Here is a 57,671-nt window from a genome sequence, read left to right as displayed (position 1 = left end):
GAAATAGATAATGTCTGAACGGACTCGCATACACATGATCGGCAATGCGCATTTGGATCCGGTTTGGCTATGGCAGTGGCAAGAAGGTTATGCGGAAATCAAGGCGACATTCCGATCTGCGCTTGACCGGATGAAGGAATTTCCCGATTTTATCTTCACTTGTGCAGGTGCTGCTTACTACGAATGGGTGGAAGAGAATGCTCCAGAGATGTTCGCGGAAATCAAGGAGCGTGTTAAAGAAGGAAGATGGGTTATCGTCGGGGGCTGGTGGATCCAGCCCGACTGTAATCTTCCGTCAGGAGAATCCTTCGCGCGACATAGCCTGTATTCCCAGCGATATTTTATGGAGAAATTCGGAGTAACCGCCAATGTCGGCTATAATGTCGATTCATTCGGGCACCATGGCATGCTGCCGCAAATTCTCAAGAAGAGCGGTATGGATTACTACGTGTTCATGCGTCCAGGACAGCATGAGAAAGAAATGGATAGCGATTTGTTCTGGTGGCAAAGCGCTGACGGCAGTCGTGTGATGACATTCCGGATTCCTTTCAGTTACGGCAACTGGTGGAAGACGGGGGATGCCGTAGTAGAGAAGACGCGTGCTGTAGCGGCATTAGCTGATGAGCATGGGCTTGGGTATATGAATTTCTATGGCGTAGGCAACCATGGTGGCGGACCGACGATTGCAAATTTGCATTCGGTTCATCAGCTTCAAGAAGAGCTTGGCGCGGATCGCGTTGTTCTCAGTTCGCCTAATCGGTACTTTGCAGAGATGAGCGAAATGTATAGTGATGCGATTCCTGTACACCGCGATGATCTGCAGCACCATGCCAGCGGATGCTATTCGACTCATTCCGAATCGAAAGCTGATAACCGGCGTGCTGAACACCGATTGCTGACGTCGGAGAAGTTCTCTACGATTGCCCATCAATTGCTCTCGCTGCCATACCCTGACCAGAAGCTGCAGCAAGGCTGGAAGAATGTCATGTTCAATCATTTCCACGATATTATGGGAGGCTGCAGCATTAAGGAAGCTTACCGAGATGCAAGGGAAGCCTACGGCGAGTCGCTTCAGATCGCTGCGGTTACTCTCAATGCAGCTGTTCAAAAAATATCGTGGTCGATTGATACGATGAAAGAAGGCATTACTCCTCTAAGCAAAGAAAAGGACTGGGTGCTATGGGAGCAAGACGACAAAGGTATTCCACTAGTCGTGTTCAACCCGCATTCTTGGGATATTAAAGCGCCTGTTCAAGTGAATAAGAATGTGGCCGGCGTCACGGACGATAAAGGAACTCCGATCCTCACGCAGAGAGTGCGAGGATCGAGAACGAATGGCTCCGATGACAAGTATGATACGTTATTCATGGGTGATATTCCTGCGCTCGGTTATCGCGTCTACTGGTTATACAGAGATAAGCAGCAGGAAGCGGAAGCTTCCAGTCTTCTACTGCATACGGAAGACAATGTGCTGGAGAACGACTATATCCGGTTGGAATTGGAATCGCATACCGGATACATCAAGAAGCTGACTGACAAACGGTCTGGCCTTGACGTGCTTTCAGGCAATGGAGCTGTTCCAGTTGTCATCGATGAGCATGATAGTGATACGTGGAGTCACGGAATCTTCCAATTCCGGAACGAAATCGCCAAATTCGCAGATGCCGAGATCCGGCTAATGGAACGTGGGCCTCTTCGTGCGAGACTTCGGGTGACGAGTCGTTATAATCGTTCCGTACTGCGCCAAGATTTTATACTCTATCATGATCGGTCCGAGATTGAAGTTCAAGTCAAATTGGACTGGCGTGAAGAGCATAAGATGCTCAAGCTCTCTTTCCCTGTAAACGTGGAGCAGCCTAAAGCAACCTACGAAATTCCATATGGTCATCTCGAGCGCCCTGTCAACGGCGAAGAAGAACCGGGACAGCAATGGATTGACGTGACTGGAGTGACTCCAGGAACATCGCAGTTGTATGGATTGTCAGTCGTGAATGACAGTAAGTACAGCTCGGATGTACTTGATAACGATCTCAGGATAACAGTCGTGCGCAGTCCGATATTTGCAGACCACTTTGGCGTAAGAGACGAGTGGTGCGAATTCATGGATCAAGGCGTTCAAGAGTTTAAATATGGCTTGGTGCCTCATGCCGGTGGCTGGCAGGATGCTCAGGTTGTCAAGAAAGCCAATGAGCTCAATGTGCCGCTTGTGTCGATCGTGGAGACGTACCATGAAGGGACGCTGCCGCAAAGCTTAGCCGGCATTCACGTTTCATCGGATCAGATTATCGTGACCGCGTTTAAGAAGGCAGAGGACGGAGAGGGCTATATTCTCCGTTGCTACGAAACTTCCGGTAAAGAAGCGGCTTCTTCAATCGAGATTCCGATGCTTGGACGGAAGTGGGATGTGGAATTCGGGGCATGTGAAATCAAGACGTTCCGTATACCGCTATCCGCAAACGATCAGGTAATTGAGAACAATTTGGTTGAATATTAGCAGTCTGCATTGAGCCCTGTATGTATTTGTTTGATACGGGGCTCTTTGTGTTTTATATATCAGCAAATAGGAGATGATCGTTGTTTGAGCGAAGAGCAAAAAGATGCTTTACACATTACGGCCGAAATCGCAACCGGTCATTCAACAGGCGGAAGCTCGATTCCCTCGGAAGATAAAATGACGGAGGATGCGGTTCGATCGGCACTATTGAATTTGTGGGGGATTAGTGATGAGCTGCACCCGCTAGCGGCAGGTACTACGTCACGGGTGTGGCGGATTAAAGATGCGATCGTCAAATTGGCTCGCGATGAAAGCGAACATTTCAACGCTGGATTGCGTGCCAGCCTAGCAGTGGAGACGTCGGGTATTACGACTGGTTCGCCGATATTTACGGGGGCGGGGGAAGTCAGTGCAACAATAGATGTCGGTTCTGATGAGTGGATAATGGCTGTTCAACGTCATGTGAGCGGTACCCCTGCTTCCATGCATGATTTCGAGCCCTCTGTATTAGGTGAAATTTTAGCGAAAATACATGTGAGTTTGCAACATACCGATACTTCCGGTGGATGGACGGTAGAGGACGTGTTGGGTGGATATATGGAACAAGGAATCTTGCCTGAACAACCGGAATCAACGAGGCAGATGATTGCTTCAGCCATCCATTCCGTACGGGATTGGTATAATGAATCCAACCCGCGAAGGCAGCTTATCCGCGGTGATGGGCCGGAGCTATTAGTCGAAGATCGTGTCATCAAAGGCATGGTCGATTGGGGCGGTGTTCGATTCGGAAGTGTTGCTGATGATATCGGCTGTTGGACGCTGCATGGCAATACCAAAGATATTAAGGAATATACGAAGGAATTCGTGCGAGGCTACACTGCTGTCAGCGCGCTGACTCAGCAAGAAGAGCTTGCTATTCCGCTATTCCAACAGCTTCGACTTGCATCGCGTGCTTGCTTTGTCACCGATCCAGCTGCCCTGCAGACCATTGAGCAGTGGATGTCGAACATTCAATAGGCATACAGCTAGGAAGGACCTCCAGCGATGGAGGTCCTTATTCAGGTTCGTAATACGTCCTTTCACAGACGCGGTAATCTTGCCGTGCTTAAACGTCTTCAGTACGTATTTGTACAAAGCATCGATATCCGTAACACCTGCAATGGGGTTAGCGCCTTGCGTTAATACGGTATAGTTGTCGCCGCCAGACGCCATAAAGTTGTTCACTACAGCCGAGTATTCTTCCGAATCGGAAATCGCTGTCCCGTCTTCTTTCGTTAGAGAAATGATGCGCTCCGCAATTGGCTTGCTGAAGTCCGCCGAATATTTGAGGCCGGAGATTTGCAGTGTTTTTATTTTGTCCGGTGTATCACCCCACTGCTGCTGAAGCAGAGTCCTAAGCTGAGCGCCTGTCAACGTCAGCTTCACAAGCTGATTGCCGAACGGCTGGATGCGGTACAGATCGGAATAGCGTACATTTCCCTGCGGTATACCAGCACGAATGCCCCCTGGATTCATGAATGCAAAATCAGCTTGCATGGAATCCTTCATTGCATCGGCGATTAAGCTGCCTAAAGCGATCTCTCTCGTATGAGCGTTTATATTCGAATAGACCCGATCTGCTGTGCCTACAGGCTGGGATAGCTCAGGATGCCTAGTCAGTGCAGCTTGAACGAATGCGGCAACCCCCGCATCTGGGTTAATATCCGATTGCTTCACAGCAACGATTGTTGCTTCTTTCTTAACGATGTCATGTGTTGCCGGATCGATCTCAAGATCTACATCTGCAAAAGCGGTACCGTAAGAGAAGGCTTCGATAATAAGCTTGCTGTCCACGTATCCGTTCACCTTCACATGGTTGTCTCCTGCAAAGATAACATCCACCTCATCATCTACAGCGTTCGCGAGGTCAGCCGCTTCGCCTGTAATCGACTTGCCGCTCTGCGTGGCAGGATCATGAGCAAGGACAACGATTGCTTTGACTCCTTGTGCCTTCAATGCTGCAACGGCCTTATTAACTACTGTCGCTTGCTCCACAATGTTGACCGGTTCAAGTGCAGAAGGTGACAGTTTGCTTGGTGTCAGCATCGTCACGACGCCGATAAACCCGATTTTCTCCCCGCCAACCTGTTCCACGACATAAGGCGCTATGATCGGCTTGCCCGTAGCCTTCATAATGACATTGGCATTGACGTAGTCGATATCCGTATGAGAATACGTAATGTCGGGATTGATGGGGTCCACGGCGCCATTCAGCTGTGCCATTAGTGCTGGCACCCCTTGGTCAAACTCGTGATTGCCCAGTGTTCCTATCTTGAAGCCCAGCTTTTTCATAAAGTCGAGGGTGGTCTTATCCCGCTCAAGCGAAGATATAGGCGAGCTTGCGCCAACCGCATCACCGTTATGTATGAGCAAGGTATTATCCGGGTTCGTCGCTTTATATTGCTTGAGGTACGCGGCTAAGTACGCGGCTCCACCTACAGCAGCGCCTCCGGCTATCGCCTTGTAATCCAATTGCCCGTGGAAGTCATTTATACCGAGCAGCTGCACTTTGACATGGCCTGTTGCCTGAGGAGAAGGCGCGACCAGTGCGTGAGCGGATGATGCTAAGTATGAAGATGACAGGAGTACGGTGAGAAGGGAAGTGGCGATCGCTGCTCGTGACAGTTTCTTTCGAATGGGAGACATTTGATAGTAAAACTCCTTTCACCTATAAAGTGAGGAAGAAGCGCAGCTCCTATTCGGTAAACAGGACAAAAAACCCGCACATCGGCTGATGTGCGGGTTTTTGTAACTTGCTTACTTATTATGGCTGATAAATTTTGTCGAACACGCCATTGTCGCTGAAGAACTTCGTTTGTGCTTTCTGCCAGCCGCCGAAGTTTTTAATATTCGTCAGCTCTAGGCTCTTGAAGTTTTTCGAGAACTCAGCAGCGATCTTCGGATTCGTTGGACGGTAGAAGTTTTTACCGATGATGCGTTGACCTTCAGTCGTGTACAGATAGTCAAGGTATGCTTTGGCAACATCGCGTGTTCCGTGCTTGTCGACATTCTTGTTCACGACTGCGACAGGCGGTTCTGCCAGGATGCTGTAGGAAGGAGTCACGATTTCAAAGTCTTTCGGATGCTCTTTCAGCGCCAGGTAAGCCTCGTTCTCCCAAGCGAGCAGAACATCGCCGATACCGCGCTCTACGAAAGTAGTTGTGGAACCGCGTGCGCCGGAGTCGAGTACAGGCACGTTTTTATACAGTTGTTTCACGAAAGTTGTCGCTTTCGCTTCGCTGTGGCCGTTGTGTTTCAAGGCATAAGCCCAAGCTGCGAGGAAGTTCCAACGCGCGCCGCCGCTTGTCTTCGGATTCGGTGTAATAACGGAAATGTTCTTCTTAACCAGATCGTTCCAGTCCTTGATCTTCTTCGGATTGCCTTTGCGAACCAGGAAGACGATGGTCGATGTATACGGCGAGCTGTTATTAGCGAAACGAGCTTGCCAGCCGTCCTTGATGTAGCCTGCTTTCTGAATGGCATCAATATCGTAACCGAGTGCAAGTGTAACAACATCTGCTTCCAAGCCGTCGATTACTGAACGCGATTGTGCGCCGGAGCCGCCATGGGACTGCTTAATCGTTACAGTCTGACCGGTTTTCTTTTTCCAGTATGCGGAGAAAGCTTGGTTGTACTGTGCATACAGCTCGCGGGTCGGATCGTAAGAGACGTTGAGCAGCTCAACATTCGGCTTGCTCGGCTTCGTTGCAGCGAAGCCTGGTTGGGCTAGGGTAAGGATAAGTGCCAGAATCGTGATCGTAAGCAGCAGTTTTTTCTTCATGTTTGTACGCTCCCCTAAATAAAGTTTGTCGTTGTTCCACCTGGATTGCCTGATGTAAGACTGCCTTATGTAGAAATAAAAAGGAGGCCCCGGCAAAAAAGCAGTGAATGCAAACGAAAAATCGAATACATGCTGCGTGTTGCCAAGGCCTCCGGTGGTCCGGTGGGCTCGATGGATTTATCATAATCTGACAATTCCCACCTGTCAACTATGAATTAGAAAAACTTTTCTCGATGACGTTTAGGGACGAACAACTCTATATATAAGAAAGGCTTATGCGTATCATAAAAAATGTTAAAAAACTGATTGACAACAAAGCTTATCCGTTGCTATGATTCAAATATAAACCAACTAAACAGGTAGGATTAATTTTAATTTTACTACCGTATCAAACGGCGTAAAGCAAAGGTTAGTTATCTGTATAAAGATGATGAGAGGTGCTTTTACATGACAAACATGAAAAAGAGAAATGCCAAACCGCTTCACGCCCTGTTAATCTTTATCGTATTCTCACTTGCATTGACCGCTTGCGGCTGGGATCAAAACCCGCCAAACAATGCGAATGCAAACAGCAATTCGAGCAACAAATCGAACACCAATTCAAGCTCCGGCAATACGACAGCAGCAACGAATGATGTGAATTCGGAAACTAACACCGATAATTCAGCGAATGCAGCACCAGAAGCGACTGGTCCAGTGGAGCTGCTGAACGTCTCCTACGACCCGACACGCGAGCTGTATGAAGCTTACAATAAACTTTTTGCACAGTATTGGAAGCAAGAGCATAACCAAGAAGTTACGATCAAGCAGTCTCATGCTGGTTCAGGCGCTCAATCACGGGCGGTAATCGATGGACTGCAGGCCGATGTCGTGACACTTGCGCTAGGCTACGATATTGACGCAATTGCCGATAAAGGAATCATTAATAAAGACTGGCAGCAGAAGTTCGACAACAACAGCTCGCCGTATACTTCGACCATCGTATTCCTCGTACGCAAAGGCAATCCGAAAGGCATTAAAGATTGGAACGACCTAATCAAGCCCGGCGTTCAAGTAATTACGCCGAATCCGAAGACAAGCGGAGGCGCACGGTGGAACTATCTCGCAGCTTGGGGCTACGCTCTGAAGCAGAACAATGACGATGAAGACAAAGCGAAGGAATTCGTCTCTGCACTGTACAAGAACGTGCCTGTGCTTGACTCCGGCGCACGTGGTTCGACAACGACATTCGTAGAGAAAGGTATCGGCGACGTACTGCTTGCTTGGGAGAACGAAGCGCTGCTGTCCGTGAAGGAGCTTGGCGCAGATAAATTCGATATCGTTTATCCATCGATCAGCATACTCGCAGAGCCGCCAGTTGCAGTTGTCGATAAGAATGTCGATAAGAAAGGCACTCGTGCAGTAGCGGAAGCTTACCTCGACTACTTGTACACGGAAGAAGCTCAGAAGCTCGTCGCTCAGAACTACTACCGTCCGCAGCTTGCATCCGTAGCCGAGCAATTCGCTGATCAATTTCCGGAAATTCCGATGCTGAATATCGATGACGATTTCGGCGGTTGGGCTGCGGCACAGAAGAAACATTTTGCAGATGGCGGCGTATTTGATCAAATCTATGCGCCTGGCTCATAAGCGATCGACAGGAGCTGATTCTACGTATGAAAAGTTCCATTACAAAGCGTACGAAGCCTCGCAGCGTGCTGCCTGGCTTCGGCCTCTCGCTAGGATTCACGATTTTCTACTTGAGCGTGCTTGTCATCATTCCATTAGCCGGCATATTCATCAAGACATCCGGCCTCACCCCAGAGCAGTTCTGGCATACGGTGTCTAACCCGCGTGTCATTGCTTCTTACAAAATCAGTTTTCTGACATCCTTCTACGCAGCGCTCGTGAATCTCGTGTTCGGTCTCATCATTGCATGGGTGCTCGTGCGGTACCGTTTCCCAGGCAAGAAGCTCATTGATAGCTTAATCGACATGCCGTTTGCGCTGCCAACTGCGGTTGCAGGCATCTCGCTCACTGCAATCTATGCGCCTAACGGCTGGGTTGGCAAGCTCGTAGAGCCGCTCGGCCTCAAGATCGCGTTCACGCCGCTCGGCATCACGCTAGCGCTAATATTCATCGGATTGCCATTCGTCGTAAGAACTGTGCAGCCTGTGCTGCAGGATCTCGACAATGAGATTGAGGAAGCGGCAGTCATGCTTGGCGCGTTCCGGTGGCGGACATTCCGCCGAGTCATTTTGCCGGAGCTCATTCCCGCGCTGCTGACAGGATTTGCGCTTGCTTTTGCCCGAGGGATCGGGGAGTACGGATCAGTCGTCTTTATATCCGGCAACATGCCGATGAAGACGGAAATTGCGCCGCTTCTCATCATGACCAAGCTGGAGCAGTACGATTACAAAGGTGCAACAGCGATTGCGATGGTCATGCTTATCGTATCGTTCATCCTGCTGCTTCTAATCAACTACCTGCAATGGCGGAGCAATCGCCGCGTTGTAACGGCATAGGGGGCGCATGAGCATATGGCAGGAGCTGTAACGGTTTCCTTGAAGGAGAAGGCCGCACAAAGGCCTAAACATATTAACGAGTCGGTTGCTGTACGAATTGTACTTATTTCAATTGCACTTCTATTCCTTGTAGCTGTCGTGCTGCTTCCGCTGCTGTCGGTCTTCATCGAAGCGTTCAAGAAAGGTTCGGACGTGTACTTCGCGGCACTTCGGGATCCCGATGCATTGTCGGCGCTGAAGCTGACGCTAACAACGGCGTTAATTGCCGTTCCGCTTAATACGGTGTTTGGTGTAGCAGCAGGTTGGGCCATCAGCAAGTTCCGGTTTCGGGGCAAAAACATTCTCATTACGCTGATCGACCTGCCTGTTGCAGTATCGCCAGTCATCTCGGGTCTCGTATTCGTTCTTTTGTTTGGCGCACAAGGATTCTTCGGACCGTGGCTGTCCGATCACAATATCCATCTCATCTTCGCACTGCCGGGTATCGTGCTCGCTACAACATTCGTGACATTTCCTTTTGTCGCGAGGGAGCTGATCCCGCTCATGCAGGCTCAGGGCGTACAGGAAGAAGAGGCGGCGGCAAGCCTTGGGGCGAAGGGGTGGCAAATCTTCTGGCGCGTGACGCTGCCGAATATTAAGTGGGGCCTGCTCTATGGCGTTATTCTCTGCAACGCTCGTGCGATGGGCGAGTTCGGCGCTGTGTCGGTCGTATCGGGACATATCCGTGGCGAGACGAACACGCTGCCGCTTCACATTGAAATTTTGTACAACGAATACCAGTTCTCGGCGTCATTCGCGGTCGCTTCGCTGCTCGTTATGCTGGCGGTGCTGACGTTGATCATCAAGAGCTTTATCGAGTGGAGAACGAATGCGAAAAGTCCGGAAAGGAGTGCTGACGATGCACATTGAGGTACGGAATTTGAATAAGTCATTCGGCAGCCATGCTGCGGTGCAGGATGTGAGCTTCCAGATTGAGCGCGGCAAGCTGATCGGCTTGCTCGGGCCAAGCGGCGGTGGCAAGTCAACGCTGCTGCGGATGCTTGCGGGGCTGGAGACGCCTGATTCGGGCGACATCATCATAAACGGGAAGCGCGTCAACGATGTCCAGCCACAGCTGCGCGGCATCGGGTTCGTATTTCAGAACTATGCATTGTTCAAGCATATGACGGTGTTTGACAATATCGCTTTTGGCTTAACGATTCGCAAGACGAGCAAAGCCGAGATTAAAGCACGCGTCGGCGAGCTGCTCGATCTGACCGGGCTTCGCGGCTTCGAGCACCGCTATCCGCATCAGCTGTCGGGCGGTCAGCGGCAACGGGTTGCTTTTGCCAGAGCGCTGGCACCGAGACCGGAGCTGCTGCTGCTCGATGAGCCGTTCGCGGCGATCGACGCCAAGGTGCGCAAAGAACTGCGCACATGGCTGAAACAGCTGATCAGCACGCTCGGCATTACGTCGATCTTCGTAACCCATGACCAAGATGAAGCGGTTGAAGTAGCGGATGAGATGCTTATTGTCCAGCAGGGTAGATTGGAGCAGCAAGGCTCGCCGGTTCATATCTATACGGACCCGCAGACGGCTTTCGTTGCCGGCTTCATCGGTCACTCGAGCGTGGTGGAGCAGCCTGGAAGCCTGCGCGGCTTCGAGGGCACTTCGATTGCTGCAGGTGCAAGGGCGCTGGTCCGCCCGGAGTTTGTCGAGGTTGGGCGCGAGCAGGAAATTCAGTTTCCATCTGCTGCGGAGAAAGGCCAGGTACGGCATATTTTCTTCCGCGGCGCACACTTGGAGCTGGATATTCAGGTCGGTCATAACCGGTTATCCGCGCATCGCTCGTTAGATCAAGAGCCGCTGCAGCCAGGTGAGGAAGTGTCGGTGCTCATTCACCGGCTATACGTCATCTCGGATAAGACGGCAACAATGGTGGAAAACCCGTTGAAGGTGGACCCGCTGCCTGTTCATATTTAAAGGCAGTTCGCAGCGAATCGGAACTTCATAGCGTTAGTGGAATGCATGGAAAGAGGAGTATCGGAGATTTAGAATATAGGAAGCGACCTTAGGAGGGATTCGAGATGGCGAAACCAATAGTGCTCGATCAAGAATGGATTGAACGGATTGCGACGCAGGTGAATGGACTTGAATACGGATCGGTGCTAATTACCGTTCATGACGGGCGTGTCGTCCAGATCGACCGAACCGAACGCAAACGGTTCGAAGCTTCCGCGAAGCCGAACCAAAATCATGCGAAAGAGCAAGCCCACGGGCAAGCTTCCGCAGCTGGAGATAAATTGAAAGCCATTAATTAGCAATAAAGACCCAAGTGCCGCGTTAGGTTGCGGTGCTTGGGCTTTTTTTGTTTGAGGTGGGGATGAGAGGAGGGAGATAGAGAAAAATATAGATAGTTCAAAGACAGCTCCGTGGATGTAGCTGGTGTGGTGGACCTCACAGTTTCAACGTGGTGGGAAGAAGGAATGAAGCTGGTTAGTGGACCTCATTTCGTAGAGCTTAGTCAATGTAGATCCTCTTGGGGGTCTACATTGACTGAAAACTCGTTAAATTTGCGAAAGAGAGTCCTCTAGGTATCTACATTGGGCGAAATCACGTCAGATGAGTGTAAGAGAGTCCTCTAGATATCTACATTGGGCCGGAAACTCGTCAAAATTGCCGAAGTAGATCCTTCTAGGACCTACTTTGGCAGCTTTACTCGCATGACGGCCGTTGCAGGCTTAAGCGCGTGCTGAAGCTAGCTCAATCTACGTCGATCATCTGCTTGGAGAACGAAGTGCGAGCTTCGCGCCGCTTGTCGGCGCTCTTCTGTTGGCGCTTGCTGACGGATTGCTCTTTGCGCATTTGGTGCGCGAGCTCGCGGCCGGTTTTCTTATAGCTCGTGAAGCGGCGCTCCTCAAGTGCGCCGCTTTGCAGCGCTTCCCTCACGGCACAACCGAGCTCCCGCTCGTGGTGGCAGTCGCGGAAGCGGCAGTTCGCAGCGATCTCTTCGATGTCCGCGAACGCTTCTTGCCAGCCGCCATCGGACTCCCACAGCTGCAGTTCGCGCATGCCAGGCGTATCCATCATGATGAAGCCGCCGGGAAGCGGGAACAGCTCGCGGTGCGTCGTTGTATGGCGACCGCGCGCATCCTCCTCGCGGATACCTTGCACGCGCTGGAGCTCACCGCCGGCCAGCCAGTTGAGCAGCGTCGACTTGCCGACGCCGGAGGAACCTGTCACCGCAATCGTGCTGCCCGGCAGCAGATAAGGTGCGAGCGCTTCGCGACCAATCCCGGCAACAGCGCTGACCGCATGAACTGGCACGCCGGGAGCGGCAGCTTCGACCTCAGCTATGCTCAGCTCGATGTTGTCGCACAGATCCGCTTTGGTCAACAGGACGACTGGTGTCGCACCGCTCTCCCAGGCTGTGACGAGATAACGCTCAATCCGGCTCACGTTATAGTCGCCATTAAGCGCGCCAACGATGAACAGGGTATCAATGTTGGTGCCGATGACCTGCTCTTCAGGCACGCTGCCCGACGCCCGGCGAATCATCGCGGAGCGACGAGGAAGCACGTTATGGATGATGGCGCGCTTCTCGCCATCCATTGGCGCGGCAGCGACCCAGTCGCCAACAGCCGGATACTCGCTCCGGGTATTCGCCTGGAACTGAAACTTGCCGCTCACTTCAGCGGATAGCTCACCAGATGATGTCATGATGCGATATTGGTTCGTGAATTGAGCAATAACCCGTGCAGGGATGCAGCCCTTCGGAAGTGCAGCGCCCGAAGCAGTGAAGCTCGCCTCCCAACCCGCATTCCAGCCGAATTGCTGCAGCAGGTCAGCCGAGTTTAACGGCACTTGCTTTTGAACTATCCCTTGCTCCTGCTCTGTAACTTGCTCTTGCTCTGTAACTTGCTCTTGGGCTTGACCTTGCTCTGTAACTTGCTCTTGGCCTTGACCTTGCTCTTGACCTTGCTCTTGACCTCGTTTTTGAACTAGCTCATTCTCTTGCACGTTCACTTTAGCTTCTTCTTGCTCATGGTTTTGATTCAGGCTGGTAATCCCCTTTTAATTAAATTGGTGGTATTGAATTCCTTGCTTAACACAGACGACAAATAGACCGCAGGAAAATATCTCCTGCGGCTGCTCCGATGCTGCGCCCAACCAGGGGGCGCAGCACTTAAACGGAAACACAAAAAAACCGCAAGAAACCAGTTTGGTCTCCTGCGGTTCTAATGGAGTGATACAGCGAACGAGCCCGGCGAAGCGTTATTTGCGCCTCAATGCTCGTCACTATAAGTCACGTACTTAGTTCCGTTCGAAGACCGATGCGAATGCGACAACAACAGCGTTAACAATTGATTTTCTCATTCTACATCAGCCTCCCTTGGGTATCGATAGTTGTCATTCTATGCTCTAATGGCAGCACTTGTCAACTGCTTATAATTAAAATGGCCCTGCTCCGACGAACGAAGCAGGGCCACCATATTACGAAATGACGAATTTAATGATCACCGCAGCGGCGAAAATAACGAACAGAATTCCGAAGAACCCGCCAAAGCCGATTGCGACATCGAATAGATCATCACGCGGTTCCTCATTTATATGCTCACGTGGGTCTCTAACATTTTCCATTAATTAGCTTCCTCCTTAGGCACGACGATTGCTTCTCCTAGTATACCCAACTTCCAGAATAATTGTAAAGCCGCCGATCGTGACAATTGTGAGGCGAATTTGCCGTTCGATGAGGAGACCAGCCGCAAACGATGAGTCGTTGTGGTACAATAAAATTTAGCATTAGGCTGGGGGGGAGGACAAGTATGACGGAGCAAATAGGTCACGAATCAGCGGCTAGCAGGCGTCTCGCGCAGGAGCGAATTCGTAATAAACTAGCGCTGTTGCCGGACCAGCCGGGCTGTTACCTGATGAAGGACCAGAGCGGCAAAATCATTTATGTCGGCAAAGCGAAGGTGCTTAAGAATCGCGTGCGTTCGTATTTCAACGGCAGTCATAACGGCAAAACATTGCGGCTTGTCTCGCACATCCGCGATTTCGAATACATCGTCACATCGAGCAACATGGAAGCACTTATTCTTGAATGTAATTTAATTAAGCAGTACATGCCGCAATACAACGTTCTGTTGAAGGACGATAAGACATTTCCCTATATCAAAATCACAAGCGAAGCGCATCCGAAGCTTGAGGTGACGAGGCGGATTGTGAAGGATAAGGGGAAATATTTTGGCCCGTATCCGAATGCTTATGCGGCGCAGCAGACCAAGAAGCTGTTGGATCGACTGTATCCGCTGCGCAAGTGCGGCGTGCTGCCGGACAAAGTATGCCTTTATTATCACTTGGGGCAGTGCGTTGCTCCATGTGAGTACGATATTGAGCCTGGCACATATGAGAATATGGTGCAGGAGATTACCCGGTTTCTAAACGGCGGACACGAAGAAGTGAAGAAGACGCTGCAGGGCAAAATGGAAGCGGCGGCGGAAGAACTCGAGTTCGAGCGTGCCAAGGAATACCGCGATCAGATGATCGCGATCGATGCCGTCATGGAGAAGCAAAAGATTACGTTGAACGATGCGATGGACCGCGACGTGTTCGGCTATGCGACGGACAAAGGCTGGATGTGCGTGCAAATTATGTACATGCGGCAGGGCAAGCTCATCGAGCGCAGGGCGACGACGTTCCCGTATTACGGCGAAGCATACGATGATTTCATGACATTCGTTACGCAGTATTATTCGGAGAACCCGGCGTTGCCGAAGGAGATTTTCTTGCCGACACCACCGCAAGAGTCAGCGGTACAAGAGGCGGATTCGACCGATTCGCTAGAGGCAGCTGGAGCAGTTGGAACTGCGCGAGAGAACGATCAGCCAAGCACAGGCACAGGATCGGAAGAGGAGCAAGCGATTCCGGTACTAACTGTAGAAGACACCGAACAAAGCGACTCCGAGCCGGAAGCGGGATCGGCCGAAGCCGAACTGCGTAATTCACTGCAAAAATGGTTGAAAGTAAAGGTGTTCATGCCGCTTCGCGGACGCAAGCGTGACGTTGTGGCAATGGCGGTGAAGAACGCGAAGGTAACGCTTGATGAGAAGTTCAAGCTCATCGAACGCGATGAGGAGCGGACCTTTAAGGCGGCGGAAGGACTGGCGGAGGCGATTGGGCTGCCGCAAGTGCGCCGAATCGAAGCTTTTGATAACTCGAACATTCAAGGGACTGATCCGGTATCCGCGATGGTTGTGTTTATCGACGGCAAGCCGGATAAGAAAGAATACCGCAAATATAAAGTGAAGACGGTCAAAGGACCGGACGACTACGGAACGATGCGCGAAGTTATTCGCCGCCGTTATGAACGTGTGCTGAAGGAGGAGCTGGAGCTCCCCGACCTCATCATTGTGGATGGAGGCAGAGGGCAAATTTCAGCAGCGCTTGATATTCTCGAGAACGAGCTGGGCTTAGGCATTCCAGTGTGCGGACTCGTGAAGGATGCGAAGCATAAGACCGCGCAGCTTATGACAGGAGATCCGCCGGAAGTTGTGCCGCTAGGGCGTGACAGCCAGGAATTCTATCTGCTGCAGCGCATACAGGACGAGGTGCATCGGTTTGCGATTACTTTCCACCGCGAGCAGCGGGGCAAGTCGATGGTCGTGTCGAAGCTTGATTCAATTCCGGGTATTGGGGAGAAGCGGCGGAAGGCGCTCTTGAAGCATTTTGGCTCCATCAAAAAAATAAAAGAAGCCGGAATTGAAGATTTCCGGCCTCTGTCGATCGGCGAGAAGCTCGCCGCGCAAATTATTGAAGCATTGAGGGAGGAACCGTAGGGTTCGTCCTTCTTTTTTTATCGAAATTACGGATGAGCCATGCGATTGGGATCGGCAGCACGATATAGACGAGGCCAATAAGCACGTTGCCGACAGAGCCCATGAACATGAGCGAAATCGCCATCATGAGGCTGTCGAATACCGCGTGTGCGAATAGGACGGTGATGAAGCCGAAACGGAGGAACAGGAAGCTGAAAATCAATCCAAGAATCGTCAGCTCGAGCAATCTCGTCGTCGATGGGAAGATCGGATAAGTGACATGTCCAAGCGCCCAGATGATGGTCGGGATGAGCGACGCAACGAACGAATTTTTGAACCAGCGTTTCATGATACCGATGCCGAAGAGGCGGAACACTGCTTCCTCCGAGATGGCAGCGCACCATGCGAGCAGCGGGAACAGCCACGGTGCGGTCAGGTTATACGGTGATTGCGTAACGTCGGTCGTCGACCAAGCGCCGTTCATGTTCATTAGGATGATGAAAATAATCGTTTGCAGTCCTAGCAGCATGAAAGCTGCAAGATATCCAAGCCACATGCTGCGCCATACATGCTCGCCATAGCCAGGCTGTCTGAACCTTGGCCACAGATTTCGTCCGAGAGCGCGCCACAAGCCGTCGCCACCGACGAGCGAGAAGTAGACGGACAACGCCATAATTACAGTAACGATAGAAGTGACAATGACGGCCGCATACGCCATCGTATCAACATGCAGCATTTCGCCATAGCCGGCGGCGAGACCATCCTTCATGTTAAAGTCATTGACGAGATACATGCCGAGGAATAGCAATGTGAGTGCGATTCCTCGCAGGAAGGAAGTATGCTTCCGGTAGAGCGATGCATAGATGATGGCCAGAATGAACAGCACGAACGACAGGAACAAGCTGCCGAGCGTGGATAGGTAGTTCGCAAGCCGCTTCTGCTTATCGACGTACACGGTGTAATTGTTTGGAACCTTGAAAGTTGGTTTATAAGCAGCAATGAGTATGGAACCGTTCGGTTGCTTCTCTGCGCGTATGCCGACGGTAAGCTTTGCGTTGCCAATTGCTTTACCCGCGGTATACCAGACTTGTCCGGTGTCTTGCGACATCCGGCTGACTTTCAGGCTAGACTTCTCGAAGCCCTTCGACATCGCGAACTTGAGCGCCGTGTCGGTCAGTTCACTGCCTTTGGCGGGAGTGATATGATCGACGTTCAGACGATTCCAGGCGACGACAGTAGCTTTTTGCATATGGACATAGATGAAGATTTCGCTGCGGTCGGGCATTTTCGCTGTCACTTGGAAGGTATCGGTCGGGAACTGCGTATCATAGAGCTTCTCGTAGCTCTTCGACAGCTTGTTCTTCTCCAAATAGCCATACAGCAGACTGTCGGACTGATGAACGGCGTGCACGCTGTTTGGCGTGACATGGAACTGCTTTCTCGCGAATGCGGCTGCAGTGTCCTCGGCTTTGCTCTTCGAAATGACCGGTTCACTGTTCGTGTCGAAGAACGATTCTGCTGTTGACGGAACGATCTGGATAAGTAAATAAATAATAATGCCAATAATGGCGAGCCAGGAGAACAGCTTCCAATTCGGCTCTTGATGGGGAAAATTCGAATTCACCCTAACACCTCAGTTTCGCGTGGACTAGCCTTATGTACTCAATACCATATCATAATTGAAACAAAATTATCCATGCGGACAGGCGCAGCTGCTTGTACCATCTATATTCGGACATGTCCAAAAATAATACGCTCTAATGCGGACCATGGTATTGGATACGAAAATTGGCAAACAATAAAGGACAGGGCCTGTTGGCGCTGTCCTCGAGCTCTTGCAAGCTTCGCCACAATCAAGATCGGTGCGGCACGCAGCCTGATGTTGATTGGGGCGAAGCAGGCTCCTTGTCTTTGGTTGTCGAGCCGCAGAGCTGGGAACAGCGATTGCGGCTCATCCAATGCTGCCAGCGGAGCAGATAAGCGAGTGTAGGCAGTTGAACAGGTCGTTGAAGATGGAGAGGCGTGGGGAAAGTGAACGTGCTGTAGAGCGACAGCGATCGCCTTTGAACTCGGGAATACTCCGCTAGGAGTTTAATTCAATATTCCCAAGTTCAACAGCGACGGAAGCCGTTCACTTGGACCTAAGCTTCGAGAATTCTTCAACGAGTTGTTTAACAAACTTAAACTCGCTTATAATGCGTAGCGATCTCGTCGATCCACAGCCTCACCGCCGGACTTAAGCTCTCCGACTCCGCATGAATCAGCGACGTTGTCCGCTTCGTCGCCTCCAGCTCGCGGATCGGGATAACGATGAGATCATTATCTTTCAGCATCTCGGGACGCAAATATGACTTTGGCAGCAACGTCGCTGCCCTGCAGGTGTGCAGCAGCCGCAGAATCGCCTCGAAGGAGTCGATTTCCATGCGGACATCGGGAAGCAGGCGGTATTTTTCGAACAGCTCGTCGGTTAAGATGCGGTACCATGTGCCTTTGGAGAAGAGGATCATCGGCAGGCCGTTTAGATCTGCAATGACAGGCAAGCCTTTATCCATCACAAAATGATTGCGCGGCAGCACAAGCACGAGATGGTCGTCGAACAGCGGAATGCATTTCAACTGCGGATCATCTATGCCTGAAGCGACGATGCCTAGATCGGCTTTGCGCTCGCGGACAAGCGTGACGATCTCATGTGTTTTGCCCGTAATAGCTTTGATGTCGAGCTCGGGACTGTTCGCTGTGAGTGTCTGGATGAGGTCCGGCAAGGACGTTTGCAGTGTCGTTAAGCTCGCTCCAATCGTCAGTACCTTTCGGCCGGCGGTTTTGTATTCCGCTACAAGCTTCAAATATCGGAGATGCTGCTGGCGGGTCTCGACGGCGTAATCGTAGGTTAGCTGGCCGATGCGGGTGAGCTCCAGCCTTTTGCCGATCCGGTTGAACAGCAATACGCCGAGCTCTTGCTCGAGCTTGGAGATTTTGCGCGAGAGTGCGGGCTGCGACAGGTTCAGCTCAGCGGATGCCTTGTTTAGGCTCGCCTGCTCCACCACGACGGTGAACATATACAACTCATCTAACATGGGACTGCTCCTATATGCAAAATAGTTATAACTTTTAATGAATAATCGGCAATTCCATTATAAGCGAAAAAGGAGTATTATTTGTAATGGATAGAAGTTTTATTATTTGCCATTTTTAAACAAGCTTCTGCTTTGTTCGCGAAACGTCAGCTTTTGGCAGTCTATTATTTATTGACGGCTCTTTAGGCCCAGAGTTACAATGGAGAATGGTTTTGGCGAATTATGGCGAAATGTAACCTCACAGTTTGGAAAGGAGAACGTACAAGTTATGAAAGGAAATTCGTATTTATCGCGTAAGATCCACTCCTTACTTGGAGTAATACCGCTCGGTTTGTTTCTTATCGAGCATATGGTGACGAACTTTTCCGCATATGAGCGCGGGCCGCAAGGATTCGAGGATAGTGTCAAGTTTTTGAATGATCTTCCGCTCGTTTTCTTCCTGGAGCTGTTCGGCATTTGGCTGCCGCTGTTGTTCCACGGCGTGTACGGACTATATGTCGCTTATCAGTCCAACCTGAACACCGGGCGGTTCCAATATGGCCGCAACTGGGCTTTCGCACTTCAGCGGATTTCAGGTGTCATCACATTCATCTTCATCTTCTGGCATCTCTACCAGACGCGCTACCAAGTTATGATCGGCGCGGTAACGCATGAAGAGCTGGGCAATTTGATGCATGACGTCACAACGAACGGCTTCTACTTCGTGCTCTATGTGATCGGTATTCTTGCCGCAACCTTCCATTTCAGCAATGGCATGTGGGCATTCCTCGTGAGCTGGGGCATTACGGTCGGACCGCGTGCACAACGCATCTCCTCGTTCATTTGGATCGGCGTATTCGTTATTGTGGCAGTGATTTTCCTGCTGTCGCTTGGATCGTTCAAGGGCGATGAGTTCAAAGAAGCGGCTTCTGCTGCTCTACAATTGACGAATCTCGTTTAAGTTTGAGACAAGGAGCGAAATGATATGGCTAAGAATAAAATTATTGTCGTAGGTGGCGGTCTGGCCGGCCTTATGGCTACTATAAAAGCGGCTGAAGCAGGCGTGCATGTTGACCTGTTCTCGGTTGTGCCTGTTAAACGCTCGCACTCCGTATGTGCGCAGGGCGGTATTAACGGCGCGGTTAATACGAAGGGTGAAGGCGACTCCACTTGGGAGCACTTCGACGACACGGTTTACGGGGGAGACTTCCTTGCGAACCAACCGCCTGTAAAAGCGATGTGCGATGCAGCTCCAGGCATCATTCACTTGATGGACCGGATGGGCGTTATGTTCAACCGTACTCCTGAGGGTTTGCTTGACTTCCGCCGTTTCGGCGGTACGCAATATCACCGTACGGCGTTCGCAGGCGCGACAACTGGCCAGCAGCTGCTGTACGCACTGGACGAGCAAGTTCGTCGATGGGAATCAGAAGGTCTCGTAACGAAGTACGAGCATTGGGAATTCCTCGGCTCCATCCTTGATGATGACGGCGTTTGCCGCGGTGTATCGGCGCAGGATCTGCGTTCGATGGAAGTGCACACATTTGCTGCGGATGCGGTTATTCTGGCAAGTGGCGGCCCTGGCATTATTTTCGGCAAAACGACGAACTCGGTTATTAATACAGGTACTGCAGCAAGCGCGGTGTACCAACAGGGCGTTCATTATGCAAACGGTGAATTCATTCAAATCCACCCGACAGCGATTCCGGGCGATGACAAGCTGCGCCTCATGAGCGAATCCGCTCGTGGTGAAGGCGGACGGATCTGGACGTACAAAGACGGTAAGCCTTGGTACTTCCTTGAAGAGAAATACCCTGCGTACGGTAACCTTGTACCTCGTGATATTGCGACTCGTGAGATTTTCTCCGTGTGCGTGGACGAGAAGCTCGGCATCAACGGCGAGAACATGGTTTATCTCGATCTGTCTCATAAAGATCCAAAGGTGCTTGACGTGAAACTCGGCGGCATCATCGAAATCTATGAGAAGTTCATGGGCGATGACCCTCGTAAAATCCCGATGAAAATCTTCCCTGCGGTCCACTATTCGATGGGCGGCATGTGGGTCGATTACAATCAAATGACGAACATTCCCGGCTTGTTCGCTTGCGGTGAATGTGAATATCAATACCACGGCGCGAACCGTCTCGGCGCGAACTCGCTGCTCTCCGCTATCTATGGCGGTATGATCACGGGTCCTAAAGCGGTTGAGTACATTAAAGGCCTTAAGAAATCAGCTGAGGATATCTCTTCCTCGGTGTATGACCGTGCGAAGAAACAGCAAACCGACAAGTATGAAGGTATCCTCGCAATGAACGGTACTGAGAATGCATATGTGCTGCACAAAGAGCTTGGCGAATGGATGACCAACAACATGACGGTTGTTCGTTTCAACAATAAGCTTGAAGAGACCATTGGGAAGATCAAAGAGCTGAAGCAGCGTTATGCGAACATTAACATTAACGACACTGCGCGCTGGAACAACGCAGGGGTAGCGTTCACGCGTCAGCTGTGGAACATGATGGAGCTTTCAGAAGCTATGACGCTTGGCGCTCTCATGCGTAACGAGAGCCGCGGTGCTCACTACAAACCGGAATTCCCGGATCGTAACGATGAAGACTTCTTGAAAACAACGATAGCTTCATGGACGCCAGAAGGTCCGCAAATCTCGTACCAAGACGTCGATGTCTCGCTCATTACACCGCGTAAACGCGACTACTCCAAGGATAAATAGAAAGGAGAATAACGATGGCGGAAACAGCAGTAGCAGCCAAAAAAGTGAAGCTGATCATTACGCGTCAAGACGCTCCGAACAGTGGATCGTATACGGAAGAATTTGAAGTTCCTTATCGCCCGAATATGAACGTCATTAGTGCGCTCATGGAAATCCAGCGTAACCCGAAGAAAGCGGGCGGCGAAGACACGGCTCCAGTATGTTGGGAATCCAACTGCTTGGAGGAAGTGTGCGGCGCTTGCTCCATGGTTATCAACGGCAAGCCGCGCCAAGCGTGCAGCGCGCTCGTTGACAAGCTTGAGCAGCCGATTCGTCTTCAGCCGATGAGCACATTCCCGGTTGTACGTGACCTTGTCATCAACCGTGAGCGTATGTTCAATGCGCTGAAACGTGTAAAAGCATGGATTCCGATCGACGGTACGTACGATCTCGGTCCTGGACCGCGTATGGCAGAGACGAAGCGTCAATGGGCATACGAATTGTCCAAATGCATGACTTGCGGCGTCTGCCTCGAGTCCTGCCCGAACGTCAATGACCGGAACAGCTTTATCGGTCCTGCGGCGATCTCGCAGGTTCGTTTGTTCAACGCGCATCCAACAGGCGAAATGAACAAGGAAGAACGTCTCGAGACGCTCATGGAAGACGGCGGTATCGAAGGCTGCGGTAACTCGCAGAACTGCGTACGCTCGTGTCCGAAAGGCATTCCACTGACGACTTCGATCGCAGCGATCAACAAGGATACGACGAAGCATTTGTTCAAGCAATGGCTAGGTATGTAGCTTAGAAGCATAGGATGGCTCCCGTGGTGGGGCACTTCGAACAGGAATTACGATTAGCGCTCCCGTGGTACTTCGTACCAAAGTCGCTCTAATTCGTAATTCCTGTTTCTTCGTTTACCATCAAAGTCGCCGGCGCTTCTGCGCAGCGCAGAACACGCGAAGCGTGGCTCTGCCCGCTCGGCGCGCTGCGGCAGCCTAACTGGGTTTGCGCTCCCGTGGTGTTCCACCAAAGTCGCTCAAACCCAGTCAGGCTGGAGCTCCCGCTCCTTGGCGCTTGCATGCGCCTAATACAAAGAACCCGCTCCGTCCATAGGACTTTGCGGGCATTGCAGTGATCTTTGGTCACTGCTTTTTGTATTTTCGATCACGCTTCGAGATAGCCGAACTCGGCTAACGAATCGTAGCAGCGCTATTTGGCCCCAATGGGGGGATTAAGATTTCTAAGGAACTCCAGCGGCGTTATTTGCTTCATTTTGAAGTAAAGTAGGCTGGATTGAGCGCAATAGCGTGTCCTGAGTTCGTTAGAACGAAAACAAAGCCATTTTGGAGCAAATAAGGTTTATGGAGTTCGTTAGCGCCTGCTGATACTCGCAAATCGCACCGTTTCCAGTTTCTAGGTCTCCGACCCTGCCTCCGCATATAACTCTAGCTACTTAGCCAGCAGCGCCAACTATTTGCGCTAACTGTTAGCGCGCCAACTGCGATCAACCGCTTAGCCCTCCTAGGAGCCAGCCCCAAAACAGCAAAAAAGCTGCCGTCGGTAACGGCAGCTTCTAACACCAATTTTCGCCCCAATCCTGAATCGACTGGATAACGGGTTCTAGTCCCCGTCCTTTCTCTGTTAACTCATATTCAATCCGAACGGGCATCTCCGGATAGACATTTCGTTTAATAATATCGCAATGCTCAAGCTCTTTCATCCGGTCGGTCAGCATCTTGTCGCTCATCTCCGGGATTTGTTCTTTCATCTCTTTAAAACGCTTCGGCCCACCAAGTAGAACGCGTACAATCATGCCGGTCCATTTCTTGCCAAGTAACTCAGTTGCACATTCGTACTTTGGGCACATTTTGGAATAATCCACGTTATCACCCCTCTTTCTCTTACATCCATTGTAACACATGACCTTTTAAAAGGGCAGTAGTTAAACGACTCGCCTGTCAAAATACTTGCTATTAAATATTTACTATACTTTAGTGAGTTATACACTTTAGTCATATTTTATCATAATTCTTATGATCGAGTCCTCTAATGCCGAAATATAACCTAGTATGTTGCAGAGTTACCCGTTATAATACAGGATGGATTAGCTGCTTGTATCCATTTACGAACCTACCTGAGGTGCAAGATGACAGACAACTGGGGTTTTTATGAACGCCGTTCAATAACGGAGCATATGCGTGTTCTGGTCAATATTGGCTACAAAGACACGCATCCGCTCGCGGAATATGACGAATTATTATCCATCACAATTAATTTGTATCCGGTACGTGCTAATAATCGCACGAATCGGAATTTTGTTAAGCAGCTGGAACAGCTTGAATCGATGCTGGAGCATTGGCTCAAGCTTACAACCGGCGCGATTTACATCGGACGAATCAATGCTGCAAGACGGCTTGAGTTCTATTATTACTTGGACAGCAGTCGGTTGAACCAGCAGGAGCTGGACGAATGGCTGGAACAGAATTGGACTTATCGCGCGCAGGTGTATCGTAAGCCGGATCCGGAGTGGACCTTCTATACATTTATGTTGCCTGATGCGCTTGAGGAACTATTTATACACAATGCTCAGATGATCTATGCACTTATTCATAAAGGTGACGATATCGGACAGCCGCGCAATGTGTACCACTGGCTGCTGTTTCGGGAGGATGTAGACAGGCGGGAAATTACATTGATGCTGGAGAAGCGAGGCTATGTGATTGAGAAGGATAGGGAGGGAAAGCCGGATCAAGGCTATCCCTATCCGCTCGTCATTAGCCGCTTCGAGGATGTGCGCCTGGATACGGTCAATGAGCGGGTGCGCGAGCTGCACAGCTTGATTGAAGAGAGCGGTGGCCGGTACGAAGGCTGGGGCTCTGTCATGAAGCTGTCGGCGATTAATCGGCTGCGCCGTTCTATGAAGCACTATCTGGAAGCAGCAGAAGCGATTGTAAGAAGGCTGTTCCCAGGACGTAACGCATAATCCACCGGCACCGCCCTACAATCGAATGAGAACAAGGCCGGCAATCGTCATGGCAAAAGCAATCCACTGTTTCGTGCTAAGCCGCTCGCGATAGAGCACGATTGAGCCAACGGCGACGACGAGGCTGTTCGCTGAGAAGATTGGTCCGGCAATGCTAGCCTGACCCGTCTCGAGCGAAATTGCGTACAACTGCAGCCCGCCATAAGAGAACAGACCGGCAAGGATGCCCCAGCGCATACCGATTGCAGCAGAAGAAGAAGCAGAAGAAGCAGAAGAAGCAGAAGAAGCAGAAGAAGCAGAAGAAGCAGAAGAAGCAGAAGAAGCAGAAGAAGCAGAAGAAGCAGATGCTGCAACAGTAGGGCGAAGCCCTTCTCTCGGACGATCGCTCGGACGATCTCGTGGTACAGCCGGCAGTCGTTCTTTCCATGACGCCCAAGCGAACCATATGATCGACAAGCTGTAAGCAACGAATAAAATCGGCGCACTTTCGAGCCCAAGCTCATCTGTTACTTTAAGCCCGCCGTTACGGATGGCGAACAGCACAATGCTGATGCTGACGTAGAAATACCATCGCGATTGAATCAAAGCTTGCTGCCGTTTGCCCCTCATCGACACGAGCACGACTGCGATGAGCAGCAGCAGAACGCCGCTCAGCTCAGTGCCGCTCAGCGGTTCATTGTAGACGAGCAAGCCCAGTCCGATGACGAGTACGATGTTCATATTCGTCAATGGAGAGGTGAGGCTGGCAGGCCCGCATTCCAGCGCTTTCATGAATAAGGCATTGCCAAGCGCAGATCCTGCGCCAATGAGCAAACCACCGAGCCAGACGCGCGGATCGCCGAGCGACGGCAGCAAAGTATGCTCCAAGGCGGCATGAACGCCAAACCCGCAAGTGCCTGAAATATATAGCCCCAGCAGCAGATAGGCGGACGAACCGCTCTGCATTTGGGACACTTTCATCCACCAGCCCGCCAGTCCGAAGAGGACGGCGCTGCCGACGGCTGCTGCAAACCACATCGCTCGCCACCAACTTCATCTAAAAAAATTTGTTACACAATTGAAATATTCCTGTTACGCGCCCATTACAATTAGGGGGTACTATAATAAACAAGACCCCCTTTTTTAATCATATAAATTCGGACCTGCGCTTGCAGGTCCACTTTTTTTTTATAATGCCACGATGACCGGTTGCTTCTTCTTGTAATACACCCACTCTTTAAAGCCGATTTCCTTGAGCCGCTTCGCAACAAGCTCCCATTCATCGCCGACCCGGCTAGGGCGGTGCGCATCAGAGCCGAACGTTACGGATACGCCATAATGCAGAGCACGCTCCAATATCGCGTCGGAAGGGTACCAGCCGCCGACATCTTTCGTTGAGCCGGAGGTGTTGATCTCAATAGATACGCTGCTCTCGGCGATTGCTTGCAACGTAGCATCAATCGCATCATCCGTATTAATAGCCGAGAAAGCCGGATAATAGCCTTTCATCGCATCAATGTGGCCGAGAATTTGGAACATGCCGCTGCGAGCGGATTGCGCGATGAGATCGTAATACTCGCGCTTTTGCTCCACTTGCTGGGCACTCGATTTTCCTTTCCAGCGGTTGCGGTTAAAGATGCTCACCCCGCCTGAACGATGAACAGACCCGATAATATAATCGAATGGATACCCGGCAAAGATGTCGCCATACAGCTTCGCATGCTCGGGGAAGAAGTCTGACTCGACGCCAAGCAGTACGTCAATTTTTCCTTCGTACTTCGCCTTCAATTGCAGGACCTCATCTACATATTGGGCGAACTCGCTCTTCGCCATTGTGATGCCGGGATTCTCATGATCGAGCTTGCTGCCAAAGTAAGGGGAATGATCGGATATCCCAATAACGCCGAGACCTTCACGAATGCCGGCCTTTATGTAATCCTCAATATTGCCGTCCGCATGTCCACATCTGAAATGATGGGTATGTAGATCGAATTTCAAATGAAATCCCTCCTTGGATAACAATCATTCACTGCTAATGAACTGGTCCTCAGGCATCCCTTTCAAATCGCTAAGAAATTGCTGCATGGCAGAGTTGATGTACCGCCCTGACTTATAGACAAGGCCGACCGGATGACTCATGTCGAACTCATTCACTTTAATACGGTTCAGCGTGCCTAGACGGACTTCGTTGTCAATCGACAGCTTGGAAACAACGGCTGCGCCGAGATTGATCTCAACCATCCGTTTCACTTCCTCGCTGCTCGAGAGCTCCATGACGATGTTCGGCTGCAGGTTGAATTTACGGAAAATTTGATCGAGAAATCTTCGTCCTAATGTATCCGGAGACAGCATAATCATGGGAATGTCCTTCAATGATTCTACTGTAGTATGCTTCAAATGGGCCATCGGATGCTCAGGCGCTACGACGAGCTCATACGTGTCATAGTACAGAATTGAAGACTCTAGATTCGGATTGCGCTCCGACAGATAAGTGATGCCGATGTCTACGGTGCCGTTCTCTACGCTGGTCATAACGCCGGAAGAGGGCATGGAGTGGATCGTTGTTTTGATCAGCGGGAACTGGTTCTGAAAATACGACAATACGCGCGGCAAAATCTGAATGGCGATGGAAGATGTTGTTCCGAGCACGATATGGCCCTGCGGTGTTTGGCTCAGATCGGACAGCTTCTGCTTCAGATCCTCAACGATGGCTAATATTTTTTCGGCATGCTCGAGAAAGACCTGACCACGGTCGGTTAAGGTGACAGGCTGATTCCGATCGATTAGCACCGTTTTAAACTCATCCTCGAGGCTTTTGACTTGTGCGGATACAGCCGGCTGCGTTAAGTTAAGCAGTTCACCCGCTTTACGAAAGCTCATCGTTCGTGAGATCGTTAGCAATGTTTCGAGCTGGTTAATGTTCACGGAATCGAATCCCTCCTTAGTGATTAAAGATTTTTATCACAGTGATTTAAGTATATCGGAAAAATAGGCGGACAGCAAAAAAAGACCGAAATACGAGTGTGATTTGCAGCTTTAAAGGAATAAAGCAGGATATACCCCTCCACCTGTCGAAAGGTGTTGTTGTCCAGAAGAAGCCCCATTAAAGAGCCCTTAAAAAGGAGCGAATTGACGATGAACACGAAGGCCGTACGCAGTTGGATTATGTACGATTGGGCCAATTCGGCGTTTGCCACGACTGTGATGGCTGCGGTAATGCCCGTCTTCTACAAAACGGTGGCTGGTGCGAATCTGGAAGGCAATACGGCTGAGAACTACTGGGGGTATACACAGACGATCGCGATGATCTTCGTAGCGCTGCTATGTCCGGTTCTGGGCGCAATTGCAGATTTTGCAGGCTCCAAAGTAAGGTTTCTATCCATCTTCATGGCTATCGGTGCACTTGCGACGGCTGCGATGGGGCTGGTCGGCGAGGATGACTGGCTGTTCGCGTCGATTCTCGTTGTTATTGGGACAATCGGGTTCGCTGCGTCCAACACGTTCTATGATGGGCTTATTACGGAAGTGTCGACGCCGGACACGCTCAACACGGTAAGCAATAAAGGGTATGCGATGGGATATTTGGGCGGCGGGCTGCTGCTGCTCATTAATCTCGTGATGATAGAAGGCTGGGAGAAGCTCGGCTTTCCGAGCAAAACGGTCGCCACACAAATTGTGTTCGTCACTGTTGGTATTTGGTGGATTGTGTTTTCACTGCCGATCATGAGGAATGTCAAGGAAACGCCTCAAGGAACAGCTGCAGGTGTCGGAGATGCGATTCAAAGAGGCATGCAGCGCATTGGTGCGACGATTCGCACACTAAAGTCCTATCCGGAGCTGCTCAAATATATGGCTTCGTTCTGGTTCTTCAATGACGGAATCAACACGGTCATCGTCATGGCGACGATTTATGGAGCTGGCATTGGCATTGAGACAAGCGATTTGATCGCTGCGCTGCTCATTACACAGTTTGTCGGATACCCATGCACGCTGCTCTTTATAAAAGTTGCCGCTCGCCTAGGCATTAAGAAATCGCTCTATAGCTCCTTGTTTGTCTATGTCATTATCGTTATACTTGGATTTTTCATGGAAAGCGCGCTTCACTTCTACTTGCTTGCGGTAATGGTCGGTGTCGTTCAAGGCGGAAGCCAAGCAACGGCCAGATCGCTCTATGCAACGCTAGTTCCGCCTTCGAAAACAGCGGAGTTCTTCGGTTTCCTAAGCTTATCGAGCAAATTCGCTGCGGTGGCGGGACCAGCCGTGTTCTCTATCGTTGGCAGCATTACCGGCTCGAGCCGGCTCGGCATTCTCGCGCTGCTGGCGTTCTTCATCATCGGTATCATACTGCTCGCTTATGTGAATATCGAGAAGGGGCGCGAAGAAGCCGTTGCGCTGGAACCAATCAAGTAGGAAGCGTCCCGGGCTGCTCCGCTAAAAAAGGGCGGCTGCAGCTGGTTCACCTCAGACATACGATTCAGGAGGCAAGTATGAAAGGAACAACACATCTGGCGATCGGAATCGCCATCGGGGTAGTGGGTGCTGCAACTCATCCGATAACTCCGAAGAATGCGGCCGTCTTTCTGGTCGTTGCAGCATTCTCCGCACTCGCCGCAGATCTAGACGGCACGAGCATGCTCAGCGGGAAGCTGAGCAAAGCGGCGAAGCTCATTCGGGAGCTTCTGCTATGGGGCGGCTTGCTGCTGGCCGGAAGCGCGGTGTATATGTATGCGGCGCGAGGGATCTTCTATCCGCTCTTCACGGCGGGGGCGGCTGCAGTTCTACTGCTCGGCTTATTGTCTCGCACTGGAGCGATCCGCAATGCGCTCGTCAGCGCAATTGGCGGTATTCTGCTGTACACCGGTTTCACGACTCAAATGAACTGGCTGATGGGACTGGGTTTATTCATTGCGTGGGTGCCATGGCTGAATCATCGAGGCCTTACTCATACGGTGTGGGCAGTTATGGCATGGGGAGCGATCGGATGGAGCTTGGAGCAGCAGCTCGGCATTCCAGGGGTTGCCTACACCGCAATTGGCGGGTATGTTTCGCATCTTGTCGCGGATACATTAACGCCGAGCGGCGTCAAATGGCTGTATCCGCTGACTAAGAAAACGTTCAAGGTACCGTTTCTATAAGAGAGACAGATCGCAGGGGCTATTAGAGCAAGGAATGATAGCCGTCGATGAACACTTTTATCGCAAGAATCAGGAAGATCAGTGCGGAGAGCAGCGATACGGCGCGAACGAAGCCTGTGCTTGCCCGCTTGTGCGAGATGCCGGATACGATGGCGATGAATGTCGACCAGGCAAGTCCTGCTGCGAAGAAGCCGATGATGAATGCAGCCATAGGTCCTGCAGAGTGAACGTTCAAGCTCGCAAGAATCGGACCCGCAGCAACAGCGAACCAAATGATGACGGTCGGGGAAGAGAGCGCAAGACCAAGACCCCATGCGAATTCCTTCTTGTTTGCACGGCTGCTGTCTTCATCGCCGCTGATCTGGATCGGATCGGGTTTGATCGTTTTGCGAATCATCTGGAACGTGAGATAGGAGAGCACGATCGTGCCGCCAATCCAAAGAACCCATTTGACGAGCGGAATTTGAAAAATAATAGTCACGCCAAGCAGCGCCAGCAGCAAATACGTCAGGTCGCCGAAGCAGGAGCCGAAGCCGAGCATGAAGGAGCGCTTGAACCCTTTCTCCAGCCCGGTCTTAATCATGGCGACATTGACGATGCCAAGGTCGAAGCAGAGCGATAGTGAGAATAGAAAACCTTTGATAAATGCGAGTGCGAGCACCATACTACAACTAACAACTCCAATCTCGTATGTATAAGCGAAGAGGCTCCCCAGGCGGCAATTGCGACCCGGGAGAGCCTCTTTGTTGCAATAGCTGTTACAGCCAATCCTTCTTGCGGAAAATATAGAACATGCCGAACCCCAGGAATAGCATGAACGATAGCAGCAAATAGGAGCCGCCGTGCAGATGGAGTCCGGGGATATAGTCAAAGTTCATCCCGTAAATGCCTGTAATGAAGGTCAGAGGCATGAATATCGTCGTCAGTGCCGTAAACACGCGCATGATTTCGTTCGCGCGGTTCGCGACGGAGGACTGATATGCCTCTCGTAAGTTGCCCATCAGGTCGCGGTACGTATCGAATGTCTCGGCAATCTTTACGGCGTTCTCGTAGATGTCGCTGAAGTACTTCTGCAGCTCGTCATCAATGAGCTTCAGATCCTTCTTATTGAGCTTCGCGATCAATTCCTTCTGCGGGCCAAGTACTTTCTTCAGCCACAGAATCTCGCTTCGAAGACCGATGATCTCATTCAGATGCGACTTCTTCGTGTGCACCAGAATGTCTTCCTCCAAGCTCTCGATACGCGCTTCAATTCGATCGCCAACGAGGAAGTAGTTGTCGACGACAAGATCGACAAGGTGATACAGGAACCGGTCAGGACGGCTGACCTGCTCCTCCAGCAGAATCGGCTTCAACGCACGCAGTTCGTTAATCTTCTGCTTCGTAACGGTAATTATATAATGACGCCCCAAGAAAATATTCAAGGCACGCAGGAAAATTTCTTCATCATCAAATCGGATGCTGTTAATAACGATAAAATAATGGCCTTCATGCTCATGAATCTCAATCTTCGGCCGTTGCTCCTCCTCGCTCAAACAGTCCTCGACGGCCAGTTCATGCAAAGCGAAGATCGGCTGAAGCACAGCAAGATCATCCACATCCGCGTCGATCCAATAGAAGCCTTCGTTCGGCGGGTAGACAGCTTGCTCAATGTCTTCGATCGGTGTAAACACACCTTGGTTTACGAGACGAATTTTCATCCGCGTTCCTCCTCTCATAACGATGTTACACATTCCCGGATACCGGCAAGAGGAATAGAACGGGCGCGAGCGCCAAGCAAACCATGATCGCCAAAAGCCTGCTACGAATAATGTATCGTGAATAACGGCAGGGGTGCAGGTGCGAATATGGAAGGCTTGTTGTTCGGTCCGGTGCGCTTATGTCCTCTATGCTGGTTATCAATGCGGTTGTCCGCAGGCCACGGGTCGCCTTCCATAATCGTAAACACCCCTTTAAACACGTTTAGTTAGTAAATGAGAAAAATTCACGCGATTCCAAGTGAGCGAAAGCTCCAAAAACCTTGGAAATCAGCGCAATTCTTGTCTAGTATACTCCGACAATGTCTTTCCATACAAGCACAAAGTAACGGAGCGCTCTACGTAATACCATATGCCGGGAAAAGCCTGTGGTTACGCGGGTTTAGCCCATGATTTCAGGTGTGCTTCTTGACGCGGAAACGCGAATCATTTAAAGTATGAGTTAAGAATGACCATAACCGAATAAGCAAGCTTTCTTATCAAGAGCAGGCGGAGGGACTAGCCCGATGAAGCCCGGCAACCGGCGTGAAAACGCACGGTGCTAATTCTTGCGGAAACGATTCAGTTTCTGAGAGATGAGAGGCGCATGAACTTTACCAATTTATGCCCCTCTCTGTCAGAGAGGGGCTTTTTTCGATTAGCGCTCCTTCTTCGAGAGATACGATAACAGAACAGGAGAGAGTAATATGCCAATTAAAGTGCCAGACCAACTGCCGGCGAAAGATATTTTAACGAATGAGAACATCTTCCTCATGGATGAGTCGGTCGCTTACCATCAAGATATTCGTCCACTGCGCATTGCGATACTAAACCTCATGCCTACGAAGGAAACGACAGAGACGCAGCTGCTTCGCCTCATCGGGAATACGCCGCTTCAGGTGGAAGTTGTGCTGCTGCATCCGAAGACACATACGTCGAAGAACACGTCGAGCGAGCATCTGGAGTCGTTCTACAAGACGTTTGAAGATATCAAGCATGAATACTACGATGGCATGATCATCACCGGTGCCCCGGTCGAGACGCTTTCTTTTGAAGAAGTGAACTACTGGGAAGAGCTGAAGGACATTATGGACTGGTCCGCTCGCAAAGTGACCTCGACTTTCCATATCTGTTGGGGCGCACAAGCAGGACTGTACCACCATTACGGCATCCAGAAATATGATCTCGATGAGAAAATGTTCGGCGTCTTCCCGCACACGGTCGAGAAGAGGAATGTGCCGCTTGTTCGCGGATTTGACGAGATGTTCCTCGTTCCGCAATCCCGCCATACAGGGGTGCGCTATGAGGACGTCGCTGCTGTGGATGATCTGGAGATTCTTTCGGTTTCCGATGAAGCGGGTATCTACCTTGCAGCATCCAAGAACGGGAAGCAAATTTTCGTCACAGGCCATTCGGAATATGATCCGTCCTCGCTGAAGTACGAATATGACCGGGATGTTGCAAAAGGGATGGACATCGCCTTGCCGAAAAACTATTACCCTAATAATGATCCTTCGCGCCAGCCGCTGTCCACGTGGAGAGCACACGCGAACCTGTTGTTCTCGAACTGGCTGAATTATTATGTTTATCAGCAAACTCCGTATGATCTTGGAGCAGGCATTTAATCAAGTGAATATTCAACAATAATCGGTGAGAGGAAGTCATAATCAGATGAAAATTGAAAGCCGTTTAGCGCAAATTGGATCCATTAAAGAACCTGTTACCGGAGCAGTCAGCTTCCCGGTGTATCAAGCGACGGCCTTCCGTCACCCGCGGCTTGGCGAAAGCACGGGCTTCGATTATGCACGTACGAAGAGCCCGACACGGACGGTGCTGGAAGAAGCTGCGGCTGAGCTCGAATCCGGCGACGCGGGCTTTGCCTGCAGCAGCGGCATGGCTGCGCTGACGACTGTATTCTCGTTATTTAGCCAAGGTGACCATCTACTGGTTTCCCTTGATCTATATGGCGGTACATACCGTCTGCTTGAGAAAATCATGAGCCGTTTCGGCGTAACCGCATCTTATGTAGACACGAATGACATTGATGGACTTAGCGAGCTGTGTACGCCTGCGACAAAAGCGATTCTGATCGAGACGCCGACGAATCCGCTCATGATGATTACGGACCTTGAGCGCGTATGCGCTTGGGCCAAATCCAAAGGGCTGCTGTCGATCGTTGACAACACGCTCCTCACTCCGTTCTTCCAACGCCCAATCGAGCTTGGCGCAGACATTATCGTGCATAGCGCGACCAAATATCTTGGCGGCCACAACGATGTGCTGGCTGGCTTGATCGTAACGAAAGGCAAGGAGCTGTCGGCTCAGATGGCTTTCCTGCATAACTCGCTCGGTGCGGTGCTTGGCCCTCAGGATTCCTGGCTCTTAATGCGCGGCATGAAGACGCTCGCGCTGCGGATGGAGCGCCATCAAGCGAATGCAACGGCGGTTGCTAACTGGCTGCTGACGCATGAAGCGATTGATGATGTGTACTATCCGGCGCTGCCGCATCACCCAGGCCATGAGGTGCAGAACCGCCAATCCTCCGGCAATACAGGCATCTTCTCGTTCCGTCTGAAGAATGCTGCTTACGTGGAGCCGATTCTGCGCCACATCAAGCTAATCGCATTCGCAGAGAGCCTTGGCGGCGTTGAATCGCTGATGACTTATCCGGCGGTTCAGACCCATGCGGATATTCCAATCGAAATTCGCCAGAAGATCGGCGTTGACGACCGTCTGCTTCGTTTCTCAGTGGGTATCGAGCATGCCGATGACATCATTGCAGACTTGGCGCAAGCATTCGAAGCAGCAAAGCGCGAGCTTGGGGAGGCATAAGAACACGATGGCAGACAACAACCAAGAGAAGAAATTTGCGACGAAGCTGATTCATTTCGGCTCTGAAATAGACGAAACGACAGGTGCCTCTAGCGTTCCGATCTATCAGGCATCGACGTTCCATCATCATGATATTCATAACCCGCCGACGCATGATTACAGCCGTTCCGGCAACCCGACGCGTCAAGCGCTTGAGGATTATATCACGCTGCTCGAAGGCGGCGTGCGCGGCTTTGCGTTCGCTTCCGGCATGGCGGCAATCTCGACGGCGTTCTTGCTCTTCTCCACAGGAGATCACGTCATCGTGACAGAAGACGTATACGGCGGCACGTACCGCTTGCTGACGACGGTGTTGAACCGCCTCGGCATTGAATCGACATTCGTAGACATGACGAATTTCGAAGCGGTGAAGGCTGCGCTGAAGCCGAATACGAAGGCGGTCTTCATTGAGACGCCGTCGAATCCGACGCTTAAGATTACGGATATCGCTACAATTGCAGCATGGGCGAAAGAGAATGAGCTCATTTCGCTGCTCGATAATACGTTCATGACGCCGTACCATCAGCGTCCGATCGAGCTTGGCGTAGACATCGTGCTGCACAGCGCGACGAAGTTCCTCGGCGGCCACAGCGACGTGCTCGCAGGACTTGCCGTTGTCGCAACGGAAAGCCTTGGCAAGCGGCTGAAGCAGCTTCAGAACGGGCTGGGCACCGTCCTCGGCGCGCAGGAGTCATGGCTCTTGATGCGCGGCATGAAGACGCTGCAAGCGCGTATGGAGCACAGCGAGAAGAGCGCGCGCAAGCTGGCGGAGTGGCTCGAAAGCCGCTCGGATATTACCCGCGTCTTCTACCCTGGGCTTAAGGATCATCCAGGACGCGAAATTCATGAGAAGCAGTCCAAAGGCTATGGCGCTGTCGTTTCCTTCGACGTTGGTGACGGGGACCGTGCGAAAGCGGTATTGAACCGTGTGACGCTGCCGCTCGTTGCGGTAAGTCTTGGCGCTGTTGAAAGTATTTTGTCATACCCGGCGATGATGTCGCATGCGGCAATGCCGCGTGAAGTACGCCATGAACGCGGAATTACGGACGGCTTGCTGCGGTATTCGGTCGGTCTCGAAGATATTGACGATCTCATTGCAGATCTCGAACAAGCGCTCAAAGGCTAATTTAAGCGCAAATAGAGCGATACGCGGCAGTCCTAGCGGACTAGCCGCGTTTTTCGCCGTTTAGGCTTGGCTTTACGCGGGCAGTCGCGAAATGACGTAAGTGAATCGTTTGTGGTAGTATAAGTTGAAACCTTACTGGGTACGGAAAAAGTGAAAAGTGGATAGAGAAGGAGGTCTCCCTCGTGCAACAAGTAGATCGTATTTTAGACAGGGCACTGCAAGGAGAACGACTCGGGCTCGAAGACGTAGTAACGCTATTTGAATCCGAGGAAATTGAGAAAATGGGCCATGTGGCGAATCAGCTGATGCTAAGGCATCATCCTGATCCGATCACGACATTCGTAGTAGGACGCAACATTAACTATACAAACGTATGTGACGTGTATTGCCGTTTCTGCGCTTTCTATCGCGCTCCGGGATCGGCGGAAGGCTACGTGCTGCCGGATGAGGTGATCTTGCAGAAGATCAAAGAAACGATGGACGTTGGCGGTACGGAAATTCTGATGCAAGGCGGCGTGAACCCGAACCTGCCGTTCACGTACTACACGGATCTGCTGCGCAAGATCAAGCAGCATTATCCAGGCATTACGATGCATTCCTTCTCCCCTGCGGAGATTCATAAGATGGTAGCTGTATCTGATGGTTTAACATTGGAACAGGTCATGCGCGAACTGAACCAAGCAGGCCTTGACTCGCTTCCAGGCGGCGGCGGTGAAATTCTCGATGACCGGACAAGACGGAAGATCAGCCGTCTGAAGGGTTCTTGGACCGACTGGATGGATGTCATGAAGACGGCTCACCGTGTCGGCATGAACACGACGGCGACGATGGTTATCGGCTTCGGCGAGGAAATGGAAGAGCGAGCGCTTCACCTTCTCCGTGTACGTGATGCGCAGGATGAGTGCATTGCGAATGGTTACAACTCCAAGGGCTTCCTCGCGTTCATTCCGTGGACATTCCAACCGGAGAATACGAACATGAAGCGGGAGAAAGCGACGCCTGAGGAGTACTTGAAGACGCTCGCGATCAGCCGCATTACGCTCGATAATATTGATAACTTCCAATCGTCGTGGGTAACGATGGGACCAGAGGTTGGTAAGTTGTCGTTGTCTTACGGCTGCAATGACTTCGGCAGCACGATGATTGAAGAGAACGTCGTGTCGGCAGCGGGCACGACGCATAAAGTAAACATCGAATCCATTCTTCGCCTTATTCGCGAAACAGGCAAAATTCCTGCTCAGCGCAATACGAAGTATGACATCCTCAAAGTGTACAGCGAGTCCGAGCACGCAGCGAACGACTTCGTGATGCAGAACTAATGGAATAAATAATGAAAAGCTTCCCCGGCCGGGGAAGCTTTTTTTATGTTTGATAGCTATTAAGCGAGCTGACTCTCGCCGGTCTCATGCGGCGGGTCTGCCGAGATGACCGTGCGATTCTTGCCGCTGTTCTTCGCTTTATAGAGCGCGGTATCGACTCGATTGAAGAAGTGTTCTTTGCCTTCGCCGGTCGTATATTCAGCGAAGCCGACGCTGACTGTAATCGGCTCGCCGCCGAGCGATTGCTGCGGCAGCTTGGATAAAGATTCACGGATAAGCTCGACGACAGTTAGCGATTCTTTGCTCGATTGATCCGTAAACAGGACGGCAAACTCCTCGCCTCCGTAACGGGCGACGAAGTCGTTCACGCGCGACTTGCTCCGGAGGAGCTCCGATACGGACCTTAGAATGGCATCGGCGGCACGATGGCCGTACCTGTCATTCACATGCTTGAAGTTGTCGATATCGATAATGGCCAGCTGCAGTGCGAGGCCGTAGCGTTCGTGCTGATCGATCAGCTTCTCGAAAAACTCATGAAAGGTCATATGGTTGTACAGACCGGTTAGCGCGTCGGTCTTGGCGAGCTTGTCCATCCAGATCGTCTTGACGAGCAGCTCCTGATTCCGTTCGAAATTAGATTTCAGATGGCTGAGCAGCTCCATGCCGCGGCTTTGAATCCCCCATGCGATGAGGGTGAAGGCGCAGAACATGACTGTAATCGTGATGAGACCGACAATTGAAATGTCGTTATTGGCGAAGTAATTCGTGCCATACATGATGTACATCGATGCTAATGTATTACAAAGAGCGAAGAGCAGCTTCTTGATTTGAAAGTAGAAGATGGACACCATAATGGGCAAAAACAACGCCAGTATCAAGTAATTGATGGAGTTGTGGATATAAACGATTGTGAAGGCGATCAACGTTGAAGTTAGGATGACGATATAATCCTGATATCGTCCGTTATATAAACGAAGCCCGAGCTCGGCCATGAGCAGAATGCCAAGCAGCAGCGCGGATGGTCTGACCATATATTCAATGATGAATTGCATTGTTGGTAATTCTGAGACGGTGCAGTACAAGCTTTCAAGAATGATCGTAATGACGAGAATGGACCAGAAGCCATTCAGCAGCATACGATTCCAACGGTATCTATTGTAATTAATTGACTCGTAATCCATAGGTTTCACTCCGGCTTTTGCAGCTTCATTTGGAAATAAATATACCACGATTCCCCTTTCATTCCAATCCCTATCCAGTGCAGGTAGAGCCTACATCGTATATATGCTTTTGCTGAGCCATATACTGTTAAGGAAGCTCGCAAAAGCTTACTCGCAGCCCTTCAAGCTCCAATATTGCCGTTAGTATGAGCGGCTCAATAGATGCGATTTCGTCCCTTGACCAGTCTTCTACAGACAATCTACAGACAATGTTTCCCTGTTTCCTGCTTCCGATTTCATCGCTAAAAAAGTTAGGAGTGTGCTTATGGAACTCTTTACTGTTACTTTGCTTTCGGCTTCAAATGAAGCGATTGATCTGTTGCATCAATGTATGAGTGAACAATTCGCCGGCTTACATAACAATAGCAATACCAAGTTAGATGCTGTGCGCCTTACAAGGCCCGAATATGAAACCATGGAGATCCAATGCCATGCTCAGCTGCCTATGTTCAATTTGGCTGTAGACGGTCCGGTAGTTTATCGGGAAGCAGCAGTCGCCATCGGACATTTCATCATGCAAGAGCTGGAGCCGATGCTGCTTAAGGCCATTATTCGCAAGCAGTTCCATTATGAAGAGAGCAAGGAGATCGAGCTGCTTGAGCGGTATTGTCAAAATATACTGTATGGCGCTCAAGTGCCTGCCGTTCAAGCCGATGATACCGACACTGCAATGCTGAGGACGGATCGAGAGCGGCGTTTAAACAAAGTTTCCGAAGAGGTGGAGCAGTTCCTCATTAGCAATACCCGGATTCACCTTGACGGCTTCGTCACCTTCCGCTTAGCTCCGTATTGGCAAGAGCTCAAGGAAGTCGTCGCTTATGCCGTCGATGAATATGTAATGGATAAGCAATATCAGGAGTTTATTTCGCTGCTGAAATATTTTGTCCGGATGCAGGAAGTGAAGCTGCCGATCGTCCATGTGCTGCATAAGGGCGGCAGTGACTTTGTACTTTATGACCACGAGTTCCAGCTGCTCGATACCGTTCCGGCGGACCGAATCGTTGCGGAGATGCTTGAGTCCGAGATGAACATGGAAGATATGATCGTGAGCACGCTCATTACGGTGTCGCCGCAGCAGATCGTTATCCACACTCGCCAGCCAGAGCTTCCGGTAATGCGCACGCTGGAGACGATATTTGAACATAGGGTGAGACTGTGCTGCACCTGCGGGCACTGCAACCTCTATTTTGACGAGCAAGGTCAACCTATTGCCGGTATGACTGAGAATGCCAAGGAGAAACGCGTTCGCAATGTTATTCCGTGAGTTAGTAAGACACTGGACTGGGCTTGACGAAGGCTTAAGCGACGCATTATAATAATTCACATGTAAAAGCATTGACAAAGACATGTATCGCTTGCCCGCACGTCCCAGAGAGAGGAAACATTGGCTGAAATTTCCTTATGCTGCAGTAGCGATATACCCCTTTGTAGCTGTGCTGTTGAACCCGCTCTCTTGACACAAGGATGAACGGTAGTAAGCTGCGCCGGGCTGTTCCCGTTACAGAACATCTACAAGGATCGGCGGCTTGAGGCAATGAAGCGCTGATTGAACTAGGGTGGAACCACGGGTCTATGACAAGCACTCGTCCCTTCGCGGGATGCGTGCTTTTTTTATTGGGCTGCAACCGCATTGATTGGTTAGAATGAAGCACAACCATGCGGTTTATAAGCACGCCGCGTAAAACAAGGAGGACATGTGAGATGGCAATTCAAGTAAAACTGCCGGACGGCGCAGTTCGCGAGTACGAGCAAGGCGCAACAATTGAAGATGTTGCAGGCTCGATCAGCACTGGACTGAGAAAGAACGCTATCGCAGGTAAAGTAGACGGTAAAGTGGTGGATGTCTATACACCGCTTGAGAACGATGCTGCCCTCGAGATCGTAACATTGGATTCCGCTGACGGTCTTGAAGTATACCGTCACAGTACAGCGCACTTGATGGCACAAGCGATCAAGCGTCTGTTTGGCGGCAACAACGTGAAGCTTGGTATCGGTCCTGTTATCGAAGATGGCTTCTACTATGATATCGATATGGAGCAATCGCTGACTCCTGAAGATCTTGTGAAGATCGAGAAGGAAATGGAGCGGATCATCAAAGAAGACTTGCCGATTCGCCGCCGTGTCGTTAGCCGTGAGGAAGCGATCGCAATTTTCACGGAGATCAATGATCCGCTCAAGCTGGAGCTGATCCGCGACCTGCCCGCTGAGGCGCAAATTACAATGTACGACCAAGGCGAGTTCTTCGACCTTTGCCGCGGACCGCATTTGCCGTCGACTGGCCGCATCAAAGCGTTCAAGCTGCTCAGCGTAGCCGGCGCATACTGGAGAGGCGATTCCAAGAACAAAATGCTGCAGCGTATCTACGGAACGGCGTTCCCTAAGAAAGCGCAGCTCGATGAGCATCTGCACTTCCTGGAGGAAGCGAAGAAGCGCGATCACCGTAAGCTCGGCCGCGAGCTGAAGATGTTTACGTTCTCCCGCGAAGTGGGTCAAGGCTTGCCGCTCTGGCTGCCGAACGGCGCGCGTCTGCGCAGAACGATGGAACGTTACATCGTAGACCTCGAGGAGCGTCTGGGCTACCAGCACGTATATACGCCGGTTCTTGCGAACGTTGAGTTATACAAAACGAGCGGTCACTGGGAGCACTACAGCGAGGACATGTTCCCTAAGATGGCGCTCGATAACGAGGAGCTAGTTCTTCGTCCAATGAACTGCCCTCACCATATGATGGTGTTCAAGAGCGATATGCGTTCGTACCGCGATCTGCCGATTCGTGTGGCGGAGCTTGGCACGATGCACCGTTATGAAATGTCCGGCGCGCTCACTGGCTTGCACCGTGTTCGTGCGATGACGCTGAACGATGCGCATATTTTCTGCCGTCCGGATCAAATCAAGGATGAGTTCGCGCGCGTTGTCAACTTGATCCGTCAAGTGTACGATGATTTCGGCATCAAGGATTACCGTTTCCGCTTGTCGTACCGCGATCCTAAGGATACAGAGAAGTACTTCCAGAACGACGAGATGTGGGAAATGTCCCAGCGTATGCTGCGTGAAGTTGTTGAAGAGCTGGGCTTGCCATTCTTCGAAGCAGAAGGCGAAGCGGCGTTCTACGGACCGAAGCTAGACGTGCAGATTAAGACAGCGCTTGGCAAAGAAGAGACGCTCTCGACTGCGCAGCTCGACTTCCTGCTTCCAGAGCGCTTCGAGCTTGAATACATCGGCGACGATGGCAAGAAGCACCGTCCTGTCGTTATCCACCGCGGCATTATCTCCACAATGGAGCGCATGACTGCGTTCTTGCTCGAGAACTTCGCAGGCGCATTCCCGCTTTGGCTCTCGCCAGTGCAAGCGAAGATCATTCCAGTATCGACAGCGTACGAAGGCTATGCGCGTGAGCTGGAAGAGAAGCTGCAGCTTGCAGGCATTCGCGTGGAGACAGATCTTCGCAACGAGAAGCTTGGTTACAAGATTCGTGAGGCTCAGCTGGAGAAGGCGCCTTACATGCTAGTTGTCGGCGAGAACGAGATGCAGTCCGAGTCCGTATCGGTTCGTAAGCGCGGCGAAGGCGACCTTGGCTCGAAGCCGGTTGCTGAGCTGATTGCACTGCTGCAAGCTGAGATTGCGAACAAAACCATATAATACAGCTTTACGGACGGCCTGCTGAAAGCGGCTGTCAGCGCATAAAGCTTGTCTCGCTGGGGCATCCTTCGTGAATAAGGAGGATAACAAACCAGATGATGACAAGCTTTTTGTCGTTTCAGCGCATCGTTGCAGCGGTGACAGCCATGATACTGATCATGACGCTGCTAATTGCAGAATGCACTGCAGCAGGCAGTCGAGGAGAAGCTCCCCAGCATAGAAAGCACAGCAAGCATGTGAATGAGCTTTCCGTACAAGTTGTAGCTACTGGCTATACAGCAGGTGTGGAATCCACGGGCAAGAAGCCGGGACATCCGCAATACGGCATTACGTATTCAGGTGTGCGGGTGCGGCGGGCTTTTGTATCTACGATTGCAGCTGATCCGAAGGTGTTTCCGATTGGAACGGTGCTTTATATACCCGGTTACGGATACGGCGTAGTAGCAGATACCGGTTCAGCGATTAAAGGGAAGAAGATTGATCTATATTTTGAAACGAGGAAGCAAGTATTCAAGCAATGGGGCAAAAAGAAGGTGACGGTACGCATCCTGAAGCGAGGCAACGGCAAGCTGACGACAGCTCGGCTGAACGCTCTTAATCAGGCGGTTACGGTCGACAAAACGATCCCGCGAGAGCTGCTTGAATCGTAATTTTATTCGTATACGACGAGCATAAACTTTTCCCTACATTGCAATAATAAGTGATGTACGGGGAGGTGAGCTGCGATGGCGAAAAATAAAAACAACAAAATGAATGCTGCCCAAACGAAATATAATGCTGAGTTTGCTTCTGAGAATAATGCAAGTGCAACTGGCGCAACAACAAAAGGGGCTTCTCAGAAAGCGGAGAAATAGGATATAAGCTTATTCCTTAACTGAAGAAGCGTAAAGAAGATAGAGGACCTGATGAGGGTCCTCTTTTCTTTTGATCGTTTACACTTGGAAAGATGTGGACTATACTATGGTATAATTCCTGACATCATTCAACAAAAAAGGTGGTTTTCAAGGTGCAAGCACTGCAGCGTATTTGGTCCAGAGGGTCTAAGACTACCCAGGCGAGCGTTGAGGAAGAGGGCGTATTGTCCCAGCTTATCAATGAATCGTTAGTTATTTCGGATCAGCTCACCGCTGCAGTGGAGGAAGTAAATCAGTCGATTAGCCAGCTTACAGACATCACAGATCAATCAGCAATTCGAGAAGGCGAGCTGCGAGGCTGCAGCGAGCGGGCCATGGAACGAATCGGTGAAACTTTCTCCACGCTGCAGGAGGTTGCCGCATCCGCTGAGCAAATTAGCGATACGGCGCAGCTTCTGGAAACGGAGAGCAAGGAAACGAAGGAAGTTGTAGTAGAAGTATGTCGTTCGCTCATGAACACGGACAAAGTGATGAATGAGCTGAAGCGGCAAAATGGCGAGATGGATTTGCATATTCGCGCACTCATTGAACAGACGTCACGCATTAATGAAATCAACAGCTTTATTCAAGAGATCGTCTCCCAAACCTCGCTGCTTGCCCTTAACGCTTCCATCGAAGCGGCGCATGCCGGCGAATACGGGCGCGGCTTCTCGGTCGTTGCGCAGCAGATCAAGAAGCTTGCGGAACAGAGCCATGAGGCGGTCAGACGCTCCAGCTCGCTAGTCGAGGAGATCGAGAATGGCGTGAAGCAGGTCGTCACTTCTGTATCGCTTGAGAAGTCCGCAGTTGAGGACGGCATCCAAGAGATGGCGCAGACGAAAGACCGGATGGATATGATCTTCAATCGAATCCAAGAGGTTGACCGGCTCGTCGGCAAGAGCAGTACGGCGAGCAAGCAGCAGACGGCTAGCATGACAGGCGCGACGGACATGCTGAAGGATGTTGTCGACGCGGTTTCACAGACGCTTGTAAGCGTAGATGTAACATTGGCGGACACGCATAAACAACGTAGGCAGATTAAGAAGCTGGACCGGATCAGCACGAATTTACATAAGTCATCGGATGAGCTGACCAAGGCGATTAACAAGGTTGGCGTTAAGAATGAAGTGAAGGACGCCAACATTAACGTGAGCGGCTCGATGCAGCAGCTGACGAGGCTGGCAACGGATACAGCGATCGGTTCGCTGGACGATGTGCTGCATCAAGCGCTGTTGGGTCAGCTGCTCAGTCAAATGCCGGAGATCGAAGCCATTTGGTCCAACAGAGATGACGGCTCGTTTATCTACTCGCAGCCGGAAGCGGGATTGCTGAATGCGAAGGGACGTCAGTGGTGGAGACAGGCGATGGAGGGCAAGTCCTTCACTTCGGAAGTCTACATCTCCGCGATTACGAAGAAGCCATGCCTGACGATCTCGGTACCGATTCGTGGTGCGGGCGGGCAGCTAATCGGAGTGCTGGGAGCAGACATTCGAGTCAAATAATGATCACATTTTCGCGCAAAAAAGATGTTTTCAAACGGGAACCGATCGTGTAAAATAAGTTATGTGATAATTTATAACACGGTGAAGGTAGGGGAGCTTACATGACAGAACCGATTACAAACATACCGACCTCACGTTTGAGACATCGTAAAGCAGCTGAAGTGATCCCGTTCCTGAACAGCTACATTGCCAAGCGTGAGCAGGAGATTACTGAGATCGAACAAATGGTGGAGCGCTATGAGAAGCGCCGCCTGCAAGAAGAGCGCGCTTATCTGTCTATGTCCACTCTGCGCCGTATGCTTTCCGGGAAGAAACCGGATCATCACTTGGCTGTTGAATACATCCACTATGTTAAACGTCCGATGGAGAAGGCTCGTGCACTTAGAGCTGAGGTCGAACAAGCGCGTGCCATCCTGGCTACAAATAACGAATCTGACATTATCGCAGTAACAAGCGAAATGGATGATGAATTGCAATAATACTTAACCGTCCGAAGTGGGGCGGTTTTTTTGTTTTTTTTGGATGAAAAAACGACCTCTCTTATATGCGGGGCACAATCTGCTCCACACAAAGAGAGGACGGAGCCTCTTTCTATATAACACGGATTACCTTCCAGTCTTCAGCTGCTCCAAATCAAGGAAGTCATGATCCTGATTGTAAGCTGGAACGCCATGAATACCGACATCGAGACCAACGAGCTCCTCGTCCTTAGATACGCGAACTGGCATGATGCGCTTGATTAACAAGAGCGCTCCCCATGTGAGCGTGAAGCCCCATGCGCTGACGACAACAAGTCCAAGTGCTTGTATGCCGAGCAAATGCAGGCCGCCGCCGTAGAACAAGCCGTAGTGGCCTTGGCCAACGCTCTTCGTCAGCTCTGGCATTGCGAACAGGCCGACAGCGAGTGTCCCAAGGCTGCCGCTCACGCCGTGTACCGCGAATGCGCCGACAGGATCGTCAATTCCTTTGCTCTCCATAAACTCGGTGGCGAGAACCATCGCGATGCCGCACACTATGCCGATTGTAATGGCTGCCGCGTCGGAGACGAATGCGCAGCCTGCCGTAATGCCGACGAGGCCAGCGAGCGAGCCGTTGATGACCATCGGCGGATCTGCCTTCTTATAGCGGAACATCGTGAACAGGATACACGTTGCGCCGCCTGCAGCCGCAGAGAGCATGGTCGTTACAGCGATATGGCCGATAGAGCCGTTCGTTGCGCTAAGCGTGCTGCCGGAGTTGAAGCCGAACCAGCCGAACCAAAGAATGAACGCGCCAACAGAGGCAAGCGGTAGGTTGGATGGCGGTACGATATTGCTTTTTCCTTCCGGTGTGAATTTGCCGATGCGCGGGCCGATGAAGATTGCCGCTGCCAATGCAGCAAAGCCGCCGAGTGCGTGAATGACTGCGGAGCCGGCGAAGTCGATCATGCCGAGCTTGCCAATCCAACCGCCGACGCCCCAAACCCAGTGACCGGCAACCGGATAGATAAGACCAGTCATTGCAATCGCGTATAAAATGTATGCTCTGAAATGGATCCGTTCTGCCACCGCGCCAGACACGATCGAGATGACCGCGATAACGAAGGCGCATTGGAAGAGCCAATAGGTATCATGCGAGATATTGACGACGATGTGGGAGAGATCTCCATTTAATAGGAAACCGGATGTGCCGATTAACCCGCCGGCATCTTTGCCGTACATAAGGCCAAAGCCGATGAAATAGAAGATTAATGCGCCGAAAGCGATATCAACAAACACTTTCATAATAATACTTACTGCGTTCTTCTGTCTGACGAAGCCTGCCTCCAGCAGCGCAAAGCCGCCTTCCATGAGTAGAATCATCGCAGCCGTCAAGACGACCCAGATCGTATCCAGCCCTTGGGACAGTGTGTTTACATCCATACTTGCTCATCTCCTGTTAAGATCGTCATGTTAGGTTTTGTCTCTTCATCCAATCCGAAACCCATTATATAAGGCTCGCGTCAATGATGTCAACGAACAGAGTTATGAGACCTGACATGAGATAGAATGGATTTCCAGATTCACTGCAGTGATTTATGTAAGCGCATTATCGTGCTCGGTCTGCAGACGTAGTCTCGGTCAATCGACAGACCCTTTTATGTCCATATCGCCTTCGGGTATACTTGGAGTACAAACCTTGCAAAAGCGATTGGGAGCTGGTGGTTGAGCATGCATAACTTTATTACGCGATTATTTTGGGGCCTCTTTATTATAGTAGTAGGCGTAGGGCTCATGCTAAGGCAGGCCGGCGTCATTGATTTCGACATTGGTATGGTCGCAGCGACGTATTGGCCAGCATTGCTGCTTGTACTTGGTGTACTTAACGTACTCAGTAAGTCATCGTTCCTCGGCTCTGCGGTGCTGATCATTGTCGGAGTCCTGTTTCTTGGTCGTAATTTAGATTGGTTCACTTGGTCCGTTCATGACCTATTGCAGTTTGGCGGGCCGCTTATCCTTATTCTTATTGGCTTACGAGTGATTTTTAAACCAAGGAAGAAGATTGTCGCTGATCAAGCTGCTCCAGAAGAGGAATGGAAGGCTTACAATTACAGCCAGCCTGAAGTGACGATTCCACCTGCGCCTCCGCTTCATCCGGATCCGACGAAGCAGATGAATCCTGAAGAAGCGGATTTGGATGTCATTCCGCCAGTGCCGCCTGCGCCATCCATTCCGTTCGGCCCGAGTGAGCCGCCTTCGGATAATATGGGATTTGAAGCTGTTAAGCCGCCGGTTGGGCCTGCTTATGGCTATGGTCCCGTCTTTGAGAAGATGGATAAGCATCAGCGGAAGCTGCTAAAGCATCAGGAGCAGGTCCATCGTTGGCATGAACGCGCCGAGAAGGTGCGGGCGCGCATGGAGCAGAATGCGCATCACCGGATGAGGCATCACCACCAGCATCACCACCGCAATGAACGCGTAGAATGGTGGAATCACGATCCAGGCGTACAGACGCGTTCGGGCTTTATCGGTGATATCTATCTCGGTCAGGATTATTGGGAGCTGAAGCCGATGAACATTTCGCATTTTATCGGCGACACGGTACTTGATTTGACGAAGGCGCAAATTCCGCCTGGCGAGACAATCGTCAATATCTCTTCTTTTATAGGCGATGTGAAAGTGTATTTGCCCAACGACTATGAGATCGGCGTACATGTTGTCTCCAGCGCATTCGTCGGCGATGTTGCCGTACTGGAGCATCGGGAGGGCGGTATCTTCAAGAACATGGACATTCAAACGCCGTATTTCCCGGATACGGACAAAAAAATAAAGCTGCACGTCAGCACCTTTATCGGCGATGTGCGTGTCACGAAAGTAGGTTGATGCGCGCATGATGGTAAGACTGTTCCGGAACAGCAAGTGGGATATGATTCTGCTGTTCCTTGCATCCTCTACGATCTCGGTGCTCACCTGGCAGCTGGGGGCGGAATTGACGGACGAAGGGCACAGCAAGCTGCTGTGGATCGGCGTAGCCGTCGTATTCCTGCTTATTAGCGCGGTGTTCGGCTATTGGGCTGCCCAGCGCATACAGCGCCAGATCGATCTGCTTGTGCTCGGACTCAAGCAAACCGCGCATGGCAACTACAGCACGCGGCTGCCAGAGGTGGGCCTGTTGACTCCGGCGTACCGCGAATTTAATGATATGCTCGAATCGCTCGATGAGAAGATGCAGTGGATTCAGAACTCTGGCGAGGAGCAGGTTATGCGCGAGACTGCTTCCAATGAAGCGGCAGTGCTGGAAGAGCGTCGCCGTTTGGCTCGCGATCTGCATGATACGGTCAGCCAGCAGCTATTCGCGATTCATATGTCAGCTTCCTCGCTGCCGAAGCTGCTCGAGCTGAATGCGGAGCGCGCCAGCGATGTGATGAATCAATTGATTTCGATGTCGTCGCTAGCCCAGAAGCAGATGCGAGGCTTCATTGCACAGCTGCGGCCGATGGAGCTGGAAGGCAGATCGCTCCAGGAGGCGCTTGATAAGTGGTTCCCGGATTACTGCCGCCAGAACGGCTTGCAAGGCGTGCTCGAATGGCGCGTCAAGGAGAAGCTGTCCGAAGCGAAGGAGCATCAGCTGTTCCTGATCGTACAGGAAGCGATGGCGAACATCGTGAAGCATGCCGGGGCACAGACCGCGCTGTTGACGGTTGCCGAGACCGAACGGCAAATTGTGATGACGTTGCAGGATGACGGTGCGGGATTCCGTGCGGATCAAGTGAAGCGGGGTTCATATGGATTGTCCACCATGAGGGAGCGGGCGAATAAGCTCGGCGGAGATGCCTCTATCATTAGTAAACCGGGGAGCGGCACACGCGTGCGCGTGACGCTGCCAAACTATATAAATAAAGGAGACGGTCTTACGCAATGAGTCAAACGAGCAGCTACAAAATAATGATTGTCGATGATCATGATATGGTGCGTGCGGGCTTGCGGACATACTTAATGCTAGAGCCTAAATTCGAAGTGGTAGCGGAAGCGGCTAACGGTCAAGAAGCGCTTGATATGCTGCGTTCCGGCATTGACGGAGGACCTCCGCAGCTTGTTCTGATGGATCTGATGATGCCGGTCTTGGATGGTGTTGAAGCGACTCGCCATTTAATGAAGGAATTTCCAGCGCTTAAGATCGTGATGCTGACCAGCTTCCTTGAAGATGAGAAGGTCGTAGCCGCAGTAGAAGCTGGCGCGGTCAGCTATGTTCTGAAGACTGTCTCGGCGGAAGAGCTCATCTATGCGCTGAGCGGCGCTGCGAAAGGTATGCCGGTGATGACGCATGATGTTTCGCAGGCGCTGACGCGAGGCTTGCGCCAGCGCAGCACGCAAGGCGCGGATGAAGGCTTGACCGACCGTGAGAAGGAAGTGCTGCTCTTGATCGCCGAGGGGATGTCCAATAAGGAAATCGCCGAAGAGCTGCATATCAGCATCAAGACGGTGAAGACGCATGTCAGCAACTTGCTGATGAAGTGCGAGCTTGAGGACCGGACGCAGCTAGCTGTCTTCGCCCATCGCAAAGGCTGGGTAAAGACGGGATAATGGACCGCAGCGGCGGGCATTCTAACGGTAAATAAGACCAGAGGAGTTGCCCTACCATGATCCCTTTAGATACAAAGCTGGAATCGAGCGAGAAGGAATTTGCGGAAGTTAGAGATACGCTGGAGGAGCATCAGTTTGCAGTCGGCGGCAATTGGGACTATGACCACGGTTACTTCGACCGCTTCCTGGATGATGAGCATAAAGTGTGGCTGCGGATGCCTTTTGACGTTATTAATGGCAATATCGACAGTGAAACGCAAGACTTGGATGCGAAGATCCGAATTGGAAAGCCTTTCGTGCTGAAGCATGTTTACAATGAAGGACTCGATAAAGAAGCACATCCGCGTACATTAGGAAGCTTGGTGGATCAGTTCCAGGAGCCGCTTGATCCCGATGCCGAGGTCGAGTCGAAATGGGTGACCATTGCTAAGAAAGTGCTCGATCAGGTCGAAGAAAAGCTGCTCCATTAAGAGAATACGAGAATTGGAATCGGGTTAGGCTGAAATTTATTAGCCAAGCCCGGTTTTTTTATGTTGCTTTATAACAATTTTAAGTTTGATTTAAGGTAGATTGTGCATGATAGAAACATGAAGAACAGCAAATAACATCCACCACAACCATGGGAAGCTTACTATTAAGCGATACGCTTTAGGAGGAGAAACAAAATGGACGATCAAAACAAGAAAAATGGTTATGATGAATTCTTTCAAGACCGCAGCAACGAAGAGAATCGCGATCAGGACCATTCGAATAATGAGCAAGAGGTGAAGCCGGCTCAAGCCGCATCTTCATCGGAAACCGAGAAATCATCATACTACTATTCGTATGGGCCTTTTAAATCAAATGGTGATAGTGCCGCTGAACCGCATAGTGGAGCGCAAGCTGATCCTTATGCAGCTGGTAGGCAGGACGGCGCGCATAGCTCGGTAGAAGTAACGCCGCCGCAGCAGATTCGTCAGTTCGCCCCTTCGCAATCCGCTTCAAGAAGCGGTTGGCAAGTGAAAGAAACACGCCGTTCTACCTTCAAAGCGATGTTCGCTTCATTCTTAGCCGGTGTCGTCGTCGTCGGATCGCTCATGTTTGTTTCTGATAAGCAGAACTGGTTCACATCTGATCAGGGGACAGTAACGCAAGCTTCACCTGATCAAGCGAAGACTGCTGTAGGCAACGCAGGTGACAACGGTTCGGTATCTACTGCGGCAGACGTCGTAAGGCCGAACAACATCGCACAGTTGTTCCAGAAAGCGAGCCCGGCGGTCGTGAAGATTGAGACGTTCACGAAGCAGCGTGCCAGCAATCAGAGCGGAAGCGGCATGGATTTCTTCAGCCAATTCTTCGGCGATGACTTCGGCGGTAACGGAGGCGGTCAAGATCAAGGCAACGGATCGAATGGCAATCAGAATCAGGGCAGCACAGAGCTGACACCTGAGGGCATCGGTACTGGCTTCTTCTTCGACTCATCAGGCTATATCCTAACGAACCAGCACGTTGTCGGCGACGCTGATGAAATTCAAGTTACGGTTCAAGGCTACAACAAGCCGCTCGTAGCGAAGAAGCTTGGCACAAGCTACAGCCTAGACCTTGCTGTGCTTAAAGTGGAAGGAACGAATTTCCCGACATTGCCAATCGGCAGCTCGGATAAGATTAATATCGGTGACTGGGTCGTTGCAATCGGCAACCCGTATGGCTTCGATCACACCGTTACTGTAGGCGTGCTGAGCTCCAAGGAGCGTCCAATTACGATTCCGGATGAGCAAGGCACACGTCAATATGAGCACTTGCTGCAAACAGACGCTTCCATTAACCCTGGTAACTCCGGCGGTCCATTGCTGAACTTGGCGGGCGAAGTTATCGGTATTAACACAGCGGTAAGCTCACAGGCGCAAGGTATAGGCTTCGCTATTCCGACAAGCACCATTCAGGAAGTACTTCAGGACCTGAAGGCGAACAAAGAAATTCCGAAAAAACCTGTTCCGTTCATCGGCGCGAACCTCGCGGAAATTACCGATGATATCGCTAAGGAGCTTGGTCTTACAAGCAAAGAAGGATCCATCGTATCGAGCGTGTTGTACAAATCGCCTGCATATATGGCTGATTTGAGACAGTATGATGTCATCATGGGTCTTGATGGTACGAAATATAAGAGTCGTGAAGATCTGATCGCAGCCATTCAGAAGAAGAGTGTCGACGATACGGTGACGCTGAACATTGTCCGCAATGGTGAGAAGATGGATCTGAAAGTGAAGGTCGGCAATAAGAACGAGTTTGAGCAGCAGCAGTAATATGAGGTAGATGGGTTCCATGTGGCGCATGCAGTCTTAATGACTGCCTGCGCCGCTTTTTTTGGACGATAGGCTTGAAGATAGACTTGTGGACAAGCTGTTTCATGGCAGCGAAATGTTGCGTTATAATAAAATCAACAATATTTGGTTAATTGATGATGGGGGAACGGTATGAGACAGCATATATTGGTAGTGGACGACGATGACAAGATTACTTCGCTTCTGCGCAGAAGCCTTGCCTTTGAAGGTTATGAGGTGACAACAGCAAGCAATGGCCTTGAAGGATTGAAGCAAATGCTCTCAAGCGACCCGGATTTGCTCATTGTAGACGTGATGATGCCACAGGTGGACGGCTGGGAAGTGGTAAGGCGGGTGCGTGAAGGCGGCAGCTCTGTGCCGGTCTTAATGCTGACGGCTAAGGATGAAATTCAAGACCGCGTGCGGGGACTCGACCTAGGGGCAGACGATTACTTGGTGAAGCCGTTTGCGCTGGAGGAACTGCTCGCTCGTACCCGCGCTCTGCTGCGTCGCAAGTCTGAGAAGCTTGAAGATGGCGGGTCTCGCCTGCAGTTTGAAGACTTGAAGCTGGATCTCGATTCACGGGAAGCAATCCGCGGCGGCCGTCGCTTTGAACTGACAGCTAAGGAATTCGATCTGCTTCAGCTCTTCATGCAGAACCCGCGCCGCGTGCTGACCCGTGATTCGATTATGGACAAAATCTGGGGCTTTGACTACAGCGGAGAATCCAATGTGCTGGAAGTCTATATTGCGATGCTTCGGCAGAAGACGGAAGACGGCACCGGCTCAAGGCTGATTCAGACGGTTCGCGGAACAGGGTATGTGCTGCGGGGCGAAGGAGGCTGAGTGCATCTATGTCGATCAGGCTGCGGCTTACATTATGGTACTCGGTCATTCTGGCTGTTACGCTCATCGCATTCGGCGTAGCGATCTATTTCTTCGTAGGCTACAACACGTATAAGGAAATGAAGGCGAAGATCGAGACGCAGGTGAATGCCATTAACATTACATCTACGCTGGATATGTTCGACAATTTCAAGGTATCGCCGTCCTCGATCTTTGCAGATGACGAGATTTACATTCAAGTGATCAATTATAAGAAAGGCGTCGTGCAGACAACGCAAAATCTGCGCCGCCTCGATATGCTGCTGCCATACCCGGAACAGAAGAAAGTGACCGAAAGCGATGAAGGATTTCAGGAGCTGCAGGTCGACCAATATCCGTTTCTGACTTATCAGCATCTGTTGAAGCAGAACGGTGAAGTGTTCGGAATGCTTCAGGTTGCGGCGTATTCCGGCCGGGAAGATAAGTTTCTTAACGAGCTTCGCACAACGCTCATCTTCTCGCTTATCGTTGTCGTGCTTATCGCCTTTACGATTGGCTTATTTCTGGCGCGCCAAGCGCTGCGCCCAATCGAGAATGTTATTCGTGCCAGCAATCAGATTGATAACGGGTCTGATCTAAGTATGCGGATTCCGCATTCCGGTCCGAAAGATGAACTGGGCCGATTAACGGATACGCTGAACGGCATGCTCGGCAGAATCGAGACGACTTATAATGAGCTTGATGACGCGTACAAGGCGCAGCGCCGGTTCGTTTCCGATGCTTCGCATGAGCTGCGTACGCCCTTGACGACGATCCGCGGCAACATCGAGTTGCTGGAGCGGATGTGGCTGCCTGCGCTTGGAGCGGGAACGGAGCAAGAAGGCAGTTCGCAAGCGCAATTGAGCGATAAGGAGCGTCAGCGTGTCATGCTGACAAGGGAAGCGATGGGCGACATTGCCGGCGAGGCGAAGCGGATGTCGAGTCTTGTGAACGATCTGCTAGCGCTTGCCCGCGCAGATGCAGGCTATGAAATGGAGAAGAGCGTGCAGCCCCTGCTGCCGCTCGTCGAGGATGTTGCCCGTAAGGCGCAGCTGCTTCCAAGAAATGCTGAATGGAGAATTGGGAACCTAAGCGCTATTGCAAACGTAGAAGTAGATGCACACGCGGATTTTTTGCGTCAGCTGTTCTTTATTTTCGTTGAGAATGCGTTCAAATACACGCCAAGCGGCTATGTTGAGCTTCGCGCCGCCCGTTCCGGCAACCAGGCAGGCGTCATTATTAAAGATACTGGCATCGGAATGGCGAGTGAAGAAGTGCCTCATATCTTTGAACGATTCTATCGTGCGGACGAATCGCGCGGTCAGACGAGCGGTACGGGGCTCGGGTTATCCATTGCCAAGTGGATTATTGATGAGCATGGCGGTTCCGTCGAGGTGTCGACACGCGAGGGAGAAGGGACTACGTTTATCGTCTGGCTCCCAGTTGCTTTCCACGAGAAGATCAATGAAGTATAATAGCCTGAGGTTAGTACTTTAGAATCGTATGGTTTCATGTAGAAAGCAGGGGACGCAAGGTATGGAAATTGTAAAAATCTCTCCGCGCGGTTATTGCTATGGCGTAGTAGATGCAATGGTGCTGGCGCTGCAAACCGCAAAAAATTTAGAATTACCGCGACCGATCTATATTTTGGGCATGATCGTTCATAATAGTCATGTAACGGAAGCGTTTAAGGAAGCAGGCGTCATTACGCTGGACGGCGAGAACCGGCTTGAAATTCTTGATCAGATTACAAGCGGCACCGTCATCTTCACGGCACATGGCGTATCGCCCGAAGTGCGAAAGCGTGCCAAGGATAAAGGCCTCACGCTAGTCGATGCGACTTGCCCGGATGTAACGAAGACGCATGACCTCATTCGCGAGAAGGTAGCGGAAGGTTATGAAGTGATCTATATCGGGAAGAAAGGCCATCCGGAGCCGGAAGGCGCGATCGGCATTGCGCCGGAGCATGTCCATTTGATTGAGCGTTCAGAGGAGATCGACCAGCTTCAGCTTAGCGCTGAACGCATTATTATTACGAATCAAACGACGATGTCCCAATGGGATATTAAACATTTGATCAGCAAGCTGATAGCAAAATTCCCATCGGCAGAAATTCATAATGAAATATGTTTGGCGACACAGGTGCGGCAGGAAGCTGTAGCTGAGCAAGCTGGTCAAGCCGAGCTTACCATTGTCGTTGGAGATCCGAGAAGCAACAACTCCAACCGGCTCGCGCAAGTGTCGGAAGAAATAGCTGGCGTACCGGCTTACCGGGTTTCGGATGTTTCAGAAATCGACTTGGAGTGGCTGAAAGGCAAGAAACGTGTAGCTGTCACCTCAGGTGCATCTACGCCGACTCCGCTTACAAAGGAAGTTATCGCTTACCTGGAGCAATTTGACGAGGCGAAGCCTGAAACTTGGGAGGCACAGCGTACGGTTAATTTGAATAAATTGCTACCTACAGTTCGAGTGAAATCGTCCTTGTAAGTGAAAGGAGCGCATCTAAATTGAAGACTGCACGAAAACCGCGCTCGATTAAACGTTGGCTGAAACTAAAGTATACACAGCTGATGCGGGCGCCTGGCGGCCCATCCATCGTTGCTCTTGGATTTGCGATCGGTATCTTCGTAGAGATGTTTACGCTGCCGACTTACGGCCTTGCGTTTTTCTTGATTTTTCCGCTCATCTACATGTTTAATGCGAGCCTTGCCGGCGCGCTTATCGGATTTGTTTTTGGCAAAATTATCTTTATTCCAATCGCGTTCGTAAATAGTATGGTCGGCGGCTGGGTGCTGCCTAAGCATATGAAAGTTTCTCTGCCGTTCGCGCCGCACTGGCTCGACCATTTGCTGTATATGAATTTGAAGCTGATCGTAGGCGGTATCATTGATGGAGTTATCCTCGGCGCGCTGTTCTACTTCCCTGTGAAGCTAACGCTGCAATATATGGCGAACAAGCGTAAAGAGAAGCGGAAGCTTCGCCGAAGTGCTATTGAAGTGAAGCCTGTGACGGAATAAAGTTGAATGCTCATGGAAACCGATCCCTTGACGAGGTCGGTTTTTTCTTGTATATTTGCTTTAGTGATTAAAAGCCTAAAAGCATAAAAGCGTCAAAGCTTAAAAGCGAACACGCGTCTAAGTATAACAGTCGAAAGGGAGTTATTATAATGATCGTCATAACGAAGCACAATGCGCCAGAAGAGAGAATTGCAGAGATCGTACATCAGATCGAGAAGTCCGGCGTTCAAGCGCATGTATCGCGCGGAACGGACCGTACCGTCATCGGCATTATCGGCAAAGCGGAGCCATCGCTCGCAGAGCATCTGCGTTCAATGAAAGATGTCGAGAACGTCATCAAGATTTCAAAGTCTTACAAGCTTGCGAGCCGCGACTTCCATCCGGATGATACCGTTATTGAAATTAAAGGCGTGAAGATCGGCGGCGAGCACCTCGCTATTATGGGCGGACCTTGTGCCGTTGAGACTCCAGAGCAGATTGATGAGATCGCTAGGCTCGTGAAGGCAGCGGGCGGTCAAGTGCTTCGCGGCGGCGCGTTCAAGCCGCGTACCGGGCCTTACAGCTTCCAAGGGGTAGGCGTAGAGGGATTGAAGATGATGGCGGACGCAGGGCGCAAGCATGGCCTGCTGACGATAACAGAAGTTATGACGCCGGAATACGTCGATATTTGTGCGGAATATGCGGATATTTTGCAGGTCGGCACGCGGAATATGCAGAACTTTGACCTGCTTCGCAAGCTGGGCACGATTCAGACGCCGGTACTTCTGAAGCGTGGTTTCAGTGCTACTTACGATGAATTCCTGAATGCGGCAGAATACATTCTCGCAGGCGGAAATCCGAACGTTATGCTTTGTGAACGTGGAATTCGTACGTTTGAAACATATACGCGCAACACGCTTGATTTGGCAGCGATTCCGGTACTTCAGGGGCTGAGCCATCTGCCGGTTATCTCCGATCCGAGTCATGGCACTGGCCGCCGGGAACTCGTGGAGCCAATGGCCAAAGCGTCGGTGGCAGCAGGAGCGAACGGCCTCATAATCGAGATGCACACCGATCCCGACAACTCGATGACTGGCGATGGAGTTCAATCTCTGTTCCCTGACCAATTCGCGAACCTTCTGAAACAATTGGAACAGCTTGGCAACCTCGTAGGAAAGCGTTTTGACACGCCGAAAGAGCCGGCTGAGTTCTTCAATACGTGGAAAATATAAGATTTCCGTGAATGTTTATTCACGATGATGATAAGCTGCAGCCCTCCTTTGAGAAGGGCTGCAGCTTGTTTTTTGTAGGTAAATAGCGGGTTTTTGGTTAATGTTTCAATTATGTGAAGTTATCTAACAATAGGTTTTAGAAATACCTGACATGACTATTGACGGGATTAGAGCAGGTATCTATAATAACAATCATAGTTTCAGATCAGAAGTTGAACAATAACTGTCCTAAACATCTCAAATGTTCGGAAATTCGGAAATGGAGGAAATACCTAAATGTCAGTTCAAAACGTATTGAACACAATCAAAGAGAACAACATCATGTTTGTCGATTTCCGCTTCGTGGATCTTTCTGGCCACGCGCACCACATCACGCTTCCTGCTACGGAAGTGGATGCCGAGACGTTTGTTAACGGCGTAGCTTTCGATGGTTCCTCGATCGCTGGTTTCCGCGGCATCGAAGAATCCGACATGGTTATGATGCCGGACACTGAAGCTAGCTTCATCGATCCGTTCACGGATCACCCGACATTGAACATTATGTGCAACATCCATACACCTGACGGCGAACGTTATGAGCGCGATCCGCGCAGCATCGCTCAAAAAGCAGAAGAATATCTGCAAACAACAGGCATCGGCACAACAGCATTCTTCGCTCCTGAGTCCGAGTTCTTCATTTTTGACGACGTTCGTTTCGAAAGCAAAATGAACACGTCCTACTACTCCGTTGATTCCGACGAAGCGGCTTGGAACACAGGCCGTAAAGAAGAAGGCGGCAACCTTGGTTATAAAATCGGCGTTAAAGGCGGCTACGTGCCAGTTGCTCCAGTCGATGCGCAGCAAGACATCCGCAGCGAAATGGTTCGCATCATGCAAGAAACAGGCCTTCGCGTTGAGCGTCACCACCATGAAGTTGCTACAGCTGGTCAAGCGGAAATCAACTTCCGTTTCGATACGCTGACTAAAACAGCTGACAATCTTTTGAAATATAAATACATCATCAACAACGTTGCTCGTCAATGGGGCAAAGTGGCAACGTTCATGCCAAAACCGCTCTTCGGCGACAATGGTAGCGGTATGCACGTTCACAGCTCGATCTTCAACGGTGATTCCCCGTTGTTCTACGAGAAAGGCGCTTATGCAAACCTGAGCCAATTGGCGCTGCACTACATCGGTGGTATTCTGCATCACGCACCAGCGCTGATCGCAATCACGAACCCATCGACTAACTCGTTCAAACGTCTGGTACCAGGCTACGAAGCACCGGTTAACCTCGTGTTCTCCAAAGGTAACCGTTCTGCAGCAATCCGTATTCCGGTTGCAGCTGTAACGCCAAAAGGCTGCCGTATCGAGTTCCGTACACCGGACTCCACAGCTAACCCTTACCTTGCATTCGCTGCAATGCTGCTTGCAGGCCTGGACGGCATCAAGCGTCAATTGGATCCAGTTGCTCTT

The 57,671-nt window shown here is 51.0% G+C and carries 50 protein-coding genes and 1 riboswitch (1 of these 51 only partly in view); of the genes, 36 read left to right on the top strand and 14 right to left on the bottom strand.

What is annotated here, in order from left to right; all coding sequences use genetic code 11:
* Positions 1–10 precede the first annotated feature (10 nt).
* Positions 11–2,494 carry an alpha-mannosidase gene (locus tag AC0LWF_RS06080; RefSeq protein ID WP_474650665.1) on the top strand — a complete coding sequence of 828 codons (2,484 nt, stop codon included), beginning with the start codon at positions 11–13 and terminating at the stop codon, positions 2,492–2,494.
* A gap of 84 nt (positions 2,495–2,578) precedes the next feature.
* Positions 2,579–3,511, top strand: a complete 933-nt coding sequence (locus tag AC0LWF_RS06075) for an aminoglycoside phosphotransferase/kinase family protein (RefSeq protein ID WP_474650664.1) — start codon at positions 2,579–2,581, stop codon at positions 3,509–3,511.
* Here AC0LWF_RS06075 and AC0LWF_RS06070 read toward each other — a convergent pair.
* A complete protein-coding gene (locus AC0LWF_RS06070) occupies positions 3,416–5,179 on the bottom strand; it encodes a bifunctional metallophosphatase/5'-nucleotidase (RefSeq protein WP_474650663.1) in 1,764 nt (587 codons plus the stop codon). The genes AC0LWF_RS06075 and AC0LWF_RS06070 overlap by 96 nt on opposite strands.
* Positions 5,180–5,297: 118 nt before the next feature.
* Positions 5,298–6,314, bottom strand: coding sequence for a sulfate ABC transporter substrate-binding protein (locus tag AC0LWF_RS06065; protein WP_474650662.1), 1,017 nt, complete (start codon positions 6,312–6,314; stop codon positions 5,298–5,300).
* A gap of 456 nt (positions 6,315–6,770) precedes the next feature.
* Between AC0LWF_RS06065 and AC0LWF_RS06060 the strand changes: the two genes are divergently transcribed.
* The 5 genes from AC0LWF_RS06060 (at position 6,771) to AC0LWF_RS06040 (ending at position 11,119) form a co-directional block, all read left to right on the top strand.
* A complete protein-coding gene (locus AC0LWF_RS06060; protein WP_474651206.1) occupies positions 6,771–7,943 on the top strand; it encodes a sulfate ABC transporter substrate-binding protein in 1,173 nt (390 codons plus the stop codon).
* A 26-nt stretch (positions 7,944–7,969) separates the two neighbouring features.
* Complete coding sequence (gene cysT, locus AC0LWF_RS06055; protein WP_474650661.1) at positions 7,970–8,818, top strand: sulfate ABC transporter permease subunit CysT; 849 nt, start codon at positions 7,970–7,972, stop codon at positions 8,816–8,818.
* A gap of 15 nt (positions 8,819–8,833) precedes the next feature.
* On the top strand, positions 8,834–9,727 hold the full coding sequence (gene cysW, locus AC0LWF_RS06050) for a sulfate ABC transporter permease subunit CysW (RefSeq protein ID WP_474650660.1): 894 nt from the start codon (positions 8,834–8,836) through the stop codon (positions 9,725–9,727).
* Complete coding sequence (locus AC0LWF_RS06045; protein ID WP_474650659.1) at positions 9,717–10,781, top strand: ABC transporter ATP-binding protein; 1,065 nt, start codon at positions 9,717–9,719, stop codon at positions 10,779–10,781. The genes cysW and AC0LWF_RS06045 overlap by 11 nt, the downstream gene beginning before the upstream one ends.
* A 104-nt stretch (positions 10,782–10,885) precedes the next feature.
* A complete protein-coding gene (locus AC0LWF_RS06040) occupies positions 10,886–11,119 on the top strand; it encodes a YezD family protein (RefSeq protein ID WP_474650658.1) in 234 nt (77 codons plus the stop codon).
* Between the two features lie 442 nt (positions 11,120–11,561).
* Here the strand turns inward: AC0LWF_RS06040 and rsgA are convergent, their stop codons facing one another.
* Both rsgA and AC0LWF_RS06030 read right to left on the bottom strand, forming a co-directional pair.
* Positions 11,562–12,662 carry a ribosome small subunit-dependent GTPase A gene (rsgA, locus tag AC0LWF_RS06035; RefSeq protein ID WP_474651205.1) on the bottom strand — a complete coding sequence of 367 codons (1,101 nt, stop codon included), beginning with the start codon at positions 12,660–12,662 and terminating at the stop codon, positions 11,562–11,564.
* 630 nt (positions 12,663–13,292) lie between these two features.
* The gene (locus tag AC0LWF_RS06030; protein ID WP_474650657.1) at positions 13,293–13,439 is read right to left on the bottom strand and encodes a YqzM family protein; all 147 of its coding nucleotides are present in this window, start codon (positions 13,437–13,439) and stop codon (positions 13,293–13,295) included.
* A gap of 185 nt (positions 13,440–13,624) precedes the next feature.
* Between AC0LWF_RS06030 and uvrC the strand changes: the two genes are divergently transcribed.
* Complete coding sequence (gene uvrC, locus AC0LWF_RS06025; RefSeq protein WP_474650656.1) at positions 13,625–15,637, top strand: excinuclease ABC subunit UvrC; 2,013 nt, start codon at positions 13,625–13,627, stop codon at positions 15,635–15,637.
* Here the strand turns inward: uvrC and AC0LWF_RS06020 are convergent.
* The gene (locus AC0LWF_RS06020) at positions 15,609–17,240 is read right to left on the bottom strand and encodes a CPBP family glutamic-type intramembrane protease (protein WP_474650655.1); all 1,632 of its coding nucleotides are present in this window, start codon (positions 17,238–17,240) and stop codon (positions 15,609–15,611) included. The genes uvrC and AC0LWF_RS06020 overlap by 29 nt on opposite strands.
* Before the next feature lie 164 nt (positions 17,241–17,404).
* Between AC0LWF_RS06020 and AC0LWF_RS06015 the strand changes: the two genes are divergently transcribed.
* Positions 17,405–17,596 (top strand): hypothetical protein, encoded by a 192-nt coding sequence (locus AC0LWF_RS06015; RefSeq protein WP_474650654.1) that lies wholly within the window; start codon positions 17,405–17,407, stop codon positions 17,594–17,596.
* A 200-nt stretch (positions 17,597–17,796) separates the two neighbouring features.
* On the opposite strand, the gene AC0LWF_RS06010 is transcribed toward AC0LWF_RS06015, so the two are convergent.
* Positions 17,797–18,690 (bottom strand): LysR family transcriptional regulator, encoded by an 894-nt coding sequence (locus AC0LWF_RS06010; RefSeq protein ID WP_474650653.1) that lies wholly within the window; start codon positions 18,688–18,690, stop codon positions 17,797–17,799.
* A gap of 268 nt (positions 18,691–18,958) precedes the next feature.
* Here AC0LWF_RS06010 and AC0LWF_RS06005 point away from each other — a divergent pair, with 268 nt between their 5' ends.
* The 3 genes from AC0LWF_RS06005 to sdhB are packed head-to-tail and all read left to right on the top strand — an operon-like array spanning position 18,959 to position 22,179.
* Entirely contained in the window at positions 18,959–19,630 is a 672-nt protein-coding gene (locus tag AC0LWF_RS06005) for a succinate dehydrogenase cytochrome b558 subunit (RefSeq protein WP_090578467.1), read from the top strand.
* Between the two features lie 24 nt (positions 19,631–19,654).
* Positions 19,655–21,400 (top strand): succinate dehydrogenase flavoprotein subunit, encoded by a 1,746-nt coding sequence (sdhA, locus tag AC0LWF_RS06000; protein WP_474650652.1) that lies wholly within the window; start codon positions 19,655–19,657, stop codon positions 21,398–21,400.
* 14 nt (positions 21,401–21,414) lie between these two features.
* Positions 21,415–22,179: a succinate dehydrogenase iron-sulfur subunit gene (gene sdhB / locus AC0LWF_RS05995; RefSeq protein WP_474650651.1), complete on the top strand. Its 765-nt coding sequence runs from the start codon at positions 21,415–21,417 to the stop codon at positions 22,177–22,179.
* A gap of 773 nt (positions 22,180–22,952) precedes the next feature.
* On the opposite strand, the gene AC0LWF_RS05990 is transcribed toward sdhB, so the two are convergent.
* Complete coding sequence (locus tag AC0LWF_RS05990; RefSeq protein WP_116192385.1) at positions 22,953–23,261, bottom strand: winged helix-turn-helix transcriptional regulator; 309 nt, start codon at positions 23,259–23,261, stop codon at positions 22,953–22,955.
* Between the two features lie 264 nt (positions 23,262–23,525).
* Between AC0LWF_RS05990 and AC0LWF_RS05985 the strand changes: the two genes are divergently transcribed.
* Entirely contained in the window at positions 23,526–24,362 is an 837-nt protein-coding gene (locus AC0LWF_RS05985) for a DUF695 domain-containing protein (RefSeq protein ID WP_474650650.1), read from the top strand.
* Between the two features lie 15 nt (positions 24,363–24,377).
* Here the strand turns inward: AC0LWF_RS05985 and AC0LWF_RS05980 are convergent, their stop codons facing one another.
* The 3 genes from AC0LWF_RS05980 to AC0LWF_RS05970 form a co-directional block, all read right to left on the bottom strand.
* On the bottom strand, positions 24,378–25,379 hold the full coding sequence (locus AC0LWF_RS05980; RefSeq protein WP_474650649.1) for an EamA family transporter: 1,002 nt from the start codon (positions 25,377–25,379) through the stop codon (positions 24,378–24,380).
* Between the two features lie 150 nt (positions 25,380–25,529).
* Positions 25,530–26,339, bottom strand: coding sequence for a histidinol-phosphatase (locus tag AC0LWF_RS05975; RefSeq protein ID WP_474650648.1), 810 nt, complete (start codon positions 26,337–26,339; stop codon positions 25,530–25,532).
* A gap of 24 nt (positions 26,340–26,363) precedes the next feature.
* Positions 26,364–27,266 carry a LysR family transcriptional regulator gene (locus AC0LWF_RS05970; protein ID WP_474650647.1) on the bottom strand — a complete coding sequence of 301 codons (903 nt, stop codon included), beginning with the start codon at positions 27,264–27,266 and terminating at the stop codon, positions 26,364–26,366.
* Positions 27,267–27,476: 210 nt separating this feature from the next.
* On the opposite strand from AC0LWF_RS05970, the gene AC0LWF_RS05965 reads away from it, so the two are divergent.
* Together AC0LWF_RS05965 and AC0LWF_RS05960 are read left to right on the top strand one after the other, a co-directional pair.
* Positions 27,477–28,751: an MFS transporter gene (locus AC0LWF_RS05965; protein ID WP_474650646.1), complete on the top strand. Its 1,275-nt coding sequence runs from the start codon at positions 27,477–27,479 to the stop codon at positions 28,749–28,751.
* Between the two features lie 77 nt (positions 28,752–28,828).
* Positions 28,829–29,476 (top strand): metal-dependent hydrolase, encoded by a 648-nt coding sequence (locus AC0LWF_RS05960; RefSeq protein ID WP_474650645.1) that lies wholly within the window; start codon positions 28,829–28,831, stop codon positions 29,474–29,476.
* A gap of 22 nt (positions 29,477–29,498) precedes the next feature.
* Here the strand turns inward: AC0LWF_RS05960 and AC0LWF_RS05955 are convergent, their stop codons facing one another.
* Positions 29,499–30,140, bottom strand: a complete 642-nt coding sequence (locus tag AC0LWF_RS05955; protein WP_474650644.1) for a LysE family translocator — start codon at positions 30,138–30,140, stop codon at positions 29,499–29,501.
* Between the two features lie 94 nt (positions 30,141–30,234).
* A complete protein-coding gene (gene corA / locus AC0LWF_RS05950; RefSeq protein WP_474650643.1) occupies positions 30,235–31,176 on the bottom strand; it encodes a magnesium/cobalt transporter CorA in 942 nt (313 codons plus the stop codon).
* 530 nt (positions 31,177–31,706) lie between these two features.
* A riboswitch (SAM riboswitch) is annotated at positions 31,707–31,815 on the top strand.
* Between the two features lie 104 nt (positions 31,816–31,919).
* Between corA and metA the strand changes: the two genes are divergently transcribed.
* The 4 genes from metA to mqnC all read left to right on the top strand — a co-directional run bounded on the left by metA (position 31,920) and on the right by mqnC (position 36,528).
* On the top strand, positions 31,920–32,837 hold the full coding sequence (metA, locus tag AC0LWF_RS05945) for a homoserine O-acetyltransferase MetA (RefSeq protein ID WP_474650642.1): 918 nt from the start codon (positions 31,920–31,922) through the stop codon (positions 32,835–32,837).
* 46 nt (positions 32,838–32,883) lie between these two features.
* Entirely contained in the window at positions 32,884–34,044 is a 1,161-nt protein-coding gene (locus tag AC0LWF_RS05940; protein WP_474650641.1) for a PLP-dependent transferase, read from the top strand.
* Positions 34,045–34,051: 7 nt separating this feature from the next.
* On the top strand, positions 34,052–35,209 hold the full coding sequence (locus AC0LWF_RS05935) for a trans-sulfuration enzyme family protein (protein WP_474650640.1): 1,158 nt from the start codon (positions 34,052–34,054) through the stop codon (positions 35,207–35,209).
* 182 nt (positions 35,210–35,391) lie between these two features.
* A complete protein-coding gene (gene mqnC, locus AC0LWF_RS05930; RefSeq protein ID WP_474650639.1) occupies positions 35,392–36,528 on the top strand; it encodes a cyclic dehypoxanthinyl futalosine synthase in 1,137 nt (378 codons plus the stop codon).
* Between the two features lie 59 nt (positions 36,529–36,587).
* On the opposite strand, the gene AC0LWF_RS05925 is transcribed toward mqnC, so the two are convergent.
* Positions 36,588–37,709, bottom strand: coding sequence for a GGDEF domain-containing protein (locus AC0LWF_RS05925; RefSeq protein ID WP_474650638.1), 1,122 nt, complete (start codon positions 37,707–37,709; stop codon positions 36,588–36,590).
* Between the two features lie 304 nt (positions 37,710–38,013).
* Between AC0LWF_RS05925 and AC0LWF_RS05920 the strand changes: the two genes are divergently transcribed.
* The 6 genes from AC0LWF_RS05920 to AC0LWF_RS05895 all read left to right on the top strand — a co-directional run bounded on the left by AC0LWF_RS05920 (position 38,014) and on the right by AC0LWF_RS05895 (position 44,261).
* Positions 38,014–39,012 carry a putative sporulation protein YtxC gene (locus AC0LWF_RS05920; RefSeq protein ID WP_474650637.1) on the top strand — a complete coding sequence of 333 codons (999 nt, stop codon included), beginning with the start codon at positions 38,014–38,016 and terminating at the stop codon, positions 39,010–39,012.
* 437 nt (positions 39,013–39,449) lie between these two features.
* Positions 39,450–41,387: a threonine--tRNA ligase gene (gene thrS, locus AC0LWF_RS05915; protein WP_474650636.1), complete on the top strand. Its 1,938-nt coding sequence runs from the start codon at positions 39,450–39,452 to the stop codon at positions 41,385–41,387.
* A gap of 98 nt (positions 41,388–41,485) precedes the next feature.
* Positions 41,486–42,037 carry a 3D domain-containing protein gene (locus tag AC0LWF_RS05910; protein WP_474651204.1) on the top strand — a complete coding sequence of 184 codons (552 nt, stop codon included), beginning with the start codon at positions 41,486–41,488 and terminating at the stop codon, positions 42,035–42,037.
* Between the two features lie 75 nt (positions 42,038–42,112).
* Positions 42,113–42,241, top strand: coding sequence for a hypothetical protein (locus AC0LWF_RS05905; protein ID WP_474650635.1), 129 nt, complete (start codon positions 42,113–42,115; stop codon positions 42,239–42,241).
* A 152-nt stretch (positions 42,242–42,393) separates the two neighbouring features.
* Positions 42,394–43,782, top strand: a complete 1,389-nt coding sequence (locus AC0LWF_RS05900) for a methyl-accepting chemotaxis protein (protein WP_474650634.1) — start codon at positions 42,394–42,396, stop codon at positions 43,780–43,782.
* A gap of 101 nt (positions 43,783–43,883) precedes the next feature.
* Complete coding sequence (locus tag AC0LWF_RS05895) at positions 43,884–44,261, top strand: hypothetical protein (protein ID WP_474650633.1); 378 nt, start codon at positions 43,884–43,886, stop codon at positions 44,259–44,261.
* 126 nt (positions 44,262–44,387) lie between these two features.
* On the opposite strand, the gene AC0LWF_RS05890 is transcribed toward AC0LWF_RS05895, so the two are convergent.
* A complete protein-coding gene (locus AC0LWF_RS05890; protein WP_474650632.1) occupies positions 44,388–45,683 on the bottom strand; it encodes an ammonium transporter in 1,296 nt (431 codons plus the stop codon).
* A 288-nt stretch (positions 45,684–45,971) separates the two neighbouring features.
* Here AC0LWF_RS05890 and liaF point away from each other — a divergent pair, with 288 nt between their 5' ends.
* From liaF to glnA, 11 genes are all read left to right on the top strand, one after another.
* A complete protein-coding gene (gene liaF, locus AC0LWF_RS05885) occupies positions 45,972–47,123 on the top strand; it encodes a cell wall-active antibiotics response protein LiaF (RefSeq protein ID WP_474650631.1) in 1,152 nt (383 codons plus the stop codon).
* A gap of 7 nt (positions 47,124–47,130) precedes the next feature.
* Positions 47,131–48,162, top strand: a complete 1,032-nt coding sequence (locus AC0LWF_RS05880) for a sensor histidine kinase (RefSeq protein WP_474650630.1) — start codon at positions 47,131–47,133, stop codon at positions 48,160–48,162.
* The gene (locus AC0LWF_RS05875; RefSeq protein ID WP_474650629.1) at positions 48,159–48,824 is read left to right on the top strand and encodes a response regulator transcription factor; all 666 of its coding nucleotides are present in this window, start codon (positions 48,159–48,161) and stop codon (positions 48,822–48,824) included. Before AC0LWF_RS05880 ends, AC0LWF_RS05875 begins: the two co-directional genes overlap by 4 nt.
* Before the next feature lie 56 nt (positions 48,825–48,880).
* Positions 48,881–49,294, top strand: a complete 414-nt coding sequence (locus AC0LWF_RS05870; protein WP_474650628.1) for a YugN family protein — start codon at positions 48,881–48,883, stop codon at positions 49,292–49,294.
* A 195-nt stretch (positions 49,295–49,489) separates the two neighbouring features.
* On the top strand, positions 49,490–51,106 hold the full coding sequence (locus AC0LWF_RS05865) for a S1C family serine protease (protein ID WP_474650627.1): 1,617 nt from the start codon (positions 49,490–49,492) through the stop codon (positions 51,104–51,106).
* Between the two features lie 171 nt (positions 51,107–51,277).
* Complete coding sequence (locus AC0LWF_RS05860) at positions 51,278–51,970, top strand: response regulator transcription factor (RefSeq protein WP_474650626.1); 693 nt, start codon at positions 51,278–51,280, stop codon at positions 51,968–51,970.
* Between the two features lie 8 nt (positions 51,971–51,978).
* Positions 51,979–53,463 carry a sensor histidine kinase gene (locus AC0LWF_RS05855; protein WP_474650625.1) on the top strand — a complete coding sequence of 495 codons (1,485 nt, stop codon included), beginning with the start codon at positions 51,979–51,981 and terminating at the stop codon, positions 53,461–53,463.
* Positions 53,464–53,524: 61 nt separating this feature from the next.
* Positions 53,525–54,475 carry a 4-hydroxy-3-methylbut-2-enyl diphosphate reductase gene (locus AC0LWF_RS05850; protein ID WP_474650624.1) on the top strand — a complete coding sequence of 317 codons (951 nt, stop codon included), beginning with the start codon at positions 53,525–53,527 and terminating at the stop codon, positions 54,473–54,475.
* 20 nt (positions 54,476–54,495) lie between these two features.
* Positions 54,496–55,005 carry a DUF2062 domain-containing protein gene (locus tag AC0LWF_RS05845; RefSeq protein ID WP_474650623.1) on the top strand — a complete coding sequence of 170 codons (510 nt, stop codon included), beginning with the start codon at positions 54,496–54,498 and terminating at the stop codon, positions 55,003–55,005.
* Between the two features lie 149 nt (positions 55,006–55,154).
* On the top strand, positions 55,155–56,216 hold the full coding sequence (gene aroF, locus AC0LWF_RS05840) for a 3-deoxy-7-phosphoheptulonate synthase (protein ID WP_090578551.1): 1,062 nt from the start codon (positions 55,155–55,157) through the stop codon (positions 56,214–56,216).
* Between the two features lie 276 nt (positions 56,217–56,492).
* Positions 56,493–57,671 carry the 5' portion of a type I glutamate--ammonia ligase gene (gene glnA / locus AC0LWF_RS05835; RefSeq protein ID WP_474650622.1) on the top strand. 246 nt of this gene lie beyond the right edge of the window, so 1,179 of the gene's 1,425 nt are visible here — the first part of the coding sequence; the start codon lies at positions 56,493–56,495; its stop codon lies beyond the right edge, outside the window.

It is taken from the genome of Paenibacillus sp. sgz302114 (assembly GCF_056120345.1).
This window is presented reverse-complemented; position numbering and strand designations above follow the sequence as displayed.

Excerpts from the sequence above, each read along its gene's own strand:
- AC0LWF_RS06080 (WP_474650665.1), top strand. The coding sequence starts at position 11 with ATGTCTGAACGGACTCGCATACACATGATCGGCAATGCGCATTTGGAT.
- AC0LWF_RS06070 (WP_474650663.1), bottom strand. The coding sequence starts at position 5,179 with ATGTCTCCCATTCGAAAGAAACTGTCACGAGCAGCGATCGCCACTTCC.
- AC0LWF_RS06065 (WP_474650662.1), bottom strand. The coding sequence starts at position 6,314 with ATGAAGAAAAAACTGCTGCTTACGATCACGATTCTGGCACTTATCCTT.
- AC0LWF_RS06060 (WP_474651206.1), top strand. The coding sequence starts at position 6,771 with ATGAAAAAGAGAAATGCCAAACCGCTTCACGCCCTGTTAATCTTTATC.
- cysT (WP_474650661.1), top strand. The coding sequence starts at position 7,970 with ATGAAAAGTTCCATTACAAAGCGTACGAAGCCTCGCAGCGTGCTGCCT.
- cysW (WP_474650660.1), top strand. The coding sequence starts at position 8,834 with ATGGCAGGAGCTGTAACGGTTTCCTTGAAGGAGAAGGCCGCACAAAGG.
- AC0LWF_RS06045 (WP_474650659.1), top strand. The coding sequence starts at position 9,717 with ATGCACATTGAGGTACGGAATTTGAATAAGTCATTCGGCAGCCATGCT.
- AC0LWF_RS06040 (WP_474650658.1), top strand. The coding sequence starts at position 10,886 with ATGGCGAAACCAATAGTGCTCGATCAAGAATGGATTGAACGGATTGCG.
- AC0LWF_RS06030 (WP_474650657.1), bottom strand. The coding sequence starts at position 13,439 with ATGGAAAATGTTAGAGACCCACGTGAGCATATAAATGAGGAACCGCGT.
- uvrC (WP_474650656.1), top strand. The coding sequence starts at position 13,625 with ATGACGGAGCAAATAGGTCACGAATCAGCGGCTAGCAGGCGTCTCGCG.
- AC0LWF_RS06010 (WP_474650653.1), bottom strand. The coding sequence starts at position 18,690 with ATGTTAGATGAGTTGTATATGTTCACCGTCGTGGTGGAGCAGGCGAGC.
- AC0LWF_RS06005 (WP_090578467.1), top strand. The coding sequence starts at position 18,959 with ATGAAAGGAAATTCGTATTTATCGCGTAAGATCCACTCCTTACTTGGA.
- sdhA (WP_474650652.1), top strand. The coding sequence starts at position 19,655 with ATGGCTAAGAATAAAATTATTGTCGTAGGTGGCGGTCTGGCCGGCCTT.
- sdhB (WP_474650651.1), top strand. The coding sequence starts at position 21,415 with ATGGCGGAAACAGCAGTAGCAGCCAAAAAAGTGAAGCTGATCATTACG.
- AC0LWF_RS05985 (WP_474650650.1), top strand. The coding sequence starts at position 23,526 with ATGACAGACAACTGGGGTTTTTATGAACGCCGTTCAATAACGGAGCAT.
- AC0LWF_RS05980 (WP_474650649.1), bottom strand. The coding sequence starts at position 25,379 with ATGTGGTTTGCAGCAGCCGTCGGCAGCGCCGTCCTCTTCGGACTGGCG.
- AC0LWF_RS05965 (WP_474650646.1), top strand. The coding sequence starts at position 27,477 with ATGAACACGAAGGCCGTACGCAGTTGGATTATGTACGATTGGGCCAAT.
- AC0LWF_RS05960 (WP_474650645.1), top strand. The coding sequence starts at position 28,829 with ATGAAAGGAACAACACATCTGGCGATCGGAATCGCCATCGGGGTAGTG.
- AC0LWF_RS05955 (WP_474650644.1), bottom strand. The coding sequence starts at position 30,140 with ATGGTGCTCGCACTCGCATTTATCAAAGGTTTTCTATTCTCACTATCG.
- corA (WP_474650643.1), bottom strand. The coding sequence starts at position 31,176 with ATGAAAATTCGTCTCGTAAACCAAGGTGTGTTTACACCGATCGAAGAC.
- metA (WP_474650642.1), top strand. The coding sequence starts at position 31,920 with ATGCCAATTAAAGTGCCAGACCAACTGCCGGCGAAAGATATTTTAACG.
- AC0LWF_RS05940 (WP_474650641.1), top strand. The coding sequence starts at position 32,884 with ATGAAAATTGAAAGCCGTTTAGCGCAAATTGGATCCATTAAAGAACCT.
- AC0LWF_RS05935 (WP_474650640.1), top strand. The coding sequence starts at position 34,052 with ATGGCAGACAACAACCAAGAGAAGAAATTTGCGACGAAGCTGATTCAT.
- AC0LWF_RS05925 (WP_474650638.1), bottom strand. The coding sequence starts at position 37,709 with ATGGATTACGAGTCAATTAATTACAATAGATACCGTTGGAATCGTATG.
- AC0LWF_RS05920 (WP_474650637.1), top strand. The coding sequence starts at position 38,014 with ATGGAACTCTTTACTGTTACTTTGCTTTCGGCTTCAAATGAAGCGATT.
- thrS (WP_474650636.1), top strand. The coding sequence starts at position 39,450 with ATGGCAATTCAAGTAAAACTGCCGGACGGCGCAGTTCGCGAGTACGAG.
- AC0LWF_RS05910 (WP_474651204.1), top strand. The coding sequence starts at position 41,486 with ATGACAAGCTTTTTGTCGTTTCAGCGCATCGTTGCAGCGGTGACAGCC.
- AC0LWF_RS05905 (WP_474650635.1), top strand. The coding sequence starts at position 42,113 with ATGGCGAAAAATAAAAACAACAAAATGAATGCTGCCCAAACGAAATAT.
- AC0LWF_RS05895 (WP_474650633.1), top strand. The coding sequence starts at position 43,884 with ATGACAGAACCGATTACAAACATACCGACCTCACGTTTGAGACATCGT.
- AC0LWF_RS05890 (WP_474650632.1), bottom strand. The coding sequence starts at position 45,683 with ATGGATGTAAACACACTGTCCCAAGGGCTGGATACGATCTGGGTCGTC.
- liaF (WP_474650631.1), top strand. The coding sequence starts at position 45,972 with ATGCATAACTTTATTACGCGATTATTTTGGGGCCTCTTTATTATAGTA.
- AC0LWF_RS05880 (WP_474650630.1), top strand. The coding sequence starts at position 47,131 with ATGATGGTAAGACTGTTCCGGAACAGCAAGTGGGATATGATTCTGCTG.
- AC0LWF_RS05875 (WP_474650629.1), top strand. The coding sequence starts at position 48,159 with ATGAGTCAAACGAGCAGCTACAAAATAATGATTGTCGATGATCATGAT.
- AC0LWF_RS05870 (WP_474650628.1), top strand. The coding sequence starts at position 48,881 with ATGATCCCTTTAGATACAAAGCTGGAATCGAGCGAGAAGGAATTTGCG.
- AC0LWF_RS05865 (WP_474650627.1), top strand. The coding sequence starts at position 49,490 with ATGGACGATCAAAACAAGAAAAATGGTTATGATGAATTCTTTCAAGAC.
- AC0LWF_RS05860 (WP_474650626.1), top strand. The coding sequence starts at position 51,278 with ATGAGACAGCATATATTGGTAGTGGACGACGATGACAAGATTACTTCG.
- AC0LWF_RS05855 (WP_474650625.1), top strand. The coding sequence starts at position 51,979 with ATGTCGATCAGGCTGCGGCTTACATTATGGTACTCGGTCATTCTGGCT.
- AC0LWF_RS05850 (WP_474650624.1), top strand. The coding sequence starts at position 53,525 with ATGGAAATTGTAAAAATCTCTCCGCGCGGTTATTGCTATGGCGTAGTA.
- aroF (WP_090578551.1), top strand. The coding sequence starts at position 55,155 with ATGATCGTCATAACGAAGCACAATGCGCCAGAAGAGAGAATTGCAGAG.